Source organism: Mycolicibacterium sp. XJ870, from assembly GCF_053483975.1.
This window is the reverse complement of record NZ_JBEFTI010000005.1, coordinates 226600-284270: the sequence shown is the minus strand read 5'-3', so window position 1 is coordinate 284270 and position 57671 is coordinate 226600. Positions and strand designations below refer to the sequence as shown.

The 57671-nt window shown below is 67.0% G+C and carries 53 protein-coding genes and 1 tRNA gene (1 of these 54 running past the window's edge); 17 read left to right on the top strand and 37 right to left on the bottom strand.

Annotation, left to right across the window (positions count from 1 at the left end):
- The 6 genes from ABQF30_RS20440 to uvrB form a co-directional block, all read right to left on the bottom strand.
- Positions 1–239, bottom strand: the 5' portion of a protein-coding gene (locus ABQF30_RS20440; protein WP_448467101.1) for a hypothetical protein. 799 nt of this gene lie to the left of the window's left edge; the window shows 239 of its 1038 coding nt (coding positions 1–239); its start codon is at positions 237–239; its stop codon lies beyond the left edge, outside the window.
- A 349-nt stretch (positions 240–588) separates the two neighbouring features.
- Entirely contained in the window at positions 589–1917 is a 1329-nt protein-coding gene (locus tag ABQF30_RS20435; protein WP_448467099.1) for an NAD(P)/FAD-dependent oxidoreductase, read from the bottom strand.
- Positions 1918–2123: 206 nt separating this feature from the next.
- A tRNA-Cys gene (locus ABQF30_RS20430) sits at positions 2124–2194 on the bottom strand.
- Positions 2195–2239: 45 nt separating this feature from the next.
- Positions 2240–3037, bottom strand: a complete 798-nt coding sequence (locus ABQF30_RS20425) for a DUF899 domain-containing protein (protein ID WP_448467097.1) — start codon at positions 3035–3037, stop codon at positions 2240–2242.
- Between the two features lie 32 nt (positions 3038–3069).
- Positions 3070–3324, bottom strand: coding sequence for a hypothetical protein (locus ABQF30_RS20420; protein WP_448467095.1), 255 nt, complete (start codon positions 3322–3324; stop codon positions 3070–3072).
- 229 nt (positions 3325–3553) lie between these two features.
- Positions 3554–5713, bottom strand: a complete 2160-nt coding sequence (gene uvrB / locus ABQF30_RS20415) for an excinuclease ABC subunit UvrB (RefSeq protein ID WP_448467093.1) — start codon at positions 5711–5713, stop codon at positions 3554–3556.
- A gap of 94 nt (positions 5714–5807) precedes the next feature.
- Between uvrB and ABQF30_RS20410 the strand changes: the two genes are divergently transcribed.
- Positions 5808–6314, top strand: a complete 507-nt coding sequence (locus tag ABQF30_RS20410; RefSeq protein WP_448467272.1) for a ribonuclease FAU-1 family protein — start codon at positions 5808–5810, stop codon at positions 6312–6314.
- A gap of 11 nt (positions 6315–6325) precedes the next feature.
- Positions 6326–6865: a hypothetical protein gene (locus ABQF30_RS20405; protein WP_448467091.1), complete on the top strand. Its 540-nt coding sequence runs from the start codon at positions 6326–6328 to the stop codon at positions 6863–6865.
- A gap of 12 nt (positions 6866–6877) precedes the next feature.
- On the opposite strand, the gene coaE is transcribed toward ABQF30_RS20405, so the two are convergent.
- Together coaE and rpsA are read right to left on the bottom strand one after the other, a co-directional pair.
- Positions 6878–8005 carry a dephospho-CoA kinase gene (gene coaE, locus ABQF30_RS20400; protein WP_448467089.1) on the bottom strand — a complete coding sequence of 376 codons (1128 nt, stop codon included), beginning with the start codon at positions 8003–8005 and terminating at the stop codon, positions 6878–6880.
- A 77-nt stretch (positions 8006–8082) separates the two neighbouring features.
- Positions 8083–9525, bottom strand: coding sequence for a 30S ribosomal protein S1 (gene rpsA, locus ABQF30_RS20395; RefSeq protein WP_448467087.1), 1443 nt, complete (start codon positions 9523–9525; stop codon positions 8083–8085).
- Positions 9526–9735: 210 nt separating this feature from the next.
- On the opposite strand from rpsA, the gene ABQF30_RS20390 reads away from it, so the two are divergent.
- Positions 9736–10899, top strand: coding sequence for a PrsW family intramembrane metalloprotease (locus tag ABQF30_RS20390; RefSeq protein WP_448467270.1), 1164 nt, complete (start codon positions 9736–9738; stop codon positions 10897–10899).
- A gap of 38 nt (positions 10900–10937) precedes the next feature.
- Here ABQF30_RS20390 and ABQF30_RS20385 read toward each other — a convergent pair whose 3' ends face one another.
- From ABQF30_RS20385 to ABQF30_RS20375, 3 genes are all read right to left on the bottom strand, one after another.
- Positions 10938–12488, bottom strand: coding sequence for an MFS transporter (locus ABQF30_RS20385; RefSeq protein ID WP_448467085.1), 1551 nt, complete (start codon positions 12486–12488; stop codon positions 10938–10940).
- Positions 12489–12672: 184 nt separating this feature from the next.
- Complete coding sequence (gene polA / locus ABQF30_RS20380) at positions 12673–15411, bottom strand: DNA polymerase I (RefSeq protein ID WP_448467083.1); 2739 nt, start codon at positions 15409–15411, stop codon at positions 12673–12675.
- Complete coding sequence (locus ABQF30_RS20375) at positions 15404–16294, bottom strand: LysR family transcriptional regulator (protein ID WP_448467081.1); 891 nt, start codon at positions 16292–16294, stop codon at positions 15404–15406. Before ABQF30_RS20375 ends, polA begins: the two co-directional genes overlap by 8 nt.
- Positions 16295–16421: 127 nt before the next feature.
- Between ABQF30_RS20375 and ABQF30_RS20370 the strand changes: the two genes are divergently transcribed.
- The 4 genes from ABQF30_RS20370 (at position 16422) to ABQF30_RS20355 (ending at position 19105) form a co-directional block, all read left to right on the top strand.
- Positions 16422–17144 (top strand): alpha/beta fold hydrolase, encoded by a 723-nt coding sequence (locus tag ABQF30_RS20370; RefSeq protein WP_448467079.1) that lies wholly within the window; start codon positions 16422–16424, stop codon positions 17142–17144.
- Between the two features lie 5 nt (positions 17145–17149).
- Positions 17150–17587, top strand: a complete 438-nt coding sequence (locus ABQF30_RS20365; protein WP_448467077.1) for a Zn-ribbon domain-containing OB-fold protein — start codon at positions 17150–17152, stop codon at positions 17585–17587.
- Positions 17584–18786 carry a lipid-transfer protein gene (locus ABQF30_RS20360; protein ID WP_448467075.1) on the top strand — a complete coding sequence of 401 codons (1203 nt, stop codon included), beginning with the start codon at positions 17584–17586 and terminating at the stop codon, positions 18784–18786. Before ABQF30_RS20365 ends, ABQF30_RS20360 begins: the two co-directional genes overlap by 4 nt.
- A gap of 91 nt (positions 18787–18877) precedes the next feature.
- Positions 18878–19105, top strand: a complete 228-nt coding sequence (locus ABQF30_RS20355; protein ID WP_448467073.1) for a DUF167 domain-containing protein — start codon at positions 18878–18880, stop codon at positions 19103–19105.
- Between the two features lie 77 nt (positions 19106–19182).
- Here ABQF30_RS20355 and ABQF30_RS20350 read toward each other — a convergent pair whose 3' ends face one another.
- The 3 genes from ABQF30_RS20350 to ABQF30_RS20340 all read right to left on the bottom strand — a co-directional run bounded on the left by ABQF30_RS20350 (position 19183) and on the right by ABQF30_RS20340 (position 24802).
- Complete coding sequence (locus ABQF30_RS20350; protein WP_448467071.1) at positions 19183–21186, bottom strand: DUF7064 domain-containing protein; 2004 nt, start codon at positions 21184–21186, stop codon at positions 19183–19185.
- A gap of 125 nt (positions 21187–21311) precedes the next feature.
- Positions 21312–23249, bottom strand: a complete 1938-nt coding sequence (locus tag ABQF30_RS20345) for a primary-amine oxidase (RefSeq protein WP_448467069.1) — start codon at positions 23247–23249, stop codon at positions 21312–21314.
- A gap of 50 nt (positions 23250–23299) precedes the next feature.
- Entirely contained in the window at positions 23300–24802 is a 1503-nt protein-coding gene (locus ABQF30_RS20340) for a carboxylesterase/lipase family protein (protein WP_448467068.1), read from the bottom strand.
- A 77-nt stretch (positions 24803–24879) separates the two neighbouring features.
- On the opposite strand from ABQF30_RS20340, the gene ABQF30_RS20335 reads away from it, so the two are divergent.
- On the top strand, positions 24880–25578 hold the full coding sequence (locus ABQF30_RS20335; RefSeq protein WP_448467066.1) for a hypothetical protein: 699 nt from the start codon (positions 24880–24882) through the stop codon (positions 25576–25578).
- On the opposite strand, the gene ABQF30_RS20330 is transcribed toward ABQF30_RS20335, so the two are convergent.
- From ABQF30_RS20330 to ABQF30_RS20310, 5 genes are all read right to left on the bottom strand, one after another.
- Positions 25575–26687, bottom strand: a complete 1113-nt coding sequence (locus tag ABQF30_RS20330) for an LLM class flavin-dependent oxidoreductase (RefSeq protein WP_448467064.1) — start codon at positions 26685–26687, stop codon at positions 25575–25577. The two genes, ABQF30_RS20335 and ABQF30_RS20330, sit on opposite strands and share 4 nt — an antisense overlap.
- Before the next feature lie 13 nt (positions 26688–26700).
- Positions 26701–27723, bottom strand: a complete 1023-nt coding sequence (locus ABQF30_RS20325; protein ID WP_448467062.1) for an ABC transporter substrate-binding protein — start codon at positions 27721–27723, stop codon at positions 26701–26703.
- Positions 27724–27754: 31 nt separating this feature from the next.
- Positions 27755–28492 (bottom strand): ABC transporter ATP-binding protein, encoded by a 738-nt coding sequence (locus ABQF30_RS20320; protein ID WP_448467060.1) that lies wholly within the window; start codon positions 28490–28492, stop codon positions 27755–27757.
- Positions 28489–29220, bottom strand: coding sequence for an ABC transporter permease (locus ABQF30_RS20315; protein WP_448467268.1), 732 nt, complete (start codon positions 29218–29220; stop codon positions 28489–28491). Before ABQF30_RS20315 ends, ABQF30_RS20320 begins: the two co-directional genes overlap by 4 nt.
- Positions 29221–29415: 195 nt before the next feature.
- The gene (locus ABQF30_RS20310; RefSeq protein ID WP_448467058.1) at positions 29416–29757 is read right to left on the bottom strand and encodes a hypothetical protein; all 342 of its coding nucleotides are present in this window, start codon (positions 29755–29757) and stop codon (positions 29416–29418) included.
- 124 nt (positions 29758–29881) lie between these two features.
- Between ABQF30_RS20310 and rbpA the strand changes: the two genes are divergently transcribed.
- A complete protein-coding gene (gene rbpA / locus ABQF30_RS20305; RefSeq protein WP_448467056.1) occupies positions 29882–30220 on the top strand; it encodes an RNA polymerase-binding protein RbpA in 339 nt (112 codons plus the stop codon).
- A gap of 86 nt (positions 30221–30306) precedes the next feature.
- Here rbpA and ABQF30_RS20300 read toward each other — a convergent pair whose 3' ends face one another.
- The 11 genes from ABQF30_RS20300 to ABQF30_RS20250 form a co-directional block, all read right to left on the bottom strand.
- Positions 30307–31053 (bottom strand): polyprenol monophosphomannose synthase, encoded by a 747-nt coding sequence (locus tag ABQF30_RS20300; protein ID WP_448467054.1) that lies wholly within the window; start codon positions 31051–31053, stop codon positions 30307–30309.
- Positions 31050–32846: an apolipoprotein N-acyltransferase gene (gene lnt, locus ABQF30_RS20295; protein ID WP_448467052.1), complete on the bottom strand. Its 1797-nt coding sequence runs from the start codon at positions 32844–32846 to the stop codon at positions 31050–31052. The genes ABQF30_RS20300 and lnt overlap by 4 nt, the downstream gene beginning before the upstream one ends.
- Entirely contained in the window at positions 32839–34431 is a 1593-nt protein-coding gene (locus ABQF30_RS20290) for an amidohydrolase (protein ID WP_448467051.1), read from the bottom strand. The genes lnt and ABQF30_RS20290 overlap by 8 nt, the downstream gene beginning before the upstream one ends.
- Positions 34432–34447: 16 nt before the next feature.
- Positions 34448–34933 carry an FxsA family protein gene (locus tag ABQF30_RS20285; protein ID WP_448467049.1) on the bottom strand — a complete coding sequence of 162 codons (486 nt, stop codon included), beginning with the start codon at positions 34931–34933 and terminating at the stop codon, positions 34448–34450.
- A gap of 40 nt (positions 34934–34973) precedes the next feature.
- Positions 34974–35357: a PPOX class F420-dependent oxidoreductase gene (locus tag ABQF30_RS20280; RefSeq protein WP_448467047.1), complete on the bottom strand. Its 384-nt coding sequence runs from the start codon at positions 35355–35357 to the stop codon at positions 34974–34976.
- A gap of 17 nt (positions 35358–35374) precedes the next feature.
- Complete coding sequence (cobN, locus tag ABQF30_RS20275; protein ID WP_448467045.1) at positions 35375–38971, bottom strand: cobaltochelatase subunit CobN; 3597 nt, start codon at positions 38969–38971, stop codon at positions 35375–35377.
- A gap of 261 nt (positions 38972–39232) precedes the next feature.
- Positions 39233–39709, bottom strand: coding sequence for a hypothetical protein (locus tag ABQF30_RS20270; RefSeq protein WP_448467044.1), 477 nt, complete (start codon positions 39707–39709; stop codon positions 39233–39235).
- 2 nt (positions 39710–39711) lie between these two features.
- Complete coding sequence (locus ABQF30_RS20265; RefSeq protein ID WP_448467042.1) at positions 39712–40974, bottom strand: DUF58 domain-containing protein; 1263 nt, start codon at positions 40972–40974, stop codon at positions 39712–39714.
- Complete coding sequence (locus ABQF30_RS20260) at positions 40967–41929, bottom strand: AAA family ATPase (RefSeq protein ID WP_448467040.1); 963 nt, start codon at positions 41927–41929, stop codon at positions 40967–40969. The genes ABQF30_RS20265 and ABQF30_RS20260 overlap by 8 nt, the downstream gene beginning before the upstream one ends.
- A gap of 8 nt (positions 41930–41937) precedes the next feature.
- Positions 41938–42432, bottom strand: a complete 495-nt coding sequence (locus ABQF30_RS20255) for a hypothetical protein (RefSeq protein ID WP_448467038.1) — start codon at positions 42430–42432, stop codon at positions 41938–41940.
- A complete protein-coding gene (locus ABQF30_RS20250) occupies positions 42429–43355 on the bottom strand; it encodes a DUF4129 domain-containing protein (protein WP_448467035.1) in 927 nt (308 codons plus the stop codon). The genes ABQF30_RS20255 and ABQF30_RS20250 overlap by 4 nt, the downstream gene beginning before the upstream one ends.
- Positions 43356–43422: 67 nt before the next feature.
- Between ABQF30_RS20250 and cobG the strand changes: the two genes are divergently transcribed.
- From cobG to ABQF30_RS20225, 5 genes are all read left to right on the top strand, one after another.
- Positions 43423–44541, top strand: coding sequence for a precorrin-3B synthase (cobG, locus tag ABQF30_RS20245; RefSeq protein ID WP_448467033.1), 1119 nt, complete (start codon positions 43423–43425; stop codon positions 44539–44541).
- Positions 44542–44550: 9 nt separating this feature from the next.
- Complete coding sequence (locus tag ABQF30_RS20240; RefSeq protein WP_448467031.1) at positions 44551–45177, top strand: precorrin-8X methylmutase; 627 nt, start codon at positions 44551–44553, stop codon at positions 45175–45177.
- Positions 45174–46661, top strand: coding sequence for a precorrin-2 C(20)-methyltransferase (locus ABQF30_RS20235; RefSeq protein WP_448467029.1), 1488 nt, complete (start codon positions 45174–45176; stop codon positions 46659–46661). Before ABQF30_RS20240 ends, ABQF30_RS20235 begins: the two co-directional genes overlap by 4 nt.
- Before the next feature lie 97 nt (positions 46662–46758).
- The gene (locus ABQF30_RS20230) at positions 46759–47379 is read left to right on the top strand and encodes a TetR/AcrR family transcriptional regulator (protein WP_448467027.1); all 621 of its coding nucleotides are present in this window, start codon (positions 46759–46761) and stop codon (positions 47377–47379) included.
- Complete coding sequence (locus tag ABQF30_RS20225; protein ID WP_448467025.1) at positions 47376–48437, top strand: phosphotransferase family protein; 1062 nt, start codon at positions 47376–47378, stop codon at positions 48435–48437. The genes ABQF30_RS20230 and ABQF30_RS20225 overlap by 4 nt, the downstream gene beginning before the upstream one ends.
- Here ABQF30_RS20225 and ABQF30_RS20220 read toward each other — a convergent pair.
- Genes ABQF30_RS20220 through ABQF30_RS20205 form a run of 4 tightly spaced genes read right to left on the bottom strand, consistent with a single transcriptional unit; the run spans position 48427 to position 51858 of the window.
- Positions 48427–49146, bottom strand: a complete 720-nt coding sequence (locus tag ABQF30_RS20220) for a cobalt-precorrin-6A reductase (RefSeq protein WP_448467023.1) — start codon at positions 49144–49146, stop codon at positions 48427–48429. The two genes, ABQF30_RS20225 and ABQF30_RS20220, sit on opposite strands and share 11 nt — an antisense overlap.
- A complete protein-coding gene (gene cobM / locus ABQF30_RS20215) occupies positions 49146–49901 on the bottom strand; it encodes a precorrin-4 C(11)-methyltransferase (protein WP_448467021.1) in 756 nt (251 codons plus the stop codon). Before cobM ends, ABQF30_RS20220 begins: the two co-directional genes overlap by 1 nt.
- On the bottom strand, positions 49898–51070 hold the full coding sequence (gene cbiE / locus ABQF30_RS20210; protein WP_448467020.1) for a precorrin-6y C5,15-methyltransferase (decarboxylating) subunit CbiE: 1173 nt from the start codon (positions 51068–51070) through the stop codon (positions 49898–49900). The genes cobM and cbiE overlap by 4 nt, the downstream gene beginning before the upstream one ends.
- Before the next feature lie 29 nt (positions 51071–51099).
- Positions 51100–51858 (bottom strand): decaprenylphospho-beta-D-erythro-pentofuranosid-2-ulose 2-reductase, encoded by a 759-nt coding sequence (locus ABQF30_RS20205; RefSeq protein ID WP_448467018.1) that lies wholly within the window; start codon positions 51856–51858, stop codon positions 51100–51102.
- Between the two features lie 35 nt (positions 51859–51893).
- Here ABQF30_RS20205 and ABQF30_RS20200 point away from each other — a divergent pair, with 35 nt between their 5' ends.
- On the top strand, positions 51894–52319 hold the full coding sequence (locus tag ABQF30_RS20200) for a F420-dependent biliverdin reductase (protein ID WP_448467016.1): 426 nt from the start codon (positions 51894–51896) through the stop codon (positions 52317–52319).
- Here ABQF30_RS20200 and ABQF30_RS20195 read toward each other — a convergent pair.
- Positions 52316–53437 (bottom strand): M24 family metallopeptidase, encoded by a 1122-nt coding sequence (locus tag ABQF30_RS20195; RefSeq protein WP_448467014.1) that lies wholly within the window; start codon positions 53435–53437, stop codon positions 52316–52318. The genes ABQF30_RS20200 and ABQF30_RS20195 overlap by 4 nt on opposite strands.
- 42 nt (positions 53438–53479) lie before the next feature.
- Here ABQF30_RS20195 and ABQF30_RS20190 point away from each other — a divergent pair, with 42 nt between their 5' ends.
- Positions 53480–54331 (top strand): hypothetical protein, encoded by an 852-nt coding sequence (locus ABQF30_RS20190; protein WP_448467012.1) that lies wholly within the window; start codon positions 53480–53482, stop codon positions 54329–54331.
- Positions 54328–55287: a 5'-3' exonuclease gene (locus ABQF30_RS20185; protein WP_448467010.1), complete on the top strand. Its 960-nt coding sequence runs from the start codon at positions 54328–54330 to the stop codon at positions 55285–55287. The genes ABQF30_RS20190 and ABQF30_RS20185 overlap by 4 nt, the downstream gene beginning before the upstream one ends.
- A 1-nt stretch (position 55288) precedes the next feature.
- Here the strand turns inward: ABQF30_RS20185 and ABQF30_RS20180 are convergent, their stop codons facing one another.
- Entirely contained in the window at positions 55289–56107 is an 819-nt protein-coding gene (locus tag ABQF30_RS20180; protein ID WP_448467009.1) for a DUF4333 domain-containing protein, read from the bottom strand.
- Between the two features lie 84 nt (positions 56108–56191).
- Positions 56192–57646 carry an IS607 family element RNA-guided endonuclease TnpB gene (gene tnpB, locus ABQF30_RS20175; protein ID WP_448467007.1) on the bottom strand — a complete coding sequence of 485 codons (1455 nt, stop codon included), beginning with the start codon at positions 57644–57646 and terminating at the stop codon, positions 56192–56194.
- Positions 57647–57671 lie beyond the last annotated feature (25 nt).

The following is a 57671-nucleotide window of genomic DNA, read 5'->3' as shown; positions in this document are numbered from 1 at the left end:
GACACGCCGTGAACAAGGTCAGCAACCGGTAGCGGCGGGGGCGCCGCGACAGGGGCAGGGGCGGGCACCGGCGGCGCCTCAGGAACCGGTGGCGCCTCAGGCAGCACGCCTGCTACCGCGGAGGAGGCCGCGTCGAAGGACTCCGTCGGTGCGGCGACAAACTGCTGAACCATATCCAGGCAGGGCACACCCGGGCTGAGCGCGGGATCGGCGGCCGCCACCGGGCCGTAAACGACCATGGGCCAGATTAGCCAAGTACCGGCGAGCACAGTGATGGCGAACTGATTTCTGTTGGGTGACATGGAATTCCCGAAGTTCCTTACGCCGGCGACCAGCAGAAGGTACCGCGTATTCGGAGTGACTCAAGCGATAATTAACCCGGTTACCGAATCGATGCAAAGCAGACGCGCGGTGGTGACCGCGGCTTGACGTTCCGCATCAGATATGTTGCCAGCGACCGTAATTCGCGCGGTGCGTAGCCATGTGAACACAAAAATGGCTACAACACCGAGATTTGGGCTCTCCAGCAAAATCGGATCGCTCCCCGGAGGATTCGCCGGATTAGCAGGGAGAGGTCTCGCCTGGCCCTCAGCCCGCCTCAACGGCTCGGGCCGTCAGCCGGCGGTTGCCGACAATGACTTGTCTGAGTGTGGCGACCTTCCAAAGTTTTGTGGGTGGGTCGAGGTGTTGCATCTGCCGAAGTATGGTTTCGGCCAGCGTCGTGTCGGCGGTGGCAGCCGCCCACACTTTGTCCATGCTGAAGTTCGCCAACTTTTTGAGCGTCAACTGCGCTCCATTGTTGGTCGGCATGATCGTGTAATCGGTGATCCGGTTCGCCAACCACATTGGAGCCAGCTTTTTCGCGGAGGCGTGGAAGAATCGGCGGCTCAACTCGTCGGCGCCGTCCGACAGGCACCTGTGTAGTACTGACGCTTGCACAGCTGCCGAGGTCATCCCTTGGCCGAAGACTGGATTGAAGCTGCACACTGCATCGCCCAGCACGAGATACCCCGGCGGAAACCGTTTGAGTTGGTCATATCGTCGCCAAACGCTGACGGGGTAGTGCTGCACCGATACACCACCAATCGGTTCGCTTGCGTGTAGCACTGCAGTGACTTCGGTCGGCAGACAGGCGGCCGCCGAGGCGAGAAATCCTGGTAGGTCTGCAGGCGGGCCGCGACCGGCGTATCCAATCAAAGTCGCAATCGCAGTATCGGCTTCATACGCCAAAAGTCCTGCCCCTGATGGACTTTCGAGCGTTGGAACGTCGATGACCGCTTTCTTGGCAAGTTGTCCCGGCGGTAGTTGGAAGAACTGACTTGAGTAGCTCAGATCAATGCGGTACCGGCGTTCGATGGGCCGTTGATAACCGTGTGCCTCAAGAAACGCCGGCGTGCGGGCCGCGTGGCCGGTGGCATCGACGACCAGATCGGCACTGAGCGACGTTTCTTGACGGGTCCTTCGGTTCACCACCCTTACGGCGTCTACGCGGCCCGAGGCGGCCACTATTGGTTCGACTGCGTCATGGCCGTCGAGGATCGTCACGTTGGCGATCTGCCGCACTCGTCGGCGAACGGCCCCCTCCAACAGTGGCCTACTTGCCAGGACCATGGTCATGTCGCCGGATCGGGTGAATCTGCCGGACTGGCTGAAAACCCGCTCGCCGACAGACAAATGGAAAAGCGTTGGGTCATCGGGGCGCTCAAGCAATATGGCGCCCGCGCTTGCAAGTTCGTCTAGCAGACCCGGAAACAGACGGACGAGGTAAGGGACGCCGCCGCTCAGCATCGTGTGCAGATGGCGCCCCTGTGACACTCCCCGTCGGTGGAACGTTCCCTCTGGCAATTCGTCACGCTCGACAACGGTGACGCGACGGTAGAACTCGGACAGCACCTTCGCTGCCACGAGGCCGGCCATACTGCCGCCGCATACGACGGCGTGCTCAGCGCTCATTGATCCACCCTTCGGCGGCTGACGCCAACCAAGGCCCACCCTGTCAGCGCGGCGGCGTCACGTCCACGGAGGAAGTGGTCACAGCTCTATAAGAGATCGTCCGCCTGGTTCAGGGCCGTGAAGCGTCGCCATATTGACGACTCTCCACGGCCCCAAACAAACCCGGTCGGAGCGAGTGACGGGATTCGAACCCGTGTAAACGGCTTTGCAGGCCGGTGCCTAGCCACTCAGCCACACCCGCGACAAGGCATGACACTGCCAGCGGAGCGGGCCTCGCACCAGGATTTCAATCGCAGTGATTGCATCCGTCCCGCGAAGCTGCGGCGTCGCCCTGGACAGGCACTCCTGCGGCAATCCCGTTCTGCGGCCAGCCGACCGGCGAGTCCTCCCATGGCTCCTGCCGGCCGTACGGCGTCAGATCCAGGAACGGGTAACCAGCCGACGAATGATCCAGACCCCGCGCATACGCCGAATAGGTGTGGAACACTTCGTCGCCGCGCCGCAGAAACACACTCGCGCCGGGCCAGTCGCCCCGTAGCTCGTCGTCACCGAAGCCGTGGGCGTGAAGCTCGTCCAGCGACTGATAGTTGTACTCGATCGGCGCCCGAGCCGCATCGAGCGTCACGTGGTAGTCGTAGGTGAAGTCGCTGTCGCGCGAGGAGTACCAGGGAAACGTCCAACCGTGCTCGTCGCGGTACCGCGCGATGCTGGCATACGGCGCCCGCGATATACACGCCAACGTGACGTCTTTGGCATGCAGTAGTGCCAGGTCTTCTTCGGTGAACGTCAGATCGGCCGCGGTGGTGCAGCTCGGGCAGCCACGGTCGGACTCGTCAAGCCACATGAAGTGGTGGATGTAGAGCTGGCTACGCCCCTCGAAGATGTCCAACAGCCGGACTTCACCGGCAGGCCCCTCGAACACATAGTCCTTCTCGACCTTCACCATGGGCAGTCGGCGTCGTTCGGCGTTCACCGCGTCGCGCAGGTGAGTGACCTCCCGCTCGCGGGCCAACAATTTCTTGCGGGCAGCGAGCCATTCGTCGCGCGTGGCGACGTCGGGATAGGCGGTGGGATGTGCAGACATCAGCATCACTCCTCGTCGGAAAACAACCTCACCTAATACGACTCGCGCACCGCCCCAAAATCATCGCAACGCTGATTGTCGGCATGGATCCCGCCGCGACTCGTCTGACTGAGACAGCGCAATACCAGGCCCTTACCCGGCGTATCCGGCACCACATTGCGCACCTCCTGAACCCCGGCACACACGTCGAGCAGATCGGTCGCCGACAACGACCCCCACGGCAACTCCCGCACCCCCTCGACCGCCGCACTCAACGCGGCCAGCCTGGCAGCCACCATGGAATCCATACATCGAACACTAGTACGAAGCGCCGACAAGTACGGCCCCGCAAGAACATTCACCACGAGCGTGCGTAAAATGCCGCTCCCACACGGCATGTCGACCAACAGACACGCACGCTCGCGCGGAAGGCCCGGCCAGTAATCCGCCAGCGAACCCTTGCACGGTGCGGCCGGTCAGCAGGATCGTCACGGCGATGACGCCAGGAGCTCAACCAGTGCTGAGGTCAAGGCTCACTCATTTGAGGCCGGCGGCATCCATTCCCCGTAGTTCCTTCTTCAGGTCCTGGATCTCATCGCGGATCCGCGCGGCCAGCTCGAACTGCAGATCGCGGGCGGCTGCCATCATCTGCTCGGTCAGGTCCTTGATGAGGTCGGCCAACTCTGCCCGGGGCATGCTCGAGGTGTCCCGGCCTTCCACGATGCCCGCACTCACCGCGCGGCCCGGCTCGCCCTGGGCGCGCCTGCCGCGGGAGGCATTTCGCCCGGAACCGCCGATCTCCACCGTTTCGCTGTCGTCGGCCTCCCGGTAGACCTGGTCGAGAATGTCGGCGATCTTTTTGCGCAACGGTGTCGGGTCGATGCCGTGGGCCTCGTTGTAGGCGACCTGCTTGGCGCGGCGACGTTCGGTCTCGTCGATCGCTTCCCGCATCGAATCGGTGATCTTGTCGGCGTACATGTGCACCTCGCCCGACACATTGCGGGCGGCACGGCCGATGGTCTGGATCAGGCTGCGGGTCGAGCGCAGGAACCCTTCCTTGTCGGCGTCGAGGATCGACACCAGTGACACCTCCGGCAGGTCGAGTCCCTCGCGCAGCAGGTTGATGCCCACCAGCACGTCGTACTCGCCGAGCCGCAGTTGTCGCAGGAGTTCCACACGGCGCAAGGTGTCCACCTCGGAGTGCAGATAGCGCACCCTGATGCCGAGCTCCAGCAGGTAATCCGTGAGGTCCTCGGCCATCTTCTTCGTCAGGGTGGTCACCAGCACCCGCTCATCACGCTCGGTGCGCTTCCGGATCTCCCCGATCAGGTCGTCGATCTGACCCTTCGTCGGCTTCACCACGACCTGCGGATCCACCAGGCCGGTCGGGCGGATGACCTGTTCGACGAATTCGCCGCCGGACTGGCTCAGCTCATACGGCCCGGGCGTTGCCGACAAGTACACCGTCTGGCCGATCCGGTTGGCGAACTCCTCCCAGGTGAGCGGGCGGTTGTCGACGGCCGACGGCAGCCGGAAGCCGAAGTCGACGAGGTTGCGTTTCCGCGACATGTCACCCTCGTACATCCCGCCGATCTGCGGAACCGTGACGTGCGACTCGTCGATGACGAGCAGAAAGTCCTCGGGGAAGTAGTCGATCAACGTCGCAGGCGCGGTGCCCGGCCCGCGGCCGTCGATGTGCCGCGAATAGTTCTCGATGCCCGAGCAGAAGCCCACCTGCTTCATCATCTCGACGTCGTAGTTGGTGCGCATCCGCAGCCGCTGGGCCTCCAGTAGCTTGCCCTGGCCCTCAAGCTCGGCGAGCCGATCCTCGAGTTCCTGCTCAATCGTGGAGATCGCGTGCGCCATGCGCTCCGGCCCTGCCACATAGTGGGTGGCCGGGAAGATGCGCAGCGAGTCGACCTTGCGGACGATGTCCCCTGTCAGCGGATGCAGGTAGTACAACGCCTCGATCTCGTCACCGAAGAACTCGATGCGAACCGCCAGCTCTTCGTACGACGGGATGATCTCGACGGTGTCGCCGCGCACCCGGAACGATCCGCGGGTGAACGACATGTCGTTGCGGTTGTACTGGACGTCAACCAACAGCCTGAGCAACCCGTCGCGCGGCACCTCCTGGCCCACCTGCAACTCCACCGAGCGGTCCAGGTAGGACTGGGGCGTGCCCAGGCCGTAGATGCACGACACCGACGCCACCACGACGACGTCGCGCCGCGACAGCAGGCTCGACGTCGCAGAGTGCCGCAACCGCTCCACATCGTCGTTGATGGAGCTGTCCTTCTCGATATACGTGTCCGTCTGCGCGATGTAGGCCTCGGGCTGGTAATAGTCGTAGTACGAGACGAAGTACTCGACGGCATTGTGCGGCAACATTTCCCGCAACTCATTGGCCAGCTGGGCGGCCAGCGTCTTGTTCGGCGCCATGACCAGGGCGGGCCGCTGCAACCGTTCGATCAGCCACGCCGTGGTTGCCGATTTACCGGTGCCGGTGGCGCCCAGCAGGACCACGTCACGCTCGCCTGCCTTGATCCGGCGTTCCAACTCCTCGATGGCCGCGGGTTGGTCACCGGCAGGCTCATAGTCGCTGACCACCTCGAACCGGCCACCGGTGCGGACGATGTCGTCGACAGCCCGATACTCGGAATGTGCGAGCACAGGATGTTCGGTAGCGAAAGCCATGTTCACCAGGGTAGAACCGAGCACCGACACAAGTCGTGGGCCGGGCCTGTCATCTCGGCTTTCGGCGGGCGCGTTCCGCGTTTAGGCTGGCGCCATCCACGCACCCAAGCATGAGACGTTCGACCTGGTCGCCCGCACGAATACCGATCCGAAGGGGATCGTTCGCGCGGTGGACACCTACACCGTCGAACCGTGGGGTCTCTACATGGCGCGACCAACGCCCGGCCGGGCCCAATTCCACTATCTGGAATCGTGGCTGCTGCCCTCGCTCGGTCTGCGGGCCAGCATTTTCCATTTCAATCCCGGACACGAGCGCGACCAGGATTACTACCTCGACGTCGGTGACTTCACCGAGGGCCCGACGGCCTGGCATTCCGAGGACCACTACCTTGACCTGGTGGTCCGTACGGGCATCGAGGTCGAACTGTGCGATGTGGACGAGCTGCTTACTGCAGTCCGGCACGGCCTGCTGCCCCAGGAGATCGGCGAACGGGCGGTGCGTACCGCCACCGATGCCGTCGACGGGCTGGCCCGGCACAATTATGATCTTGATCGCTGGCTTGCTGGCAACGGCATGGCTCTCAGGTGGCAAGGGCGGTAAGGTCGGGATTCATGAGCTCAACTAAGTACGCGTGGGGAGTGTCTGCCGTGCTGGCAGGGCTGCTAACCGGCGCGCAGTTGATCCCCGCCGCGGCACTGGCCGACCCAGTGGTGACGCCGGAACCGCAAGTGGAGCCGCAACCGGGTCAGCAACTGCACAACGTCACCTACAAGGCCAGGATTGACGGAGTATCCCGCAACGCGACCATCGTCTACAAGATCGACGACAGCCAGGTCAACACCGCCGACCCGACCATGCTGCCGGGCCGCATGTTCGAAGCCACCGGGGTGGTCTCCGATCCCCAGTTGGCCGGTATGACGGTGCGGATCGACTGGCCATATTCGGCGAACCTGCACTGCGAGATCCTGGTGGACGACCAGATGGTGGCCCAGGCCGATACCTTCGTCGCGCCACGGCTCACCCCACAGCGCGACGACCCCGGCTACGGCAGCCTGCCCTGCGGCGCCAGCCTCGACAATGGCGCCGACGCCATGATCCCGGCAGACCCGGCGCTCCCCCCGCCCGCTGAACCCGCTCCACCGGCCGCCTGAAACGGCGCGTCGCTAGGCCCGCCAGCCCGTCGCGTCAGCCCACTCCCACGCTCGCCGGTAGGCACCGGCCGTCCCGGCACCCGGATTGGCCCGCAGCCAATCGGTGAACAGCAGCGCGTACTGCTGATTCGGCCAACCGGCCACCCGCAGATGGACATTGGTGGGCCGGCCGGGGTCCGCCGAGGCGTGTAAACGACTGCGCCACAGCGCTGCGTCGTCGGAATGATCGAACTCGGCGACTGTGCTGCGGGCGTCCGGCTCGATTGCATCGACGCCGTCGGCGAGGGGAAGATATCCGACCGCGCGCAGCGCGTCCGCGAGTTCCTTGGCGGTGTCCAGAGATTCGACGGTGACCTGGACGTCGATCACGTCGGGCGCATCGATGCCCGGCGCGGCGGTGAGGCCGACGTGGTCGACCCGCTGGGCGCGGTGCCCGCACGCGGTCTTCAGTCGGGCCACGATCCGACGCGCGTCATCAGCCCAACCGGTGTCGAACGGCACCGCCGGAAGCGGTGCCGCAACCGGTTCACCGGTCTGGATGTTGTGCGCGAACGGCAGGATGCGGTTGAACCACAACTGTTTTGCGCGCTCCACGAGATCCTGCTGACTGCCGGAGTTGTCCAGCCAGACGTCGGCCACCGCGCGGCGCTGCTCGTCGGTGGCCTGGGCGGCGATCCTGGCCCTGGCATCCGGCTCGGGCATGCCACGCTGCTCGGTCAGCCGAGTCACCCGAGTCTCCACATCGGTGTGCACCACGACGACCAATGGGAACAGCGGCGCCATCTGGGATTCCACAAGCAGCGGAATGTCCTCGACGATGACGGCATCCGCGGGGGCCGCGTCGATCAGCTCTGCGCGACGCTGACCGACCAGCGGATGCACGATGTCGTTCAGCGTCGCACGCTTCTCGTCGTCGCTGAACGCGACCGCGGCCAGTGCCGGGCGATTCAACGCCCCGTCCGGTAGGAGGATCTCGGGGCCGAAGGCCTCGACCAGCCGCGCCAGGCCCTCGGTGCCCGGTTCGACGACCTCCCGGGCGATGACATCGCCGTCGACGACGATGCCGCCGCAGTCGCTGAATGTGGCCGACACTGTTGACTTCCCGGCGCCGATACCGCCGGTTAACCCGATACGAAGCACCGGACCAGTCTGTCAGGGCGCCGCAACGACGAATGCCCCGGCTCGATATGAGCCGGGGCATTCGATCGTGCTATCGGTTAGGCGCTACCCGCGAGCTTCTCCCGCAGAGCGGCGAGCTGCGCGTCGCTGGCCAGCGTGCCACCGGAGGAAGACTCCTCCGAGCGCGACGACCCGTTCGACACCGGAGCGTTGGCAGCCTCTGCCTCGGCAGCGGCGAACTTCTCCATCTGCGCGGTGTGCATCTTGTGCCGGCGCTCGGCCTCGGCGTAGCGGCTCTCCCACTCTTCCCGCTGCTTGTCGAAGCCTTCGAGCCATTCGTTGGTCTCGGCGTCGAAGCCTTCGGGGAAGATGTAGTTGCCCTGCTCGTCGTAGCTGTCGGCCATGCCGTACTTCGACGGGTCGAACTCCTCGGTGTAGTCCTCGTTGGCCTGCTTGAGGCTCAGCGAGATGCGGCGACGCTCGAGATCGATGTCGATGACCTTGACCATCGCGTCGTCGCCGACCTGGACAACCTGGTCCGGGACCTCGACGTGGCGCTCGGACAGCTCCGAGATGTGCACCAGGCCCTCGATGCCCTCCTCGACGCGGACGAACGCGCCGAACGGCACCAGCTTGGTGACCTTGCCCGGCACGATCTGGCCGATCGCGTGGGTGCGGGCGAAGTGGCGCCACGGATCTTCCTGAGTCGCCTTGAGCGACAGCGAAACCCGCTCGCGATCCATGTCGACGTCGAGCACCTCGACGGTGACCTCGTCGCCCACCTGAACCACCTCGGACGGGTGATCGATGTGCTTCCAGGACAGCTCGGAGACGTGAACCAGGCCGTCGACGCCACCGAGATCGACGAACGCGCCGAAGTTGACGATCGAGGAGACGACACCCTTGCGGATGGCGCCCTTCTGCAGCTGGTTGAGGAACTCGCTGCGCACCTCGGACTGGGTCTGCTCCAGCCAGGCACGACGCGAGAGCACCACGTTGTTGCGGTTCTTGTCGAGCTCGATGATCTTGGCCTCGATCTCCTTGCCGATGTACGGCTGCAGATCGCGGACACGACGCATCTCGACGAGCGATGCGGGCAGGAAGCCGCGCAGGCCGATGTCGAGGATCAGGCCGCCCTTGACGACCTCGATGACAGTGCCCTTGACGGCCTCGTCCTTCTCCTTGAGCTCCTCGATGGTGCCCCAGGCCCGCTCGTACTGAGCGCGCTTCTTGGAAAGGATCAGGCGGCCTTCTTTGTCCTCCTTGGTGAGAACGAGGGCCTCGACCTCATCGCCCACGGAAACGACCTCATTGGGGTCGACGTCGTGCTTGATGGAGAGCTCACGGGAAGGGATGACACCTTCGGTCTTGTAGCCGATGTCGAGGAGAACCTCGTCACGGTCCACCTTGACGATGGTCCCTTCGACGATGTCGCCATCGTTGAAGTATTTGATGGTCTTGTCGATGGCGGCGAGAAAGTCCTCAGCCGAGCCGATATCGTTGACGGCTACTTGCGGCGAGGTGACGGAGGGACTTGGCATGTGGTGGGTTGCTCCGGACAGGTTTGCTCGTAGGGACAGGATTTGTTTGGTTCGGCGCGAGCGCCGAGATCGTGCTACGCACCCGCAATGCTCGCTTCGAACTGAACACACAGGTACTTCTAGAGAATACTCGACCTGGTACACGCTGGACAAACCGCCCAACCGTTAGACCTTGGTCGCCGCTACTGTTCGATGGTGGCGTACTCCCCGATGCAACACCCGGCCCCACCACCGTGGTTTCCGACAGCCGCACCGCTGCCCAGACCTGTCCGCAAGGTGGGCGCCCCACTGGCCGTCATCATCATCTTCGGCGTCCTGGCCGGCGGGCTGGTGCTGATATTCACCGCGCTCAATCCGGTCGGCGCCATCATCGGCTTCGTCCTGTCGAGTATCGCGATGACCGGAGTGGTGTTCGCCTACCTGTGGCTGGACCGCTGGGAGCCGGAGCCGCCCCGGTTGTTACTGCTGGCGTTCGGCTGGGGCGCGTCGATCGCGATCCTGTTGTCGGTGGTGCTGAGCCTGTTCGGCGACGCGCTGTTTCCGCCGAACCCGGCACTGCCCGACGGATTCGGCTCGACCGCGATCCGGGCACCGCTGATCGAGGAGGCCGCCAAAGGCCTGTTCCTGCTGATCATGATGACCGGCCGACGCCGCAACGAACTCAACTCGCTGACCGACTGCCTGGTGTACGCCGGCATGGTCGGAATCGGTTTCGCCTGGCTGGAAGACATCATGTACATCTCCAGCGCCGACTCATTGGCCGGTTCACTGGTCACCGCGGCGATGCGGCTGATCATGGCTCCGTTCGCCCACGCGCTGTTCACCACGATGTTCGCGATCGGGGTCTACTTCGCGCTGCAGAGGCGCAGCGCCTTCGCCAAAACCGCCTGCATTCTGATCGGCTACTTCGGCGCCGTCATCATGCACGGCCTGTGGAACGGGTCGTCCCTGCTGGGAATCGAGGCGTACTTCGCCGTCTACGCGGTGTGGATGGTGCCGATCTTCGTCCTGATCGTCGGGCTGGCGGTGTGGAGCAGACGGCGCGAGCAGCGCATGGTCGCGACCAAACTCCCCGGGATGGTGGCCGCCGGTCTGATCACCCCGAACGAGGCGACCTGGCTGGGATCGCTACGTACCCGTCGCGCCGCGGTGGCCCAGGCAGCACTCGCCGGTGGACGCCCAGCACGCAAAGAGGTCGCCAGGTTCGCCGCCGCGGTCGTGGAGCTCGCGTTCGTGCGGGACCGGATCGACCGGGGTTTCGGCGATCAGCGGGTGTACGCGCTGCAAAACGAGGAAGTGCACGCCCTGGCCGCGGCGCGGTCCGCGGCGCCGGTCCTGCACTGGCTGGCCGCCTATCGGGCGCCCGGACGCTGATATAGGTCGGTAGTCCTTCACAAACGCCTCCGGGGGTGTCAGGAAGGGATTGTTAGAGATTTCCCTTTCGAGGCGTCGGCCCGCCGCACCTCTTCCAAATACTTGTCGTGCTCAGGACCGCCTATTCTCTCCAGGTTCAGACCCTTGGTTTCGATGCCGTACATCACCGTGATCACCGCACCCAGCAGGAAGGCTCCGACCAGGAGGAACAGCAGCAAGGAGGTGCCGATCTCGTCGATCAGAACCGGAAACAGGAAGGCGGTCAGCACCGCGCCGATCTTGGCGAAGGACGCCGCGAACCCGGATCCCTTGCCCCGCAGTTTCGTAGGGAACACTTCGCCGGCCAGCAGGTAGGTCATGGAATTGGGGCCCAGGTTGATCATGAAGTAGAACAACATGAACCCGGTGAACAACAGCACCATGTTGTACTCGTCGTTTGGGCGGATGGACATCGCGGCCAGGCCCAGGCCGACGGCGCAGCCGATGAAACCGACCGTTTGCAATTTGATCCGGCCGACCCGGTCGACCAGCAGGATGGCGAAAACGATGCCGACGACGAACAGCACGTCCATGAGCGCCGACCCTTCCGCGGCCAGCATGTCGTTATGGATGACCTCCTCGAGGCTGTTCGACTCCGACTGAGCGCCGATCACCACAGCCAAGATGGTGGGCGTGAAGATACCGATGCCGTAGGTGCCCAGATCCTGCAGGAACCACGGGACCGAGGCCAGGATCGTGGCCTTGCGGTGTTTCTTTGCGAAGAGCGCGCGGAAGCTGCCCTCGCCGCGGGCGATCTGGCCATTCGAGGCCGGTGGCGCGAGAGCCACGTTCGTCGGATAGGGCGGTCGGCGCTTCAGCAGGCGGCGGGTTTCGTGTTCGGCTTCGGCGGTGCGGCCTTTGGATACCAACCATTGTGGGCTGTCTGTGATGTAGAACCGGCCGACGATGACCAGGATCGCCGGCAGGATCGCGGTCGCATACATCCAGCGCCAGGCACTGACGTCCGGATTCTCGTGCAAGATGACGAAGCCCACCACGGTGCCGAAAAGCGCGCCGATGCTCTGAAAAGCGAACGCGCTCAACACCAGCCGCCCGCGCATGGATGTGGGGATGCACTCCGAGATGATCATGTGCGCGGTCGGGTAATCGCAGCCCAGCGCCAGCCCGGTGCCGAACAGGAAGATCACCAGAAGAATGAAGTTGGGCGCGAACGTCAGCGCGACCAGGAAAACGGTGAAGATGATCATCTCGACGATGAACATCCGCTTGCGTCCGTAGGTGTCCGCCAAGCTGCCCAGCAGGGTAGCGCCGACCAGGATGCCGGCCAGGGAGGCTGCGGTGACGAAGCCCTTGTCGGTGGCGGTCAGGTTGAACTCGATGGAGATCAGCGGCAGGGCCACGCCCGTCATGAAGACGACCATGCCCTCGAAGAACTTGCCCGCCGACGCCAGCGACCAGATCCGCCACTGCATGGACGTTATCGGCGTCGAAGGCGCCGCCGTTCCATCCGCCCAGAGAGGCCGCTCGTCGATGTAGTCCTGAACGGACTTCTTCACAGTGCTGGGAACTTCGCCGTTCGGTCCGGGCATGTCATCCTTTCGCCGGCCCACCATGGCTAATGGTGCCGGTGCAGGACGGCTGACGCGGATCTGCCGTTGAGAATTCGTTGGTGCGTGATCCGCGCAACGACGAGAATTCACGAAAAATTCGCCGGATAAACCCGCGATTCGGTTAGCGGCCCGGCCAACGAGCTCAGTTTCGGCGGCTCCAGCGCTAGTGAGCGGCGGCGTCCCAGCTGCGGCCGTATCCCACCGAAACCTCCAGCGGCACGTCGAGCGGATAGGCGCTGCCCATGTGCTCGCGGACGAGCTGATCCAAAGTTTCGCGCTCGCCGTCGGCCACCTCGAACAACAGCTCGTCGTGTACCTGCAGCAACGCCCGTGACTTGAGCCCGGCGGCCTTGATCGCCTCATCGACATTGATCATCGCCACCTTGATGATGTCGGCGGCGCTGCCCTGGATCGGTGCATTGAGGGCGGCCCGCTCGGCTGCTTCACGCACATTGCGGTTGCTGCTGTCCAACTCGGGCAGGTAGCGACGACGACCCAGCACGGTCGAGGTGAACCCGTCCTTGCGGGCCTGGTCGACGACGTCGCGCAGGTAGTCGCGCACCCCGCCGAACCGGTCGAAGTACTGCTCCATCTGCACCTTGGCTTCTTCGGTGGAGATCTTGAGCTGGCTGGCCAGCCCATAGGCCGACAACCCGTAGGCCAGGCCGTACGACATTGCCTTCACCCGGCGCCGCAGCTCCGGGGTGACCTCGTCGATCGGTACCGAGAAGGCGCGGGAGGCCACGAACGAATGCAGATCCTCACCCGTATTGAAGGCTTCGATGAGGGCGGCATCCCGCGACAGATGCGCCATGATCCGCATCTCGATCTGGCTGTAGTCGGCGGTCATCAGCTCCGAGTAGCCCTCGCCGACGACGAAGGCATCGCGGATCCGCCGCCCAGCCTCGGTGCGGATCGGGATGTTCTGCAGGTTGGGCTCGGTCGAGGAGAGCCGGCCGGTCGCTGCGATGGTCTGGTTGAAGGTGGTGTGAATGCGCCCGTCGGAAGCCACCGAGTTCAGCAGTCCGTCGACGGTCACCTTGAGCCGGGTGGCGTCCCGATGGGTAAGCAGGTGCTGCAGGAACGGATGTCCGGTCTTGTCGAACAGGGACTGCAGCGCGTCGGCATCGGTGGTGTAACCGGTCTTGGTGCGTTTGGTCTTCGGCATCTCCAGCTCGTCGAACAGGACAACCTGAAGCTGCTTTGGGGAACCGAGATTGATCTGCTTACCGATCACCTCGTACGCCGCCTCGGCGGCGTCGCGGATCTGGCCCGCGAAATCGCTCTGCAGTTCCTCCAGCTGGTTGCTGTCGACGGCGATGCCGACGTGCTCCATCTCGGCGAGTACGCGCTGAACCGGCAGCTCCATCCGGCCCAGCAACGACGACGAGTCGATCCGGGCCAGCTCTTCGTCGAGCGCGTCAGCCAGGTCGAGCACTGCACTGGCCCGAAGTATCACTGTCTGCACGGCCTGCTCGTCCACGCCGCCCGAGTCATCCAGCAACGAAAGCTGTTGCTGCTCAGGGGTTTCTGCACGCAACTCACGACGCAGATACCGCACCGACAAGTCGTCGAGGGCGAAGCTGCGCTGGCCGGGACGCACCAGGTACGCGGCCAGTGCGGTGTCGGAGGTGACGCCGCGCAGCGTCCAACCCCGCCCGGCAAGGTCGTGCATGGCGAGTTTGGCCTCATGGAGGGCCTTCGGCGGCCCCGGATCTGCCAGCCACGACGACAGGGCGGCCTCGTCCTCTGGCGTCAGGGTCGACGTGTCGATGTAGCGGCCATCCCCGTCGGCCGCCACGATGGCCAGCGCCGTGGCGTCGGCGTCGTAGGCCAGATGCGTGCCTACGACCGCCAGCCCGAACCGGCTGCCCAGGCTGTGTTCGGACAGCCACGCGGCCAGCTCACCGGGCTCCAGCGCGCGACCGCGCACGTCGAAACCGTGCTCCACCTCGGGTTCGACTGCGGCCAGCGTCTCGAACAGGCGATCGCGCAGGACCCGGAACTCCAGGTCGTCGAAGAGCCGGTGGATCTGGTCGCGGTTCCACGGCTGCACCCGCAGCGTGTCCGGGGTCTGCGCCAACGGCACGTCTTTGACCAGATCGGTGAGTTCACGGTTGAGCACCACGCTGGACAGGTTGGCCCGCAGCGCGTCGCCGACCTTGCCCTTGACCTTTTCGACGTTGTCGACGAGCGACTGCAGTGAGCCGTATTCGATGATCCACTTGGTGGCGGTCTTCTCCCCCACCCCGGGGATGCCCGGCAGGTTGTCGCTCGGGTCCCCCCGCAGCGCCGCGAAATCCGGGTACTGCGCCGGCGTCAGTCCGTACTTCTCCACCACGGCGTCCGGCGTGAACCGCGTCAGCTCACTGACGCCCTTGCGTGGATAGAGCACGGTGACGTCGTCACTCACCAACTGCAGCGAGTCGCGGTCGCCGGTGACCACCAGCACGCGATACCCGCCCTCCTCGGCCTGGGTGGCCAGCGTGGCGATGATGTCGTCGGCCTCGAATCCCGGCTCGGCCAGCACCGTGATACCCAACGCGCCCAGCACTTCCTTGGTGATGTCGATCTGGCCGCGGAATTCGTCGGGCGTGGCCGAACGCCCCTCCTTGTACTCGGGGTACTTCTCCTTGCGGAACGTCTGCCTCGACACGTCGAACGCCGCGGCGACGTGGCTGGGCTGCTCGTCGCGCAACAGGTTGATCAGCATCGCGGTGAACCCGTACACCGCATTGGTGGTCAGACCGCCCTGCGTCTTGAAGTTCTCGGCGGGCAACGCGTAGAACGCCCGGAACGCCAGCGAATTGCCGTCCAACAGCATCAGTGTGGGCTTCTCAGTCGACACTGTGGCGGTCTTGGCGTCTGTTGCGGTTGGGCTCACGGCCTTAACTCTAGGCATCGGGTCCGACGTGCAGCTGTGCCCGGGCCATCTCGATGAGAGCCCGCGCGGCCGGGCTGATCGGCCCTGTCGCCCGCCACGCCAGCACCAAACGGCCGCGGAGTTCTGGCCGGATCGCGATCGCGTGCACATCGGAGCGGCCGCGGGCCACCGACTGCGGAACGATCGCCACACCCAGCCCCCGCGCGGCGAGATCGGCCAGCGCGTCGGGCGTCGCGGCCTCGAACACCACGTGCGGCGCGACCCCGGTGGCCGCGCACGCGCGGTCGAATTGCCGCCGGATGCCGCCGCCGGCCGGCAGTGAGATGAGTGGACGCTGCACGAGCGCGGCCAGACCCACCGCCCGTCGGGCCGCCCACGGATCTGTGTGGCTCACCACGGCCTCGATCGGCTCGGCGGTGGTGGTGGCGACAGCCAGCCCATCGGGTGTCTCGTCGGAGCCGACCGACGTGATCACGACGTCGAACCTGCCGCTGCGGACGCCGTCGATGAGTACGTCCGAGGTGTCGGTGGACAACGTGATCTCCACCGCGGGGTGCAGTCGGTGGTACTCCGCGAGCAACTGCGGCAAGTCGACGTTGTGGGAGGTCACAGTGCCGACCGTCACCGAGCCCCGGATCAGCTGGGTGAGCTCGTCGACTGCGGTCTTGGCCTGGCGCACCGCGTCGAGCGCGGCACGCGCGTAGGGCAACACGACTTGCCCGGCAGCGGTGAGCCGGACCTCACGCCGCGACCGGTCAAGTAGAGGCTGGCCCAGTTCCCGTTCCAGCCGGGCGATCTGGGCGCTGACCGCGGGTTGCGCGACATGCACGCGTGCCGCGGCGCGGGTGAAGTTGGCCTCCTCGGTGACGGCGACGAAGTATTCGAGCTGCCGCAGTTCCATAAGCATTGATTATAGTTTGTGTACTGGGATCGTATTGGACTTATAAGAGCTGCTCCGCGCAGGCTTGATGCATGAAAATCGTCATCGCCGGCGACCGCCGAAACACCTTCGCCGACAGGAGTTCTCGATGACCACATTCGTCCTGATTCCCGGTGCGTGCCACGGCGCGTGGTATTACGACGACCTGGCAGGCGGGCTGCGCGCCGCAGGTCACCGGGTGCTGGCCATCACCTTGACCGGTGTCGCGGAGCGGTCGCATCTCGCACACGCCGGGGTGAACCTGGAAACCCACATCGCCGATGTGCTGGCCGAACTGGCCGCACACCGCGTCACCGACGCGGTGCTGGTCGGGCACAGTTACGGCGGGATGGTCATCACCGCGGTAGCGGATCGCGCTGGCGCCCAAGTGGATTCGCTGGTCTATCTGGACGCGTTCGTACCCGACGACAGAGACTCGTGCTGGACGTCGGTGACCGACGAACTGCGGGCCTGGTATGCCGACGTCGACGCCACCGGTTTCGGTGTTCCGCCGCTGACGTTCTTCGATGAGCGGGCCACCGCGCATCCACTGGCCTCGCTGATGCAGCCGATCCGGCTGACCGACGACCTGTCGGGGTTGCGGCGCCGGGTGTATGTGTATGCCACTCAGTGGGACGGTGAGCCGCCGTTCGCAGCCACGTTCGAGAGACTGCGCAAGGACCCGTCGTGGACCACGTATGCGCTGGATAGCACCCATAACCTGCTGGCCGACCACACCGACGAGGTACTGCAGATCCTGCTGGACACCGCGCGCGAGCCCGCACCGGAACTGGAACACGTTTCAGTTTCGTGGCGGGACTGGGTACGCTGACCGACGTGCCAGCAGCTTCTACGCAACCCGCGATCGAAGGGTGGTTCGCCACCGACGACGCCGGTGCCACCAACCTGATCGGCGGCAAGTGCACCCAGTGCGCCACCTACGTGTTCCCGCCGCGCGAGAACAACTGCCCGAACCCGGCCTGTGACAGCGACACGCTCGATCTCGTGCCGCTGTCACGCCGCGGCAAGGTGTGGAGCTACACCGAGAACCGTTATCCGCCACCCGCGCCCTATCCGGCCGCGGATCCGTTCGAGCCGTTCGCGATCGCGGCGGTCCAGCTGGCCGACGAGGGACTGATCGTGCTCGGCAAGGTCGTCGACGGCACGCTGGCCGCCGACCTGAAAGTCGGGATGGAGGTGGAGCTCACCACGATGACGCTCTACACCGATGACGACGGCGTCGAGCGCAGCACCTATGCCTGGAGGATCCCATGAGCGCGCCGGAACCGCTGTACATCCTCGGCGCGGGTATGCACCCGTGGGGCAAGTGGGGCCGGGACTTCACCGAGTACGGCGTGGTCGCGGCACGGGCCGCGCTGGCCGAGGCCGGATTGGACTGGCGCCAGATCCAATTGGTGGCGGGCGCGGACACCATCCGCAACGGCTATCCCGGATTCATCGCGGGGTCGACCTTCGCCCAGAAGCTCGGCTGGAACGGTGTGCCCGTCAGCTCCAGTTATGCGGCCTGCGCGTCGGGCTCGCAGGCCCTGCAGAGCGCCCGCGCCCAGATCTTGGCCGGATTCTGCGACGTCGCACTGGTGATCGGCGCCGACACCACACCCAAGGGTGCCTTCGCGCCGGTCGGTGGCGAGCGCAAGAACGATCCCGATTGGCAGCGCTTCCACCTGCTCGGCGCGATGAACCCGGTGTACTTCGCGCTGCTGGCCCGGCGGCGGATGGACCTGTACGGCGCCACGGCCGAGGACTTCGCCCAGGTGAAGGTGAAGAACTCCCGCCACGGCCTGCAGAACCCGAATGCGCGCTACCGCAAGGAATCCGCGGTCGAGGACGTGCTGGCCAGCCCGGTCGTGTCCGACCCGCTGCGCCAGCTCGACATCTGCGCCACCTCCGACGGGGCGGCCGCGCTGATCGTGGCCAGTGCGGATTTCGCCCGCAGGCATCTCGGCTCCCTCGAAGGCGTGCCGTCCGTTCGGGCGATCAGCACGGTGACCCCGCGCTACCCGCAGCACCTTCCCGAATTGCCTGACATTGCAACGGATTCCACCGCAGTGGTGGAAGCGCCGGAGCGGGTGTTCAAGGACCAGATCCTCGACGCGGCATATGCCGAGGCCGGTATCGGGCCCGAGGACGTCAGCCTGGCCGAGGTGTATGACCTGTCCACGGCATTGGAGCTCGACTGGTATGAGCACCTGGGGCTGTGCGCCAAGGGTGAGGGCGAGCAACTGCTGCGGTCTGGGGCCACCACGATCGGCGGCAAGGTTCCGGTCAACGCTTCGGGTGGTCTGGCCTGCTTCGGCGAAGCCATCCCCGCCCAGGCGATCGCGCAGGTGTGCGAGCTGACCTGGCAGCTCAAGGGTCAGGCCACAGGCAGGCAGGTCGAGGGCGCTCGGGTTGGTGTGACAGCGAACCAGGGTCTGTTCGGCCACGGCTCCTCGGTGGTCGTCGCCCGGTAGCGATTGCCTCGTTTGGGCGAGCGTGCGGGTCTGTTGCCCGACACGCCGGAAATCGTCGGCAGTTTGCGCACGTTCGCGCCACGATGAGGACGTGAGTGAAATCGTCGTCGTGCGGGTTAAACCCGGTAGCCGTAAGGGCCCCTTGGTCGAGGTCGGCGACGACGGTGCACTCACGATCTACGTGCCGGAGCGCGCGGTCGACGGCAAGGCCAACGAAGCCGTCGTCAAAGTGCTTGCGGCGCATCTCGGTGTGCCACCGAGTCGCGTGGAGTTGGTCTCCGGCGCAACCGCGCGCGTCAAGCGTTTCCGCGTGGGCTGACGCGCGGCGAGCGTGCGCAAAATGCTGCCCGAACACGGCGTGTCGACCGGCAGACCCGCACGCTCGGCAAAACGGGGTTACCCCTGGTTCAGATTGCGGTTCCATTCCAGCCAGCCGACGCCGGTGCGGCCGTCGGCGGTGCGCACAGTCGCCCAGGCCCGCGGAAACTGGCTGACTCTCCCGTCGGCTGCGGTCAGCAGCACCGGTGCATGACCTTGCAGCTCGACGTCGACGTCGATGTCGCCGGGCTGCAAGGACAGCGTGGTCGTGACCGGCAGATCGTCGTCACCCAGGGTGTGGTTTGCTGTCACGGTTTGCAGTTCGACGAGCGGCTCACCCGCCCGCTGCGAATATCCGATGCCGATCGGCGGCATGCCGGGGATCCGGATGTCCACGCCGTGCAGATGGGTGCCGTCGTCGAGATGTATTGCGCTCCAGACCCATTCCATCGACCACCAGTCGCGCACGCCCCACGAATGGTCGCGCTGACCGGGCACGGCCTCGACGGGGTACGTCTGCTCCCCTATTTTCACCGTGCCCGAGACAGTGCACGGCAGTTCGTAGCGCGGCGTGATCCGGTACTGGTACGGGATTCCGGTGGTGGTCCAGGTGAGATCCATCGACACCGCGACGGGCGTGCCGGGCTCGTCGCGCAGTAGCGCCGCCGGATCGTCGTAGGCCTGTCCGGTGCCCGATGCGGTGACGCGGTAGAACTGCAGCGCTTCGCCCGGGTGCAGGCCGAGTTCCACCCCGGCGCCGGCAATGGTCGACAGCTGCGTCGGCACAGCGGCATGAAAGTCGTTGAGTGCGATAGTGGGCAGGCCTGGGCCCGACAGCAGCACGTTGATCCAGGCCGTGTCCTGGTTGGGGATCAGCCCGAGCCGCACCCAGCCACCGAAACCCGCCGGCGCGTCAACGAAGTCGAAGTACCAGCTCTCGTTCCACAGCGCCTCGTCAGTCGACACATGGGCCGCCTCGTCGTCCGGCGACACCACCAGCGGTTCCGGAATCACCGGTGGCGCAAGAACATCCAGCGCTCCGGTGTCCAGCACATGGCTGCAATGCCGCTCCAGCATCGTCATGAACATCTGATCGCCCCGCTCGGTGCGTTCGACCAGCATCGAGGAAATGATCGCCATCATCACCCCGAAGAAACTCTGTCGCGCCACCTCCTCGCGGACCTGGTCAAGGGTCAGTGGGGCCCCAGGCCCGAGCGCCTCGTGGTAGACGCGCAGCAACGCGTCGTAGTGGGCGCGGCGTTGCTCGACGGGTAGTGCGCAGCCGATGAAATAGGCGACATCGGAGCACGCCGGCCCCCAGGTCACCGTCTGCCAATCGACCACCGTCAGCGCACGTTCGGCGCCGGACTCACCGAACAACATGTTGTCCAGCCGGTAGTCGCCGTGCACCAGCCCCTTCGGACGCGCCGGATCCCCCTCGGTGGCCAGGTAGGCGTCGAAACTCTCCACCAACCGCTCGCACACATGGCGCTGCTCCGGGGTGATCTGCCCGTCGTAGCGCTCCGCGAACGCCGCGTACAGGCCCGCTATCAGCGCCTGGTTCACCGGGGCATCCCGGTTGAGCCAGTCGGCCTGACTCATCGCGGCGTCGCCGAGTAACGGACCGTGCACCCGCCCCAACTCGGCGAGTGCCAACATCGCCTGTTCGGCTGTCGCACCCCGGATCTCATCGCCGACGGTGGCCGGGGCGGCATCTCCCAGCAGGAGATCGAACGCTCCGGTCTGCGCGTCGAACGCGGCGTGGTAGCACGGCGCTACCGGGCCGGCGGGCAGGTTCGGGGCGATGTCGGTGTAGAACCGCACCTCGCGTTCGTAGAGGCCGAGCGCGAGCCCGGTCTGCCTGCTGCTGGGATCGGTGGCGGCCACCTTGAGGACAACCGACGTCGGCCCCGACCCCGGGACCCCGTAGTCCAGTGCCACCCGGTAGCACTCGCTCATCTGGCCGGTGCCGATGCGTTCGAAACTGAAGTCGACGACCGGGCCGGACCCAAGGGCGGCACTCAGCCAGTCGCAGGTCAGGTCGTCGGGGCGCTCGAGGACGGCGTTCTGAGTCGGTTGCACAAGAGCAACCTAGCAGTGGCCCCAATCACATCTGACAGGTGTCAACTAATGCTGCGTCGCGAGCGTGCGCAGAATGTCGGCCGGGAGCGGCGTGTCGGCCAACAGACACGCACGCTCACCGAAATCTAGTGGTGCGCCGCCTTGGCGCCGGTGTGCGTACAGGCGTCGGGCGGAGCCGCAGGAACATCCAGCGCCGGATTGCGGTCGAAGAATCCGTACGGCTTGAGCCAGAACGACACGACGTCGACGGGCATCACCGGCCAGTCCTCCGGGCGGGTGATGTGGTGGATGCCGAACACGTACCACAGCACCACGTCGGTGTTGTCGATCGACCGGTCGGCCTTCGTCCATTCGCCGAGCCCGGTGTCGGTCACCGACTGATTGACGAATTCGCCTGCCGGCCAACGCTCGTCGGGGTGATTCGGTGTCACCCACAGGGTGTGGCCGATGACATTGGCGCGCTGCAACACCGGAGAGGCCGGATCGAACATCGGCGGAATCGCCCCGGTGGGCACCAGTTTGTAAGACGGGTGAGTGCCGAGTGCGTTGACGACGTTGGTGTTGACCACTTTCCACGCCCGCTGGGTCGCGAAGTTGACGTCCTGCTTGCCCTCGACCTCGGTGCGCAGCGCCTGGTTGTGCACCACCAGTGACAGCCCGTACGGATTGTCGGGTCCGATCGGCTCGGCGTAGGACTCGGTCATGTAGACGGTGTTGTCGGTGCCGTCGACGTCGAGGTCGAGCCTCGCGATCAGGAAGTGCTGGTGATACGGCGCATAGGTGCGCTCGTCGACGAGAGTGCCGTTGGGATGCGGATGCCCCTCGGGCACCGGTGTGGTGACCATGATGCCCGTGGCACGGACCTCGCATTCGATGTTGCCGTCCTGGTAGAGCCGCCAGTACACGAGGTACTCGTAGTTGGCGACCGTGACGTGGAACGACAGTGTGAGCCTGCGCATCCGGCGCACTTCGGCTCCCGCATCGTGGTCGACGTGCTTCCACAGCACGGCGTTGTCTTCCTCGTGGATGCAGATGGCATTGGTGATCGTGTACGGCTCGCCCTTGCTGTTGTGCAGCACGGCATCGAGGTACCGGATCTCGCCGAGACAGTCGCAGCCCAGCGCCAGCGACGTGGTCATGAACCCCAGCCCCCACTCGCCGATGTCGAAGGCGGTGCGGCGGTAATGGTCCACCGACGAATCCCGGTACGGCACCACCATCTCGGCGAACGACAGCCGGTGTGCGACAGAGCGATTCTTATCGCCGTCGCGGTACCGCACGGTGTGCAGCGTCATCCCTTCCCGGTGGTTGAACCCAACCCGCAGCGACCAGTTCTGCCAGCGCAGCAGGTTGCCGTCGAGGGTGAACGACGGCCCATCCGGCTGGGTGATGTGCAGCGGTTTGAGCGGGTCCCGGTTCCAGGCGCCGCGAATCCGTTCCGGGATGTGATGCGGCACGTATTCGCCCATCACATTAGGGATCTCGGAACTACCGTCGTCCTCGACGCGCAACACCTCCATGCTGTTGAGGTCGATGACACAATGCAGCCCGCTGATGGGATGCGCGTACGGGTTGGCGCCGGGTGCTGCCTTGTACCAGGTGTCCGACCAGCCGATGCGCCGGTCGCGGTACTCCGGCGGGGCCACGGCGTCACCGTAGGTCCAGGTGTCCATGAAGACGTTGTCGATATCGGTGATACCGCGGTTGGCCAGGGCGGTGATCACCTCGGGATGGTTGCGCAGCACCTGGTCGCATTCGACGAACTCGTCGACGGTGAAGTTCGCCTGCACTCCCAGAATGTGGTCGAACGTCTCCACCCGGTCCCCGGTCAGCGACACCACACCCTTGTAGGTGGCGTTCGCCGACCGGTCGAGGCAGATGACCGCGGCGCGCCGGGCCGGCGCCGCGCCACCGTCGTCGAAGGCGGCGAGGTCCGGCTTGGCAGGCTCGAGCAGTTCCACCGAGGCGATCCGCCAGCCCTCGCCCACCCCGTGTTCACGCCGCAATATCGCTGCCACCGCGGTGAACTCGTCGGCGGACAGCGGATCAAGTGGGTGCTCCACACAATCACGCAATCACACCGGCAGCGCTCCCCGCAGCGGATCGCACAGAGTCAGCGCTCGGCGAGAGTGAAGCCTTCCCAGGCACATCGCCGCTCGGCATCCGGGTCGTATTCGACTCGTGGCCTGCGGTCGAAGACGTATACCGCACGCTTGTCGGAGTCGTAAGCCGGCCAACCCGCACCCGGCACATCCGTCCGGCTGAAGTCGCGCCAGCGCCTCTGCACGTCACGGCTGACCTGGCGGGCCGATTGCCGGTCGGCGACGGCGGTCAGCAGCGATCCGTATCGCGTTCGGTACGTGTCGAATACGGCGAGCAGCTCCATGGCGTGGGTCGCGCCGAGCCCCGACCAGCGCAAGGCGCGCGGCGCGTAGTCGTAGCGATAGACGTAGGTTGGCGCGTGCCTGCTGTGGGCCTCGGCGATCTGCCACGTCGCCGACCCGAATGCGAAGTCACCACCGAGCCGCACGCACGCCGCACTGCTGGGGTAATCCGGATAGGCAGCGAAGATGCGGTCACGGTGCTCGGGGTCGGCGCGGGCGAACAGCTTCTCGATCATCGGCTGGTTCGTCGGCAACAGCGGCATGAAGCGGGTGAACAACCGCCCTTCGTCGGCGTTGTTGCCGACGATCAGCGGCAGCCGGTGCGCGGTGCCGTCGGCCATCGCCTCAGCCGGATCGTCCGGCAGGAACTCGGTGCCATAGGTCGGCCCGACCGGGAACGCTCCCGGCATGTCCGTCTGGCCGTGGGAGATGAGTTGTTCGAGCGCCCTTCCCAGTTCGGCCGGGCGCTTCGATTTCAGCGCGGCGGGGGCATCGGCGGGGCCGAGAAGCCCGGCGAATTCGCCGGCGAGCCTGGCGGCAGCCGAGGCCGAGCTGACCATCCCGCTGGCCGGGCTCTCCGCGATCACCCTGGCGAACAGGCCCTTCGCCGCCGGCACCGCCAGCAGGGTGGCGACGGCGTGCGCGCCGGCGCTCTCGCCGAAGATCGTGACGTTGTCCGGGTCGCCCCCGAAAACCGCGATGTTGTCGCGGACCCACTGCAGCGACAACACCAGGTCCCGCAAGAACAGGTTGTCCTCGATCGGATGATCCGGCGTGGAAAGCGACGACAGCTCCATGCAGCCCAACACGCCCAGCCGGTAGTTGACCGACACGTAGACACACCCGCGCCGTGCAAGGGCCGCGCCGTCGTAGATGGGTGTCGCCGAACTGCCCATGATGTAACCGCCGCCGTGTACGAAGAACATCACCGGCAGCGGCCCCGGGGAGGGCACCTCCGGTGCGACCACGTTGAGCGTCAGGCAGTCCTCGCTCATCGGCTGGTACTTGCCGACGCCGGTGAGGGTGTACCGGCGCTGTTGCGGGGCGCAGTAACCGAATCCGTGGCAATACCGCACCCCGGGCCAGGGTTCGGCGGGCTGCGGCGCACGGAACCGCAGCGGCCCGACCGGCGGGCGGGCATACGGGATGGAGCGCCATCGGTGTACGCCGTCTCGGGTGAAGCCCTCGATGACGCCGGTACTGATCTTCGCGCGGACGGTCCGATCGTGCATTAGCTGACGGTAGCGAACGACACACACCTATGCGGCGCCTGGGCGACGTGGCGTGGCAGGCAGCTAGCCTGACGGGTATGCGGATTGCTGTGATCATCGTGGCGACTGTGCTTCTGGCATCGTGCTCATCGGGCGGCGATCGGGAAGCCGACCCGACGTCGCAGCCCAGATTGTCGTTTCCCACCGGTAAGACGCAGACGACGACCGCCAAACCGTCGCCCACGACAACCTCACCACTGCCCACCACCGCTCCGGCTGCGGGAACACCGATGGCGCAGGTGATCAAGTGGGTCGAGGCCGGGTCTGCAGCCGACGCCGCGGGTTTCCACACCGCGACGCGCGACGGTCAAACCACCGACCTCGGCGACGATATCGCGTTTGTCGCGGGCAGTGCCCGGTGTGCGACCGACAAAACAGTCGGCGGGCAACTGTCCTGCTTGGTCAAGGCCGACGATCTGCCGTCCAAACCGTCGGATGTCGAGGGACAGTGGATCGCCGGCTGGGTGGACTTCGCCGGCGAGACGCTCGACGTGGGCTCGCTGCATGGTGATCCGGGCCGGTTCACCTACGGCGACGGCGCCGAACTGCCCGCCGGGCAGTCACTGGCCTTCGGCGACTACCGGTGCCGCGCGGATGCCACCGCGCTGGTGTGCGTCAACTACGCGCACCAGTCGGCGGTGCGGTTGGGCGAAGCGGGTGTCGAACCGCTCGGCTGTCTGCAAGCGGTCGCGCCGCCGGTCGGGGTGGGCAGGCAGTTCGGCTGCCCACCGGATTAGGCGAGGCCTTTGCGTTTCAGGATCGGCAACACGCCCTCGGCGAACCAGTACGCCTCCTCCAGGTGCGGGTAGCCCGACAGGATGAACTCGTCGAAGCCCAGCGAGTGGTACTCGTAGATGAGGTTGGCGACCTCCTCGTGACTACCGACCAGTGCGGTGCCTGCCCCGCCGCGGACCAGGCCGACACCGGCCCACAGGTTCGGGTAGATCTCGAGTTTGTCCAACCGCCCACCATGTAGCGCGGTCATTCGGCGCTGCCCTTCGGACTCAGATTTGGCGTGCAAGGCAGTGGCTTTGGCGATCTGGTCTTCGCTGAGCTCGGCGAGCAACTCATCGGCCACTGCCCAGGCGGCGGCCGAGGTGTCGCGGGTGATGGTGTGCAGCCGGATGCCGAACCGCACCGAGCGGCCGCGTTGTTCGGCCAGCTTGCGCACCTGTTCGACCTTGGCCGCCGCGGTCTGCGGCGGCTCGCCCCAGGTGAGGTACACGTCGACGTGCTCGGCGGCGATCGGCAGCGCGGCGGCTGAGGAGCCACCGAAATAGATCTGCGGCAAGGGATCCGGTGGCGCCGAGACTCTGGCGTCGGCCACCGAGTAGTACTCGCCCTTGTAGTTCAGCGACTCGTCGGGCCCCTGGCGCCAGAGCGAGTTCACGATGTGCAACAACTCACCGGTGCGTGCGTAACGCTCGTCGTGGCCGAGCCAGTCGCCGAACCGGCGCTGCTCGACGTTGTCGCCGCCGCTGACGACGTTGAGCAGCACCCGGCCCTCGGAGAATCGTTGCAGCGTGGCGGTCTGCTGTGCGGCGAGCGTCGGCGGAACCAGCCCGGGCCGGAAGGCCACCAGGAATTTGAGCCGTTCGGTTTCGGCCAGCAGCGCCGACGCCGTCAACCACGCGTCCTCGCACCAGGTTCCGGTCGGGGTGAGCACGCCCTCGTACCCCAGCCGGTCGGCGGCCCGGGCGACCTCGGCCAGGTACCGGCGGCTCGGTGCGCGGTAGTTGTCGGGGATCGTGTGATGGGTCGAGGCATGCGACGCCCCGACGATGGAGCGGCTGTCGCCGTTGGTGGGCAGGAACCAGAAGAACCGAGCGGATGGCTGGACTGTCACGGACAATTCCTTCCTAGTTGCGGTTGAGGTAAAGGGGCCGCAGCTCGTCGCTGAAACGGCGGTCAACCCATTTGGAGAAGTCCGGGGCCGCGGCGATCTGTCCTGACTCGGCGAACAGATCGGCCATCTCCTGCTCGGTTGCCACCAGCTGTTCGGATAGGTCCGTCGGCAGTCGCAGACTGCGGCCCTGCGCGACGGTGGCCACCGCCGGATCGAGGCCGACCTCCGCGGCGTAGCGCTGCACCCACTGTTCGCGATTGTCGTTGGCCCATTGAACGGCCTTGGAATAACGCACAAGTAGATCGGCCAGCGCGGTGTTGCGTTTGGGGTCGGCCAGTGCCGCGTCGGACGCCACCCCGAATCCGGCGCCGTTGGTGACGCCCGTGGCCCGCGCGATGCTGCGCACCGGTAGTTCTTCGTCCGCCTGGGCGGTGTAGGGATCCCACACCGCCCAGACGTCCACCCGGCGCTGGGTGAATGCCGACAGTGCATCGGCGGGTTGCAGGAACACCAACTTCACGTCGGACGGGCTGATGCCGGCACGGTTGAGCTGGACAAGCGTGTGGCCGTGTGCCGAGCTGCCTTTGGCGATCGCGATGCTCTTGCCGCGCAGATCGGTGACCGATTGGATGGGCGAGTCGGCGTGCACCAGGATCTGGTCGCCGAACCCGCCGCCGTCATATGCGGACACCACCTTCACCTTGGCGTTCGACGCTGCGCCGAAGATGGGTGGGGTGTTGCCGGTGATCGCGAAGTCGATCCTGCCCGCGGTGGCCGCCTCGATCTGCGGTGGCCCGGAGGTGAAGGTGGAGAACTCCACTTGGTAGGGCAGATCGTCAAGCGCACCTGCGGCTCGCAGCAGCGCCTGGGTGCCGCCCTTCTGATCGCCGATCTGCAGGGTCAGGCCCGACAGTTCGGACAGCGGCACCGTTTCAGGCGCGGCCGGCGGTGCCGAATTATCCTGGCGCGAAACGCAACCCGCGAGCAACCCACCGATGAGCAGCAACGCCGCCAACATCCGGCTGGAGGTGTTCATGACCATCCCCTCATTCGTGTGTACGTCTGACTCAGAGCGCAACGCCGAGATTGGCGAGCAACTCCGCGCGGTAGCGTTCGGTATTGGCAGACGGATCGCCCGGCGATCGGCGCGCGTCGGTGATGTCGAGCGTGTGCACCACTCGACCGGCCTCCAGGACCAGCACCCGATCGGCGAGAGCCACTGCTTCGTCCACGTCGTGGGTGACCAGCAATACGCCGAATCCATGCTCCCGCCACAGGTCGAGCAGCAACGTGCGCATGCTCAACCGGGTCAGCGCGTCCAGTGCGCCGAACGGCTCGTCGAGCAACAGCAACTGCGGCTCTGCGACAAGAGCCCGGGCCAGCGAAACCCGTTGCGCCTGACCACCGGACAACGTCAGGGGCCATGCGTCGCCGCGGTCGGCGAGACCCACGTCGGCGAGCGCCCGGTCGGCCCGGGCCAGGGCCTGTGAGCGGGGCAGCCGGCTGCGGGTAAGACCGTAGGCGACGTTCGTACGGACGTCGCGCCACGGGAACAGCCTCGGTTCCTGGAACGCCAGCGCAGGCGCCCCCACCACTGTGCGCTCACCGGTGTGGTCTGTGGACAAGCCGGCGAGTACTCGTAGCACGGTCGACTTTCCGGATCCACTGCGTCCGATCAGCGCGACGATCTCACCGGTACCGACCCGAATCGACACATCGCTCAGCACGTGCTGCTCGCCGTACCACTTGTTCACGTCGCGGAGCGCGCCGGCGGTCTGTGTCGTTCGTTCGGAGATCACGGTCATGAGCGGTACCTCAAGGCTCGGCGTTCCAGCAGGCGGACAATGGCGTCGGTGCCGATGCCCAACAGCGCGTAGACGATCAGCCCGAAAATGATGATGTCGATCCGCAAGAAGTCGCGGGCGTTGTTGATCAGGAAGCCGATTCCTTGATCGGCGTTGATCTGTTCGGCGACGATCAGGGTCAGCCAGGCGATGGCCAGCGACTGCCTGAAGCCGACCAGAACCTGTGGCCCCGCACTCGGCACGATGATGGTGCGAAACCGCTGCCAGAACGTAAAGCCAAGCACCTGAGCAGTTTCGAACAGTTTCGGGTCGACCTGGCGGATGGCCGAGAATGTGTTCAAGTACAGCGGGAAACTCACTCCCAAGGCCACCAACAGCACCTTGGGCAGTTCACCGATGCCGAACCACAGGATGAACAACGGGATCAGGCCGAGGTGCGGCAGCGCGCGGATCATCTGCATCGGCGGGTCGACGGTGGCCTCCACCCAGCGGGACAGCCCGACAGCGGTCCCCAGCCCGACGCCGACGATGCCGCCCAGCAGCAGCCCGGCGATCACCCGAATGCCGGATACCTGTAGCGCGTCGGCCAATTGGCCGTTGCGGACGAGTTCTATCCCGGCCTCGATGATCAACGACGGGGCCGGCAGCACGTCCTGCGATATCAGGCCCACCGCGCTGCCCAACTGCCACAAGGCCAGCAGCACCACCGGCGAGATCAGCCGGACGATGCCCCACTTTCGTTGCGTCGACCGGTGTTTGGGTGCAGGCGCGGTGGGCGTAAGCGCAACGGCGGTACTGGTCACGGTGAGCTGACGCTACGCACCGCGGAAACAGCCGGTAAGCGTTGGAATCCGGGTGAACGAAATGAAAGTGCGGCAAGGCCACCTGGCCGAAGCGGGCGTTTCCGGTGACTACCGAGGCAACTAACGCCAGCCGTCGGCCGCCTTTGCCGCCTGCATCAACGCGTCGCAGAGTTGCCGCAACTCCGGCGCACCCGCGCCCTCGTCGACCGCTGTCGCGAGGTCCTCGGCCGCACATCTGACCTGATACACCCGATCCGACAGCTGCGCGGCCTCGTCGGCGGTCAGGACAACCGAATCCGGGGCCAGCGACGTGCCCTTCACCATGGCGCGTTGTTCGTAGGCGCGCTGCCGACAAGACTGCCTGCAGTACTGGCGACGCCGTCCCATCTGCGCGTCGGCGACCTCGCGCCCGCACCACCGACATGGCTGCGGACGGTTGCGTCTGCGGGTTCCGGCGGCCATGTATCCCGACTGTAGACGGGCCTCTACCGCAAACCGCGTATCATGGAGGGTCGAGTCGGGAACTTGGCAACGCTGCGGTGCGTTGAATCTTCCGGACGAAATCGCGTGATGAGGAGTGTTGACGATGGCTGATCGTGTCCTGAGAGGCAGTCGGCTCGGAGCAGTGAGCTACGAGACCGACCGCAACCATGACCTGGCGCCGCGTCAGGTCGCGCGCTACCGCACCGACAACGGTGAGGAATTCGACGTCCCGTTCGCGGACGACGCCGAGATCCCCGGCACCTGGCTGTGCCGCAACGGCCTGGAGGGCACCCTCATCGAGGGGGACGTGCCGGAGCCGAAGAAGGTCAAGCCGCCGCGGACCCACTGGGACATGCTGCTGGAGCGTCGTTCGGTCGAAGAGCTCGAGGAACTGCTCAAGGAGCGCCTCGACATCATCAAGACCAAGCGTCGCGGTAGCTGAACTGCAAAAACACCGCGAGCCCGCGCACTGTGCGCGGGCTCGCGGTGTTTTTGTATAGACAGCTCACGTGTAGACAGAGCGTGTGCCTAGCGCACCACGCCCCTGGCACGGTCCAGGCGGCCGCGGATGCCCCACTCGGCAACCTTGAACATCGCCTCGCGGATGTTGGATCCGCTCATCTTCGACACGCCCAACTCACGCTCGGTGAAGGTGATCGGCACCTCGACCACGCGGAATCCGTTGTTGATAGCGCGCCACGTCAGGTCGATCTGGAAGCAGTAGCCCTTGGAGTCCACGGCGGCCAGGTCGATCTTCTCCAGCACCTCGCGCCGGTACGCCCGGTATCCGGCGGTGATGTCGTGGATGCCGACGCCCAGGAGGAAACGTGAATAGGTGTTGGCGGTCTTCGACAGCGCCAGCCGGCGCCACGGCCAGTTGCGGACCGTCCCGCCGGAGACGTACCGGGATCCGATGACCAGGTCCGCCCCGGCGTCGACCGCGTCGAGCAGTCTGCGGAGCTCCTCGGGTGCATGGCTGCCATCGGCGTCCATCTCGACCAGCACCGAGTAGCCCCGGCCCAGGCCCCACTCGAACCCGGCCAGATAGGCCGCGCCCAATCCGGCCTTGCTGCTGCGGTGCATGACGTGGACGCGGTCGGCGTCGGCCAGGGCCAACTCGTCGGCGAGTTCGCCGGTGCCGTCGGGGCTACCGTCGTCGACAATGAGGATATGCACCTCCGGGCAGGCGACATGCACGCGTCCGACGATCAGCGGCAGGTTCTCCCGCTCGTTATAGGTGGGGATGATCACCAGAGTGCGCTCACTCGGGCTCATGTGGCTCCTTCATCGTCGCCGGTGTTCGCGATCCGGCGCCTGAACTTTTTTGGCACGAACCCTCCATTGTGCAGTATCGCGGCGAGTAATGCCCAAACAGCGGCGCCGAAACCGACGATGACCAGCACCGCCTGCACGATCGGGCCCCATTGGGTAGCCGGGGTCAAGGTGGACTTGAGCCGGATCTGGCTGTCGAGATACGCGGGCCGAAACCACTCCGTGCGGGCCAGCTCACGGCCGTCCGGGGCGATGACCGCGCTGATGCCGGTGGTACCTGCGACCACTACGTAACGGTCGTGCTCGACGGCCCGCAGCTTGCCGAACGCCAACTGCTGGGAGCTCATGGCCTCATCGAACGTGGCGTTGTTGGTGGGGACCGCCAGCATCTGGGCGCCGCCCAGGACCGATTCCCTGGCGGCCCGGTCGAAGATCACTTCCCAGCACGTCGTGACCCCGATGGGCACTCCCGCGGCATGCACCACGCCGTTGCCGTCGCCCGGGACGAAGTAGCCGGCGCGGTCGGCGTAGGAGGACAGGTGCTTGAAGAAACCGCGCCACGGCAGGTATTCGCCGAACGGCTGCACGATCCGCTTGTCGTGACGCTCGCCAGGGCCGTCGGTGGGGTTCCACACGATCACCGAGTTGTTGGCCACCGGATTGTCCGCGGTGTACCCGGGCGCCTTGACGACGCCGCCGACGAGGATGGGCGCCTCGATGGCTTCGGCCGCCGCGGAGATCTGTGCAGCGGCGTCCGGATTGGCCAGCGGATCTATGTCGGATGAGTTCTCCGGCCAGATGACGAACATCGGCTGCGCGGCCCGGCCGGCGCGGACGTCCTCGGCCAGGCGCAACGTTTCGGTTACGTGATTGTCGAGCACCGCGCGGCGCTGCGCGTTGAACTCCAGCCCCAACCGAGGCACGTTGCCCTGCACGGCAGCCACCGTGACGGTCTGTTCGTCACCCGCACCGGTGGCCGAATGTCGCACGCCCGGCCACACCACCGCGGTGCCCAACAGCACCACGGCGATCGACACCCCGGGCAGCACGACAGCAGGCGCGGGGACGCCCGGCTTGTGTCCGTGCCGCCACCACCGCACGATCTCCAGTGCCATCAAGGTCAGGCTGAACCCGGCCAGCGCCACCGCGAAGGACAGCAGCGGCGCCCCACCCAGCCGTGCGATAGGTAGCAGCGGTCCGTTGGTCTGACCGAAACCCACGACGCCCCAAGGAAATCCGCCGAACGGCACGGTCGATTTGAGCCACTCCACCGCAACCCACAATGCGGCGAACCACAACGGCCAACCGGACAATCGCCTCACTGCGACGGCGAGCAGGCCGAACAGTCCGCAGAACAACGCTTCCGCCAAGGCCAGTGCCAACCAGGGCACCGCCCCGACCAGGCCGCTGATCCACGGCAGCAGAGGAATGTAGAACGCGAGCCCGAACAACAGCCCGTAGCCGAAGCCACCGCCTGCCGTGGTCGACTTCTTGGTCAGCACCCAGGCCAGCAGCGCGAACGCGCCGAAGGCGGCGAACCACCAGCCGACGGGCGGAAAGCTCACCCACAACGCCAGCCCGCCGCCGACGGTGGCGCTGAGCTGCGGCCACCGGTCGAGCACCGCCTGGCCGAACCGGCCGGCGCGTGCGCCCAGCGTGGTGTCCGGTTTCCCGTCGAAATCCTCGTCGTCATAGTCGTCGAGGTCCTCGGCGTCTTCATCGACGACGGCCGGGATCACCTCGGTGACCTCGTTGGGTCCGTCCCGCAGCCGATCGAACCTGCGGTCCCTAGCCATGGATGACGACACCCCGGTGCACGGTCTGACGGCAACGGGGCAGTTCCGCACCGGCGGCCAGACGTGGCAGCGCGGGTACTCGCGACCGCGGGTCGGTGGACCAACGCTGCGCGGCGTTCGCCGGAGTGCTCACTTCGAGGTCGTCGGCATCCCACACCGCGTAGCTGGCAGCAGCACCTGGCACCAGAGTGCCGGTCACCCCGTCGCGCACTCCGCCGGCCCGCCAGCCCCCGCGGGTGGCCGCGGCGAACGCAGCGCGGGCCGAGACCGCACTCGACGGCGTCCGATGCGCGACCGCCGCCCGCACGGTCGCCCAGGGATTCATGCTGGTGACCGGGGTGTCGGAGCCGAAGGCGAGGGGCACGCCTTCGGATGCTAACAGCGCAAGCGGGTTGAGCTGGTGAACTCGATCAGGCCCGAGACGCTGGGCGTACATGCCGTCCGCGCCGCCCCACAACGCGTCGAAGTTGGGCTGCGTGCTGGCCGTCACGCCCCATGACCCCAGTTGCCTTGCCTGGGCGGCGGTCACCATCTCCAGATGTTCGAGGCGGTGGCCGCACCGCGCCACCGCGGGTGCCCCGAGCTTGTCGACCACGATGGACAGAGCGTCGACGACGGCCGTGACGGCGGCATCGCCGATCACGTGGAATCCGGCGGGGATACCCGCCTCGGTGCAGGCCTGCAGATGTGTGGTGATGGTGGCGGCATCGAGGTACCGGTTGCCGCAGGTATGCGGGGCGTCGCTGTAGGGCGCGCGCAACCACGCGGTGTGTGAGCCCAGCGCCCCGTCGACGAACAGGTCCCCGGCCAGGCCGCGGGCCCCGGTCTCGGCGATGAGCGCCTTCGCATGGTCGACGCCGCCGGCCGGTTCGCCCCAGTAGCCGGCCACCTCGACGCCGTGGTCGATGCGCCGCAGCTCGTGCCAGTCGTCCAGGCCGCCGATCTGCGGGCCCGCGCATTCATGCACCGCGACGATCCCGAGGCCGGCCGCGTGATCCAGTGCGGCGACGCGCGCGTCGTGCCGTTGCTGCGGGGTCAACCGGTCGCGGGCCGCCGCCCGGACCAGGTGATGTGCGTCGGCGCGCAGCGGCTGCTGCGGCTCGAAGCCTGCCGCCTCGGGCAGTCCCGGCGCCAGCAGGCGCAGCGCCGTCGTCGCCGCCGCCGAATGCACGTCCACCCTGGCCAGGTAGGCCGGCCGATCCCCCAGCACCGCATCCAACTCCGCGGTGCTCGGCGGGGTGCGTTCGGGCCAGCCGGACTCGTCCCAGCCGTGCCCCCAGACCGGGCCTTCGGGGTGGTGTTGGGCGTGCTCGGCGATCAACCGTAGGCAATGCTGCAGGGACGTGGCCGGACGCAGATCGAGGCCGTCGAGATTCAGGCCGGTGGCGGTGAGATGAACGTGGCTGTCGACGAACGCCGGGGCGACGAAGCCGCCGTCGAGGTCGACGACGCGGGCGTCGGGGAACTGCGCACGGCCGACGTCATCGCTACCAAGCCATGCGACCACGCCGTCGCGGACCGCCAGCGCGGTCGCGTCGGGATGCGTGGGGCTGTGGATGCGCCCGTTGATCAGGAGTGTCGGCAAGCTGTTTCAGTCGCGGCTAGGGCGTGGGGGGCAGACGATACGGATCGACGACATCGGCATCGGTGACGTCGATGACTTCGCCGTCAATATAGTCTGCGGCGGAGTCGCCGGTCCGTCCGCGATATCCAGCAGTAGGGGCCATCATGATCACCGGTGCCCTGCGGGCGGCCATCGCGGTGAACACCGGTCGTGCGGCGGCCCGGGTCGGCGGCAGCAACAGCAGCGCCCCCAGCACCGAGCTGGCCAGGCCGGGAATGACGACCAGCACCGTGCCCAGCGCCACGAGGGCGCTGTCGGTGACGGCGCCCTGCGCACTCGCGGCGGTCAGCCCGGAGCGCAACCGGCGCAGCTGGCGGCTGATCTGCGAACCGGCCAGCGCCAGTCCGACCGCGAACGACGCGGCCAGCAGCAGCACCGTCCAGCCGAAGCCGATCGTCGCCACGAGCGCGACGACCACCGCCACCTCGATCAGCGCGTAGAGCAGGAACAGCCGCTTTGCCATGTACTGACAACGTCGACGACGGCGATCGGGTTCCACGCGGCTACGTGGCCGCGCTGAGTTCCAGGCCGATGTTGCGCTCCATGCCGCCGCGCAGCTTGGAGAACAAGTTGAACGTCTTGCCGACCAAGCCGTACCGCTTGCCGATGGCGTCGTAGATGTCACCGTTGCGGGCCTTGTCCAAGATGACGGCCTGCGCTTCCACAGCCTCGCTCTTGGGGTTGCCCCGCATGTCGCACACCGCGACGGTGACCCGTGGGGTGTTGCGGATGCGCTTGACCTTCCACGCATCCGCCTGGGTGATCACCAACAGGCGGTCCCCCTCGGGCACGGCCCAGATCGCAGTCGGTTTGGGCCGGCCGTCCTTGGTGAAGGTGGTCAGCAGGATGTAGTTGGCTTTGGCGACATCGGCGAAGGTGAGAGGCACGCCCGTAAAGTTAGTCGTCAACCTTCGAGTTCGCCTTCGGCCTCCAGTAGCACCTGCCGCAGACCGTCGAGCGTTGCAGGCTCGGGTTCGGCCCACATGCCGCGGCCGGCGGCTTCGAGCAATCGTTCGGCCATGCCGTGCAGCGCCCAGGGGTTGGATTCGGACATGAATTTGCGGTTCTCGTCGTCCAGCACGTATTCGGCCGACAACCGCTCGTACATCCAGTCGGCCATCACGTGGGCGGTGGCGTCATAGCCGAAGAGGTAGTCGACGGTGGCGGCCATCTCGAAGGCGCCCTTGTAGCCGTGCCGGCGCATGGCGTTGATCCACCGTGGATTGACGACGCGGGCCCGGAACACGCGGTTGGTCTCCTCGGACAGCGTGCGCGTGCGCACGGCGTCGGGACGGGTGTTGTCCCCGATGTAGGCGGCAGGCGACTGGCCGGTGAGGGCCCGCACCGTGGCGACCATGCCACCGTGGTACTGGAAGTAGTCGTCGGAGTCGGCGATGTCGTGCTCACGGGTGTCGGTGTTCTTGGCTGCCACGGCGATTCGGCGGTACGCCCGGTTCATGTCGTCGGCGGCGGGTGCACCGTCCAGCCCGCGCCCGTAGGCGAATCCGCCCCACGCCGTGTACACCTGTGCCAGGTCCGCGTCGTCCCGCCAGTTGCGGCTGTCGATCAACTGCAACAGCCCGGCCCCGTAGGTACCGGGTTTGGATCCGAAAATTCGTGTGGTGGCGCGTCTTTCGTCGCCATGCTCGGACAGATCAGCCTGTGCATGCGCGCGGACGTAGTTGTCGGAGGCCGGTTCATCGAGGCCCGCGACCAGTTTCACCGCGTCGTCGAGCATGGTGACCACGTGTGGAAACGCGTCCCGGAAGAACCCGGAGATGCGCACCGTGACATCGATGCGGGGCCGCCCGAGCTCGGCGAGCTCGATCGCCTCGAGGTTGACGACGCGCCGCGACGCGTCGTCCCACACCGGCCGGACGCCAAGAAGCGCAAGCACTTCGGCGATGTCGTCGCCTGAGGTACGCATGGCCGAGGTCCCCCACACCGACAGCCCGACCGACTGCGGCCAGCGACCGTAGTCGTCGCGGTACCGGTTGAGCAGCGAATCGGCCATCGCCACCCCGGTCTCCCAGGCCAGCCGCGACGGCACCGCCTTGGGATCCACCGAGTAGAAGTTGCGCCCCGTGGGCAGCACGTTGACCAGGCCGCGCAGCGGCGAACCGGATGGTCCAGAGGCGATGAAGCCGCCGTCGAGCGCCCGCAGCACCTGGTCGATCTCGCACGCGGTGCCCGCCAACCGCGGCACCACCTCGGTGGCGGCGAATCGCAAGATCTGCGCCACCTCGGCGTTGTCGGTCAGCCCGTCGACCGCAGAAGCGTCCCAACCGGATTCCTGCAGCGCGGCCACCAGCTCACGCGCACCGGCTTCGGCCGCGTCGACGGCCGCGCGGTCATCGCTGCCGTCCTCGATCAACCCGAGCGCCTGCCGAAGGCCGGGCACGGTCTGCTCACCGCCGAACAGCTGGCGGGCCCGCAGGATCGCCAGCACGAGATCGAGTTCGCCTGCCCCGGTTGGCTTTTCCCCGAGAATGTGCAGCCCGTCACGGATCTGCACATCCTTGATCTCACACAGCCAGCCGTCGACGTGCAGCAGCATGTCGTCGAATGAGTCCTCGTCGGGCCGGTCCTCCAGCCCCAGGTCGTGGTCCATCTTGGCGGCGCGCATCAGCGTCCAGATCTGCTGCCGGATGGCGGGCAGCTTGCCGGGATCGAGCGCCGAGACGTTGGCGTGCTCGTCGAGCAGCTGTTCGAGTCGCGCGATGTCGCCGTAGCTTTCGGCGCGCGCCATGGGTGGGATCAGGTGGTCGACGAGGGTGGCATGCGCACGACGTTTGGCCTGCGTGCCCTCACCGGGATCGTTGACCAGGAACGGGTAGATGAGCGGTAGATCGCCGAGCGCGGCATCGCTGCCACAGGCCGCGCTCATGCCGAGGGTCTTGCCGGGCAACCATTCCAGGTTGCCGTGCTTACCGAGATGCACCACCGCGTCGGCTTTGAAAGAACCAGGAAAGGACGAGTCCAGCCACCGGTAGGCGGCCAGGTAGTGATGGCTGGGCGGCAGATCGGGATCGTGATAGATGGCGACCGGGTTCTCCCCGAAGCCGCGTGGCGGCTGCACCATCAGCACAATGTTGCCGGCTTGCATTGCGGCGACGACGATCTCACCGTCGGGGTCGCGGCTGCGGTCGACGAACAACTCCCCCGGCGGCGGGCCCCAATGTTCGACGACCGCATCGGCCAGTTCGGCGGGCAGGGTCGCGAACCACGCCCGATAATCCTTGGCCGGCACCCGAATCGGATTACCGGCCAACTGCACGTCGGTCAGCCACTCCGGGTCCTGCCCGCCGCGCTCGATCAGGGCATGGATCAAGGCATCACCATCGCCGGACTCCACGCCCGGGATGTCGGCGGCCTCGCCCAGGTCATAGCCGTGTTCGCGCATCGCCCGCAGCAGCGCCACCGCACTTGCCGGAGTGTCCAGCCCGACCGCGTTGCCGATGCGAGCATGCTTGGTCGGATAGGCCGAAAACACCACGGCCACGCGCTTTTCGGCGGCCGGGACGGCACGCAGGCGGGCATGACGCACCGCCAGGCCCGCCACCCGGGCGCAGCGCTCCGGGTCGGCCACATAGGAGATCAGCCCCTCGTCGTCGATCTCCTTGAACGAGAACGGCACCGTGATGATCCGGCCGTCGAACTCCGGGACCGCGACCTGGGTGGCGACGTCGAGCGGAGACATACCGTCGTCACTGGTGGCCCAGTCTGCCCTCGAACACGTAAGGCATAGCCCCTGCAGGATCGGGACGTCAAGGGCGGCAAGGTGTGCGACGTTCCACGAGTCGTCGGTTCCGCCGGCCCCGACCGTGGCGGGCGTCGCGCCGCCGGCGGCCAGCACCGTGGTGACCAGGGCGTCGGCGGTGCCGAGCAGTTCGAGCAGCTCGGGTTCGGCGGTGCGCAGCGATGCGCAGAAAACCGGCAGCGCCCGACCGCCCGCGCTCTCGATGGCCTGGCACAACGCCTCGACATACCCGGTGTTTCCGGCGAGCTGCTGGGCACGGTAGTACAGCACCGCGACCGTGGGCCCGTCGATCGGGGCGGCCTCGTCGCGCTCAAGAAGGCCCCAGGTCGGGGTGATGACCGGCGGGGCGAATCCGAACCCCGTCATCAGCAGGGTGTCGGACAGGAATCGGTGCAGGTTGCCCAGATTTTCGACGCCGCCCTGGGCGAGGTAGATGTGGGTTTGCAGAGCCACGCCCTGTGGCGCGGTCGAATGTCCCATCAATTCGGCGTCGGGCGACTGTTCACCGCTCACGACGACCGTGGGCACGCCGCCGGCGACAACGGCGTCGATGCCGTCCTGCCAGGCGCGGTAGCCGCCGAGAATGCGCACGACGGCGATGTCGACGCCGTCGAGCAACTCCTCAAGTTCGCCGCTGACCAGCCGCGACGGGTTGGCCCATCGATATCCGGTCCCGCTGGCGCGGGCAGTGATCAAATCGGTGTCTGAGGTCGACAGCAGCAGGACGGTGGGGTGGGACACCCACCATTCGTACCGTACTAGGGCGCAATCTCGCCGAAGCGGTCATGCCAGGTCTGCCGGTACGGCCGGCCCGCGGCCGCGACGAGCAGGAGTACGAGCACCGCGAAACCGCCGAAAGCAACCATGATCTGTCCCCTCCTGGAACCTGTTTCAATCCCGGTACCGGTGGTCCGGGGTACTTGCCGCAAACTTACGCCCGGGCGGGGCTGAAAGGGGCCGATATGTAAGGGAGGGAACAGGTTTGCGTAGCAGTGATGGATGTCACATCGGACGGTATCGTTCGGCGTTCCAACGGCCGGTGTCGACAAACGGGCGCAGCGCAAGGAAGTAGGCGACGGCGACCGCCGGGGGCGCCAGCAGCGGTAACCAGGCCACACTGACGGGCAAGGCCGCCGCTGCCAGCCCGGCGGCGGTGAAACCGATTGCGGCAAGCATGGTCTGGCGCGTCGTGGTCGCCGTGTCCGGTGTTTCGACCGCATGCCGGATCACCAGATACGCGGTGGCCGAGAGCCCCGCCAGCGCGGCGAACAACGGCGCCGGCTCCGACAACGCGAGCGAGACAGCGGCCGCAACCACCGCAGCCGTCGCGGCGGGCCGGATCCACAGCCCGATCAGCACCCCCACCCCTGCCACCGCGGCCGCCACGAGCGCGGACCCCTCGGCGGTTGCCGCCGCCGCGCCGGCCATGAGCAGCCCGAACACCGTCGAGAAGGTCCGTGGAGCCGGTTGCGCGGACACCGTCACAACCTCCGGTGCACGTGCCCGTGCCGGTGCCGGTCCGGGATCAGCCGCATCGCGTCCTGAAGCGGGCCGTCGTGGCTCCAGTGCACGACATCGATGCCGATCGTGCCCATGTCGCGGTACATGGCCGAGCGCTGCAGCGCCCACATGCGGGCAATCAGTGGATCCAGGCCGGCGTCGAAGGGTGCGCCCTGAAGGACGTCGACGGCGACGACGGTGTGGCCGCGTTTCGACAGTTCGATCAACGCCAGCGCGAACTCGGTACTCAGCAGGGTCGAGAATGCCACCACGATCGCGCCCGGCGGGACTGCTGCGCGCGGCGCCAATGTCCCTGTGGTGGTTTCGAATCCACCCCCGACCCCGAGCACGGCGTCGAGCACCCGGTAGAACTGGCGGCGACCGATGTCGACTCCGAGCCAGCGCGGTTGCTTGCCGCCCAGAGCCACGATGCCGGCGCGGTCGCCGTTGCGCAGCGCACTCTGCACCACCTGGGCCGCACCGCGGGCGGTGCGCTCGGTGGCCTCGGTGGCCGGACCGGGTGCCTGGTCGTGGGTGTCGATCAACACGACGACGTCGGCACCACGGTCGGTGAGCCGTTCGGTGACGTGCAACCGGCCCCGGCGCGCACTCACCGGCCAGTTGACGGTGCGCAGGTGATCGCCGGGGACGTAGGGCCGCACATCGGCGTACTCGACGCCTGGCCCTGTGTGCCGGGTCAGGTGGGCACCGAGCCGGTCGGGCAGTTCGGCACGCGGCAGCGGGGTCACCTGCGGTGCGGCGAGCGGGAACACGTACAACTCGGCGGCATCCACGGTCGCTTCCCCGACCGTCAGACCGCCTGGCGCGGTCACCTCGATCCGGGCCCGCAGAGGGTAGTGGCCCCAGCGGGATGCGCTGGCCCGCACCGTCACCCGCTGCCCTGCCGCGCCGCCGAGCACCTCGACGTGCATGCCGTCGACCGGTTCGACCGCCAGCCGGCAGCCGGCACCGGCGTCGGCCTCTGCCCACACCGACAGCTGTGCCGTCTCGTTCTCGAAGCAGCGCAGCACGCCGGGCTCCCCGTACACCCGTACCTTCGCCGCAGGCCGCTGCCAGTGAATCGAGCACAGCACTCCGAGCAGCGGTGCGACGAAAGCGACCAACTGCCAACGTGATCCGGCAACGGCGACGATCAGTACGACCGCCGCGGCAGTCGCCAGCGCCTTGGCCAGCGGCGCTGCAACCCAACGCGGTCGGGCTTGTGCGCAGCGGGCGTCAGGCATTGGCGCGGGGCACCGGAAGTCGGCGAAGAAGTTCGCTCATCACATCCGATCCGTGGATGCTGCGCACCCACATCTCCGGGCGCAGGCTGATGCGGTGCGCCATCGCCGCGACGGCGAGCATCTTGATGTCCTCGGGAATGACGTAGTCACGGCCCACCAACAGCGCGCGGGCCCGCGCCAGCTGAACCAGATCGAGTTCGGCACGCGGGCTGGCGCCGACCGCGACCTGTGGATGGTGCCGGGTTGCCCCGGCCAGGGCCACCACGTAGTGCAGGACGTCGTCGTGCACCGTCACCTGTTCCACGGCTTCCCGCATCGCGAGGAACTGTGGTCCGTCGACAACCCGGTTCACCACCACCTCGGCCGATCCACGATCCAGCCGACGGCGCAGCATCGAGGTCTCGTCCTGCACGGACAGGTATTTGAGCTCAAGGCGCACGGCGAATCGGTCGAGCTGGGCTTCGGGCAGCGGATAGGTGCCCTCGTACTCGATCGGATTGTCGGTGGCCAACACAATGAAAGGGGCTGGCAGCCGGTGGGTCTGGCCGTCGATGCTGACCTGCCCCTCAGCCATCGCCTCCAACAGCGCCGCCTGGGTCTTGGGCGGGGTGCGGTTGATCTCGTCGGCCATCAGCAGATTGGTGAAGATGGGCCCCGGACGGAACTCGAAACGGCCGGACTGCATGTCGTACACCGTGGAGCCGAGCAGGTCCGCGGGCAGCAGGTCCGGGGTGAACTGCACGCGGGTGAACTTCAACCCGAGCGCCGCCGCGAACGACCGCGCGATGAGGGTCTTGCCCAGTCCCGGAAGATCTTCGATGAGAACGTGTCCACGCGCCAGCAGTGCCGTGAGAATGAGGGTGAGCGCATCGCGCTTGCCCACCACCACGCGCTCGATCTCGTCGAGGACTCCACGCGCGGTCGCGGCCGCCGACGCCTGGGCGGAAACGGGCATCGGGCCGGTCATAGCCGTTCCAATCGTTGCAGGATCTCGCCGAGAACCGCCCGGCCCGGACCGGGCTCGTCGGCTCGTGCGGCCATGCCGGACACAACGTTGTCGGGATCCACCCACTGCCACAGCTGCGCACCGAACAACATCCGGCCGGTCGCGTGAAATGCCGCCGGATCGGCAGCCTGCCGGTGCCCGGTGGCCGCCGCGAACTCTCTGGCCAGCCGGGGCCGCAGGTGCCGGTCCCACTGGAGCCGCGTGGAATCGGCTCGGCGGACCAGGGTTTCGGTCTCCGATCTCCACTGTGCCAGGAGCTCGGCGGCATCGTTGGACGACGGTTGCCCGCCGGCTTTGTCGCGGTCTTCGCGAAGCGAGGAGCGCAGTATCACCAGCAGCACGGCCAGCGCGGCGCCGGCGACCCAGCCGATCACGCTGCGATCCGGTAGCACCACGGCCCACGCCTCCACCAGCACCACCAGCAGAAAACCCGCCAACACCATTCTCTTCACGCCAGGCTCCGCAAGTCGGCGAGCACCTGATGCAACGCCCGCACCGCGGCATCGCGGTCGATCTCGCTCATCACATGGGGGCTGAACCGCGCCTCGGTGAAGAGCTCGACGAGTTCGGTTGCGCTGTCCGGGGACAACGCATGGTGACGCACTGCACGGGCCAGCACCTCCGACGGGGTGTCGGACTCCTGCGGCACCACTTCGGGCGCCTGTGCCAGACCGTGTTCCATTGCGGCGTAACAGGCGATGATCGCGGTGCGCGGATCGCGGCTGAGATCGCCGATCTCGGCCAGTCCGAGTTCTGCTGCCCGCGCGAGCTTTTCGGGTCCGCTCGGCTGGTGTGGCGGGGCCACCCGCTCGCCGTCGTCGAACCAGGTCGCCGGGCGGGCACGTCTTCTCGCCTGTACGACGGTGCCGAACGCCACGATCAGCAGCAGGATCACCGTCGCCGCAGCCAGATACCCGAACGCGTTCTCGCCGGTACCGGTCGGATCCGGTGGCGACTGGGCGGGAGACCCCGGTGGTGTCGATGTCGGCGGGGGCGCCGGCGGCGGTAGTTCGGGTGCGTCGGCCCACTGGGTGATCAGCACCACGACGAGCAGCCAGCCCAACAGCACCGCCAGCGCAACCAGTACCCACCGCAAACGCAGCCGCACCTGCAGCCCACGCAATTCCAGGCGCTGAAAATCCGGATCGCCGGATCCGGTCGGCTTGCGAGGCGCGGTGATCACGGCGAAGGCGAATCCGGCGAGCGCGACCGCCAGCAGTGCGACGAGGGCGACGAGGCTGACGGGAGAATCAGTGTCCGGTTCGGCGGGTGCGGGACGACCGCCAGGAACATATCCGCGCAATGCGATGGCAGCCAGCATCACAAGCACGAGCACAGTGGCCACGCGCCTTGCCGCCTTATCGATACCGGGCATCGCCTGGACAATCGTCGCACGGATTCGGGTCGGGACCGGCGAATCGCCCTACCTACAATGGGAACCTATGGCCCGCAGCCGTGAGCAGGACGCCTGCCCCGGTGCACTGACAGTGCACCGGGCCGCCGATGGCGCCCTGGTGCGGATCCGGCTTGCCGGCGGGGTCATCACCGCGACACAACTCGCGGCGCTGGCCGAGGTCGCATCGCAATTCGGCTCCCCCGCAATGGAACTCACCTCGCGCGGCAACATCCAGATCCGGGCCCTCACCGACACCGACGCGGTGGCCGGCGCCCTGACCGAAGCCGGTCTGCTGCCGTCACCGACCCACGAGCGGGTCCGCAACATCGTGGCCTCGCCGCTGTCCGGTCGGTCCGGCGGCGTGGCCGACGTCCGGGACCTCGTCGGCGCACTCGACCTGGCCATCCAGGCTGAGCCGATGTTGGCCGAGCTGCCCGGCCGGTTCCTTTTCAGCCTCGACGACGGCCGTGGCGACGTCTCCGGACTGGCCGCGGACGCCGGTGCACACCTGCTCGATACCGACACCGCTGCGCTGCTGCTCGGCGGCATCGACACCGGGGTGCGGCTGGCCGTCACCGACGTGGTCCCGACGCTGACGACGATTGCCAAACGCTTCATCCAGACACGCGGAAAGTGCTGGCGCATCACGGAACTGGAAGATCTGTCACCGCTCCTGGACGGATTGGACGTCTCCTCACCCGCCGGTGCGCAGTGGCCGCCGACTGTCAAACCTCCGGTCGGCTGGATCGAGCAGCGCGATGGCAAGGTCGCACTGGGCGCCGGACTACCGCTGGGCGTACTCGGTGCCCGAGAGGCGCAATTTCTCGCGGCCATCGAGGCGCCACTGACCATCACCCCGTGGCGGTCGATTCTGGTGTTCGACCTGGACGACGCCGCCGCCGACGTGGCACTGCGGGTGCTGGCGCCGATGGGATTGGTGTTCGACGAGAACTCACCGTGGCTGGCCGTCAGTGCCTGTACAGGCAGCCCGGGCTGCGCCAAGTCGGTTGCCGATGTGCGCGCGGATGCGGCGCGGGCCGTCAACAGCCCATCAGAAATCCACCGGCACTTCGTCGGCTGCGACCGGGCCTGCGGCAGCCCGCCCGTCGGCGAGGTTTTGATCGCCACCGAGGATGGATATCGAGCGCGTAACCCCTCCCCGTAGGGTTGTCGCGTGCTCGACTACATCCGCGATGCCGGCGAGATCTATCGGCAGTCGTTCGCGACGATCCGCGCCGAAGCGGAGCTCTCACGCTTCCCCGCCGACGTGTCGCGCGTGGTGGTAAGGCTGATCCACACCTGCGGCCAGGTCGACGTCGCCGACCATGTCGCCTACACGGACGACGTCGTCGCCAGAACCCACGCGGCACTGGCTGCAGGCGCCCCGGTGTTGTGTGATTCCTCGATGGTGGCGGCCGGAATCACCAGGTCACGGCTGCCCGCTGACAACGAAGTGGTGTCGCTGGTGGCCGATCACCGCGCCCCCGAGCTGGCCGCCCGGTTGGGCAGCACGCGGTCCGCGGCCGCCGTCGACCTGTGGGCCGATCGCCTCGGTGGCGCCGTCGTGGCGATCGGCAATGCGCCGACCGCCCTGTTCCGGTTGCTGGAGCTGCTCGACGAGGGTGCGCCCACGCCCGCGGCGGTGCTGGGCGGCCCGGTCGGCTTCGTCGGCTCGGCGCAGTCCAAGCAGGAGCTGATCGAACGCCCCCGCGGGATGTCCTATTTGGTGGTGACGGGTCGGCGCGGTGGCAGCGCGATGGCCGCCGCCGCCGTCAATGCGATAGCGAGTGAGCACGAATGAGCGCGACAAGAGGGACCCTTTACGGCGTCGGACTGGGGCCTGGCGATCCGGAGCTCGTCACCGTCAAGGCGGCCCGGCTGATCGGCGAGGCCGACGTCGTGGCGTACCACAGCGCGCGGCACGGGCACAGCATTGCCAGGGAGATCGCCGAGCGGTACCTGCGGCCCGGGCAGCTCGAAGAGCACCTGGTCTATCCGCTCACCACCGAGACCACCGACCATCCCGGCGGCTACGCCGGCGCGATGGAGGATTTCTACGCCGAATCCGCCGAGCGAATCGCCGCGCACCTCCAGGCCGGCCTTGACGTGGCACTGCTGGCTGAGGGCGATCCGCTGTTCTACAGCTCGTACATGCACATGCACACCCGGCTGACTTCTCGGTTCGACGCCGTCATCGTTCCCGGCGTCACCTCGGTCAGCGCAGCCTCAGCCGCCACCGGCACCCCGCTCGTCCAGGGCGACGAGGTGCTGACCATCCTGCCCGGCACGCTGCCGGCTGACGAACTCAAACGTCGCCTGGCCGATACCGACGCCGCGGTGGTGCTCAAACTCGGCCGCTCGTATACCCGGGTGCGCGAAGCACTTTCGTCGACCGGCCGGCTCGACGAGGCCTTCTACGTGGAGCGGGCCAGTACGACGCGCGAGCGGGTGGCGCCGGCGGGCGACGTCGACGAGGCGAAGGTCCCGTACTTCTCGCTGGCCATGATCCCCGGCGGCACCCGGCGCCGCGCGGCGGCAGGCAGCGTGGTGGTCGTCGGGCTCGGCCCCGGTGACCACGACTGGATGACCCCGCAGAGCCGACGCGAGCTGGCCGCGGCCACCGACCTCATCGGTTACGGGCCCTACCTTGAGCGCGTCGGCATCCGGACCGGGCAGCGCCACCATCCCAGCGACAACACCGACGAACCGGAACGCGCCCGTCTGGCCTGCACGCTGGCCCAGCAGGGTGGGGTGGTCGCGGTGGTGTCATCGGGTGATCCGGGGGTGTTCGCGATGGCCACCGCGGTGCTGGAGGAAGCCAAGCAGTGGCCGGGCGTCGAGGTGCGGGTGGTTCCGGCGATGACGGCCGCTCAGGCGGTCGCCAGTCGGGCCGGCGCGCCGCTGGGTCACGACTATGCGGTGATCTCGCTGTCCGACCGGCTCAAGCCGTGGGACGTGATCGCCGAGCGCCTGGCCGCGGCGGCCAAGGCCGACCTGGTGCTGGCCATCTACAACCCGGCTTCCAAGACGCGGACGTGGCAGGTGGGCGCGATGCGTGAGCTGCTGCTGCAACATCGCGATCCGAGTACCCCGGTGATCATCGGGCGCAGCGTCTCCGGCGCGGAGCCCGGCCCCGGCGAGAGTGTCCGGGTGGTCCGGTTGGCCGATCTCGATCCCACCGACGTCGACATGCGCTGTCTGCTGATCATCGGGTCGTCGCAGACTCAGTGGTATTCCGACGCGGACGGCGACCGGGTGTTCACTCCCCGCCGCTACCCCGGCTGACTGTCGTCGACTTTTATTGACTGCTGTCAGAATCCCGATTAGTGTCCGGCGTCACACCCGTTCGGATGGGAGGCGTGTGGCGCAACAGGGGGCACCGGTGCGGTCTGCGGTCGATCGCCGTCAACCGCAGCGCAGCGACCAGCGGCGCACTGCGATCCTGCAGGCGCTGAACGAGCACCTGCGTCAGACCGGCTTCGACGCGCTGAGCATCGCCGAAGTGGCCCGGCAGGCCGGGGTCGGCCGCTCGGCGTTCTACTTCTACTTCGAGAACAAGGCGGCCGCCGTGGCCGCATTGCTCGAGCCGATGCACGACGCGCTGTCGGCGGCCAACGACATCCTCGCCAACACCGCCGAACCGCCCCAATCCCGGGTCCACGACACACTCGACGCGATCCTGCGGACGGCAGAGGATCATCGCTACCTGTTCCAGGCCATGCTGGAGGCACGCGGGAGCAGCGCCGCGGTCCGCGAGATGTGGGACGACGCTCGAGAGTCATTCGTCCCGAAGGTGGCCGCGGTTATCACCGCCGAGCGCGCAAGCCGCCGTGCCCCCGAGGGGACGGACCCACGGGTGTTGGCGGGCCTGCTGATGGAGTTCAACGACCGGCTGCTGGAGCGGTTCATCATTGGCGGTCCGCTGACCCGCCAACAACTACTGGAAGGTGCGGAGGCGATCTGGATGGGTGCCATTTACGGGATGACGGAGACCGCGCAGTGACCGCCGCCGTATCGATACCGAGCCGGCCCGCCGAGGTGACCGCCTCGTGGCTCTCGACGATTCTGCGGGCCGAGGTCACCTCCGTCACGACCGCGCCGATCGGGACCGGGCAGACCGGCGCCACCTACCGGGTTTCGGTCACCTACGCCGACAGCCCTGATCTGCCAGATACATTCGCGATCAAGTTGCCCTCACAGGACGACACCGTGCGCGACCGCGTGAGCATCGGCTACCGTTCCGAGCACGCGTTCTACACCAACGTCGCATCGCGGGTGCAGATCCCGGTCCCGCACTGCCACCACTGTGAGATCGCAGGTGAGGGAGCCGATTTCGTCTTGCTGCTGGCCGATATGGCACCCGCGGTCCAGGGCGATCAGATCGCAGGCTGCACCGCCGACGAGGCCACCCTGGCAGTGCGGGCACTGGCCAATCTGCACGGCCCCACCTGGTGTGACCCACAGTGGGCCAACTTCCCCGGCATCGCCATGCCCAAACCGGAGCCCGATTCGGCGAAGGGGTTCGGCGATATCGCGAAGATGGCTGCCGATATCACCCTGGACAAGCTCGGTGCGCGCATGAGCGCCGAGAACCGCGAAACGCTGGGCGCGGCAATGTCGGTGGTGACACCTTGGCTGCTGGCCGAACCGGATCGGTTCGCGATTCTGCACGGTGACTATCGGCTCGACAACATGTTGTTCGATCCCGACCGCAGCCGCATCACCGTCGTGGACTGGCAGACGCTCGGCTCCGGACTACCGGCCCGCGACCTGTCCTATTTCACCGCGACGAGCCTGCTGCCACTGGCCAGGGCCGCAGTCGAGGCGAATCTCGTCGACGAGTATCACCGCACACTGCTCACTCACGGGGTCACCGGCTATGACCGCGAAACTTGTTGGCAGGACTACCGGTTGGGGATGTTGCAAGCTCCACTGATCACCGTGCTGGGTTGCGCGTTCGCCACCTCCACCGAGCGCGGCGACGACATGATGCTGGTGATGGCCGAGCGCGGATGTCAGGCGATCCGCGAACTCGGCACGTTGGATCTCATCAACGCCTGACCCAACGCACCGCTTCGTCGACCGTGGCCACCGTCTGCACACCGGTCGGCAGTGGCGGCCGGTCCACCATCACCACCGCAACCCCCGCGGTGGCCGCAGCGTCCAGTTTGGGCTGAGTCATCTCGCCGCCGCTGTTCTTGGTGACCAGCGCGTCGATGCGGTGCTCGGCCAGCAGTGCCAACTCCCCCTCGTACCGATAGGGCCCGCGGGAGAGCAGCAGATGGTGGCGGACCGGCAAGGTCGCGGGGTCTGGCGCGGTGACAGCCCTGACCAGAAACCACGCGTCGACATCTCGGAACGCCGCGGTGCCGGACCGGCCGGTGGTCAGAAAGACCCGCGAATAACCCTTGGCCGCAACGGTTTCCGCCGCTTCGGTATCCGACCCCACGGCGATCGCATTCCCGGGCGACCACGCCGGGCGGGCCAGTACGAGATACGGAAGACCCAGTTCCGAGCACACCTGCGCGGCGTGGGCGGTGATGGTCGCGGCGAACGGATGAGTGGCGTCGACCACGGCGTCGATACCTTCGTCCAGAAGCCAGGTCCGCATCCCGTCGACGCCGCCGAACCCGCCTATCCGGACCGGGCCGACCGGCAGCGCCGGATCCGGAACCCGCCCGGCCAATGAGCTGACCACCTCCACGTCAGGATGCAGGGCGGCGGCGAGCGCCCGGGCCTCCCCTGTTCCGCCGAGCAGCAGAACACGCATCAGTGTCTGCTGCCGCGGCGCCGGCCCGATGAATACAGGTAGCTGTCGGTGAAGCCCTCGGCCGCCAAAACGTCGCCGACCACGATCACCGCGGTGCGGGTGACCCCTGCGGTGTGCATCTGCTCGGCGATGTCCGCCAGTGTGCCGCGCAGCACGATCTCCTCGGGCCAGCTCGCGAATGCCACCACGGCGCAAGGCGTTTCTGGGCGGTATCCGCCATCCAGAAGCTCCGGCACGATGGCGTCGATCTGCGCGGCGGCCAGATGCAACACCAGCGTCGACCCGGGCTTCGACAAGGTGCGGAGGTCCTCACCCTCGGGCATCGCGGTGGACAGCGTCGCCACCCGGCTCAGGGTGACGGTTTGCGCGACCCCGGGGACGGTCAGTTCCCGGCCGAGTGCGGCGGCGACGGCGGCGAATGCCGGTACCCCCGGCACGATTTCGTAAGGGACACCGAACGCGTCGAGCCTGCGGCACTGTTCGGCGAGTGCGCTGTAGATCGACGGATCCCCCGAATGCAGGCGGGCGACGTCCAGACCAGCCTTGTCGGCCACGACCAGTTCGTCGATGATCTGTTCCAGGGTCAGCGGTCCGGTATCGACCACCTTCGCATCGGGCGGGCACAACGCCAGCAGATCCGACGGCATGATCGACCCGGCGTACAGGCAAACCGGACAACTGGAGAGCAACCGCTGCCCGCGCACGGTGATCAGATCGGCTGCGCCGGGGCCGGCCCCGATGAAGAACACGGTCATCGCTTGACCACCGACCACTGGGTGACCGGCAGGGCCGGTCGCCAGCCGGTGAAACCACCGATCGCCCCGCCCTGATAGTGCTGATAGCGCCGCAACTCGCCGCCTTCCTTCGAATACCAGTGCGCGACAACGGCTTCTGACTCAACGGTGACCGCATTGACCACCGCTCGACCGCCCGCGGGCAACCGGTCATAGCAGGCCTGCAACAGACCCGGCTGCGTCACGCCACCGCCGATGAAGATCGCCGCCGGGTCCGGTGCCGCGTCCAGAGCCTCGGGCACCGCGCCGCACACGTCGACCCGCACGCCGAAAGACGTGACGTTGCCGCGGATTCGGTCGCGTCGCTGCTCGTCACGTTCGAACGCCACCGCCGCACACCCGGGCGCGCTACGGCACCATTCGATCGCGACGCTGCCCGAGCCCGAACCGACGTCCCACAGTAGTTCCCCGGGCCGCGGGCCCAGGGCAGCCAACGTGACGGCCCGGATGGATTGTTTGGTGAGCTGCCCGTCGTGACTGAATGATTCGTCGGGCAGCGCGTGGGCCCGGCGGTCGTCGGGCAGGTAGGTCACTGCGACGACGTTGAGGTCGTCGACGTCGGTGGGCGCCGTCGTCGCCCAGTCGCGGGCAGTGCCGTCGCGGCGCCGCTCGGCGGGCCCGCCCAGCTGCTCGAGCACGGTGAGCTCGGAATCGCCCCTGCCGGATTCCGTGAGCAACCGGGCCAAGGTGGCCGGCCCTGCCCCGTCCCGCGACAACACGATGGCCCGACCGCCTCGGCGCACCGCGGTGTGCGGCGCCGCGGTGACCAAACTGATCACCTCGGTGTCCTGCACCGTCCAGCCCAGCCGCGCGCAGGCCAGCGTCACGCTCGACACCTGTGGCAGGACGCGCACCCGCTGCGCGCCGAACTGCCGGATCAGCGTGGCGCCGATACCGTGCAGCAGCGGATCCCCGCTGGCCACCACATGGACGTCGGAGCTGCCGAACAACGTCGGCAAGGTTGGGAGCAGCGGCGACGGCCAAGCCCTGCGGTCGGCTGTCACGGTGGCGTCGAGCAGCGCCAACTGGCGTGGCGAACCGTAGACCACGGCAGCCTTCGCCAACTCCTCGCGCGCGGCCGCCGAGAGCCCCGCCATCCCGTCGGCGCCGATGCCCACGACTGTGATCACCGGCTCTCTGTTCTTCGCGCATGCGCTCATCACCGGGGCATCCTTCGCCAAACGAATTGCGGCACGAACCGCGTCACAAAGATCATCGGGCGGATCACCCACGGCACCCACACCGCCCGTTTCCCCTTGGCCAGCGCCTTGGCGGCGGCATCGGCCACCTGCGCGGGCGTGCTGGAGAACGGCGCGGGTTCCATGCCTTCGGTCATCCGCCCGATGACGAAACCCGGCCGCACGATCAGCAACTGCACGCCGGTGCCGTGCAGCGCATCGGACAATCCGCAGGCGAAACCGTCGAGGCCTGCCTTGGCCGACCCGTAGACGTAGTTGGCGCGGCGCACGCGGGCGCCGGCGATCGACGAGAACACCACCAGCCGGCCTTCGCCTGCCACCCGCATGCGCTGTGCAAGCTCGGTCAGCAGACCGACCTGCGCGACGTAATCGGTGTGCACGACGGCCACCGCGTGCGCGGAATCGGACTCCGCGCGCGCCTGATCGCCCAGGACACCGAACGCCAGCACGGCAGTGCCGATCGGCCCGTGGGCGGATTCGATCTCCTCGACGAGGCGCGCGTGACCTGCGACTTCGTCGGCGTCGAACTCAAGGGTGTGCACAGCCGCTGCACCGGCGGCGCGCACCGCCGCGACCTGCTCGTCGAGCCGGTCTGCGCCGCGGGCGGCGAGCACCACGGTGGCCGCTGGGGCGAGCCGGACTGCGAGTTCGGTGCCGATCTCGCTGCGGCCCCCGAAAATGACCACGACACGACGATGCGTGTCAGCCGTGTCGTTCATGGCAGCGATTATCACCTGCGCTAGCGTGGACACCGATGGCTACATCTCGTGGCAAGGCAACCACCAGGCTCACAAACGATGCCTTGGCGTTTCTCACCGAACGCCATTTGGCCATGCTGACCACTCTGCGCTCCGACAGTTCCCCGCATGTCGTCGCGGTCGGTTTCACCTTCGATCCCAAAACGCACATCGCTCGGGTCATCACCACGGGCGGTTCACAGAAGGCCGTCAATGCCCATGAGCGCGGCGTGGCGGTGCTCAGCCAGGTCGACGGGGCGCGCTGGCTGTCTCTGGAGGGCAAGTCCACCGTCAGCACCGATGCCGACGCGGTGCGCGACGCCGAACTGCGCTACGCCCAGCGCTACCGCACGCCGCGCATCAACCCCCGGCGCGTGGTGATCGAGGTCCGCATCGAGCGGGTGCTGGGCTCCTCGGATCTCCTGGACCGCGGCGAAAGCTAACGCACCGGCACCACGACGAGGTCGTGGGGCTGGTTGTTGACCGACAGCGCGCCGTCCTCGGTCACGATCACGATGTCCTCGATGCGGGCACCCCACTGCCCGGGGAAGTACACCCCGGGCTCGACGCTGAACGCCATTCCGGCTTCCAGCGGGAGGTCGTTGCCCGCGACGATGTAGGGCTCCTCGTGCACCGACAGGCCGATGCCGTGTCCGGTGCGGTGCACGAACGCCTCGGCGAGCCCCTCGGCCGCCAGCACGTCCCGAGCGGCGGCATCGACCTGCTCGGCGGTGACCCCGGGCCGCACCGCGGCGACCGCGGCCTGCTGCGCCTTCTCCAGCACCGCGTAGCGGCGCGCGACCTCTGGATCCGGATCGCCGATGCTGTAGGTCCGGGTGCAATCCGAGTTGTAGCCGGGTTCGTACGGTCCGCCGATGTCGACGACGACGATGTCGCCGGCCTTCAGTTCACGGTCGGAGCATTCATGATGCGGGTCGGCGCCGTGCGGACCCGAGCCGACGATGATGAACGCCACCTCCGAATGCCCCTCTGCGACAATCGCTTCGGCGATGTCGGCGGCCACGTCCGCCTCGGTGCGGCCGGGCACCAGGAACTCCGGAACCCGGGCGTGCACCCGGTCGATCGCCGCGCCGGCCTTGCGTAGGGCATCGACCTCGGCGGCGTCCTTGATCATCCGCAACCGCCGCAGCACGTCGGTGGCCAGCACCGGCACCACGCCCAGCAACTCGGCCAGCGGAAGCAGATGCAGCGCGGGCATCGCATCGGTGACGGCAGCCCTGGCGCCCCCGAGCGCATCGACCACCAACTGGTACGGGTTCTCGCCGTCAACCCAATCGTGCACCGCCACACCGAGTTCGGTCACCGCGGATTCTTTGAGCGAAGCCAGTTCCAGGCGCGGGATCACCATGGTCGGGTCGCCGCCGGCAGGCACTACCAGCGCCGTCAGCCGCTCGAAGGTCTGCGCCCGCGAACCGATCAGATATCGCAGGTCGTAGCCGGGCGTGATGACCAGGCCGGCCAAGCCCGCAACCGCGGCGGCAGACGCGGCCGTGGCGAGCCGGTGGGCGTACACGTCGGTGCTGAATCGGCTGATGGTCATGGCTTCGAGGCTAATGCCTTGCCACCCGCTACTGTCGCTTGAATGTTGCGTGACATCCGAGATTTCACCGGCGATCCCGAGGCGTACGCCGCCGAACTGCGCCGACGTTGGGGTGGACTGCTCAGCTACCGGTATCTCGGTCGCACGTATTCGTCGATGGACCTCGGCCCCGCCGACGACACCGTGACGTTGCGCCGGGATATGCGCAATTCGAGCGGTGGGTTGCTGCTCGCGGTGCTCGGCATCTCCTCCCCGGACAGCGGCGGTGTGAGCGACCTGGAAGCCGTGCCCAACCCGGTCATCCACTCCTGTCAGGTGCTGGACCCTGCCGCAGATGTGGCGCGGATCCGGGTGAACACCGAGATACTCAAGCAAGGCAGGCAACTGGCCTACAGCCGGTCGGTGATCGTCGACGCCGACAATCCGGACCGGGTCATCGCGCTCACCGAAGGCCAGGGCATCGCGATCGGGACACCACCGGATGGTCTGGAGAAGATGCCCGTCGACCCGATCGGGATCGTCGACGGGCCGGACCTGCCGCCACTGTGGCAGGTGTTCGGCGGCCACAAGCGCGAAGACGGACACTGGGCGCTGCCGCAGTTGACTGTCGAAGTAGCCTCACCGGATGCCGCCCTGCACATCGGGCCACAGTTCGTGATCCTGGAAACCGCAGCCTCAGATTGCGCGGCCGACGCCGCAAAAACCGATGCGCTGCAAGGCATTTCGTCGCACGTGATGTTCCTTGCCCGCGGTAAGACCGGACCCTTCCGGGTCGACGTCCAGCCACTGGCCGGCACAGACGGAACGGTCGCAGTCAGGGCAACTCTGCATGACGAGGGAGCCGACGGCAAAGCTGTCACGGCAGCCACCTACCTGTTTCGGAGGACCGCATGACCTCGCCCATCCTGTTGCTCGACGGCGCCAGCATGTGGTTCCGTTCATTCTTCGGAGTCCCCTCGTCGATCAAGGCCCCCGACGGCAGGCCGGTGAACGCCGTGCGCGGCTTCCTGGACTCGATCGCCACCTTGGTCAGCCGGGAGCGGCCGGGCCGCCTGGTGGTCTGCCGCGACGACGACTGGCGGCCCCAGTGGCGGGTGGACCTGATCCCGTCCTACAAAGCACACCGGGTGGCCGAGCCCCTTCCGGACGGGGTGCCGGACATCGAAGAGGTTCCCGACGACCTCACCCCCCAGGTCGACATGATCATGGAATTGCTGGAGGCCTTCGGCATCGCGACAGCAGGCGCACCGGGATTCGAGGCTGACGATGTGCTGGGAACCCTGGCCACCCGCGAGCAACGCGACCAGGTGGTGGTGGTCAGCGGCGACCGGGATCTACTGCAGCTCGTTCGCGACGAACCGGCGCCACCGGTGCGGGTGCTCTACATCGGGCGCGGGCTGGCCAAGGCCACGAAGTACGGCCCAGCTGACGTGGCCGAGCTCTACGGGGTGCCGATCGACCGGGCCGGGCCCGCCTACGCCGAGTTGGCACTGCTGCGCGGCGACCCGTCCGACGGGCTGCCCGGTGTCCCCGGCATCGGCGAGAAAACCGCGGCTGGGTTACTGGCCAGGCACGGCTCGCTCACCGCGATCCTGGCAGCGGCAGACGACCCGAAATCGACGATGCCCAAAGCACATCGGGCCAAATTGCTCGCCGCCGCCGACTACATCGCGGCGGCCGAGCCGGTCATTCGCGTCGCCACCGACGCGCCCGTGACGTTCTCGACACCCTCGGATGCGCTGCCACTGGCCGCCGGCAACCCGGCCCGGGTCGTCGAACTTGCCGCAGCGTACGGGGTGACCTCCTCGATCAAACGGCTACAAACCGCGCTCGACCAGTTGCCCGGCTGAATTACTTGGGCCGGCCGACCTCGTAGGTGCCGTCGTCGTTCTGGAAGGTCACGGTGACCTGTCGCTTGGTGCCGTCGATGCTGACCTCGCAGTTGAAGGTCTCACCCTTGCGCACCGTGGGGTTCTGGCCGTCATTGCACTTGACGTCCTTGACGTTCTTGGCGCCGTAGCCGTTGGTCTCGTCGGTCAGGACCTGCTGAACGCCGCTCTGCGCCTTGTCGATATCGAGTTCGGTCGTGACGGCCCAACCGGGCACCCAGAAAAGCAGGATCCCCAAGACCACCAACAGCACGGCGACCAGGCCGCCGACAATGCCGATGACGGTCCCCATGGACCGCTTCGATCCCTCCGCGCCACCGGGCGGGGTGTACTGGCCGTACTGACCGGGTTGACCGTACTGGCCGGGCTGACCGTACTGCCCGGGCTGCTGTCCGTACTGAGGTTGCTGGCCATAACCGGGAGGCTGACCGTACTGGCCCGGCTGACCGTACTGCCCGGGCTGCGGCGGTTGCCCGTACTGGCCCGGCTGTCCGTACTGCCCCGGAGGCGGGTAGGCCTGCTGGCCGAACTGCTCGGTCGACGGGTACGGCTGCTGAGGCTGCTGCGGCTGCGAATAATCCGGCTGCTGGTACTGCGGATATTGCGGCTGCGGTTGTTGTGTATACGCCGGGGGTTGCCACGCCGGAGTATGGGTGGTCGGGTCATCGGAACTGCTGGCCGGCGGTTGCCACGACTCGCCGCCCGACGGCTGCTCCCCACCGGGCTCGGGTTGCTGACCGGGCCACTGCTGCGCCGGATCAGATCCCTGCGGTCCGCTCATGATTCTCCTTGATCCCTGTTCACTATCACCGTTGCCACACCCTACCGTTACCTTGATATGTCAGTGTCTGTATGACTGGGCATTTCAGGCAGCTTCCCCTTTGGGGGAGGCACTCCCACCGTCATCGGCGTCGCCGCCTACTTCGGCTCGGGTTCGGGTTTCACAGCCACCAACGTCACCGGAAGGTGACGGCTTACGGTCGGCTCCGCCCGTGACGACCCCGGTACTCGGGTCCGTTCCTTGTTGCGCGTAGCGCGCCAGGTTGACCGCTGCGTTGAGGTCCCGGTCAATCGTGAGACCACAGCTGTCGCATACATAGGTTCGCTCGGCCAGGTGCAGCTTGGCTTTCACCACACCGCAGGCCGAGCATGTTTTGGAACTGGGAAACCATCGGTCAGCCTTGACGACACGCGTGCCATACCAGCCGCTCTTGTAATCAAGCTGACGCAATATTTCCGCGAGCCCGGCGTCACCGAACGCGCGGTTCAGGCCGCGCTTGTAGGCCCCGCCCGCGGCCATCATGTTCTTGACGGTCAGCGTCTCGGCCCCGATCACGTCGTGGGTCTGGGCGAGTCGGGTGCTCAGCTTGTGGATGCGGTCTGCGCGCAGATTGGCCACCCGGGCATGGGCCCGCCCGATCTCACGCTGGGTGCGTTGCCAGCCGCGCGAGGGATCACGCCGGGTCATCGTCGCCGGGTCCCACGGGCCGACCTGCCGCGCGGCCTTGCGCTGCAACGCGGCCACTGTCCGCTGCGCGCCCTTGAGTTCACGCGGCGCCGGGTAGCGTTCCAACTCGGTGCCAGCCAGGTCGGCGACCACCAGCAGGTCCTTGACCCCGGCATCGATGCCAACCACCGTCGCACCAGGTTTCACATGCGCAGGCCGGCCAATGTCACGCGCCACGAGGCACGTCAGCGACACCCACCAACGGCCCCGCTCCAACCGCACCGTCGCCTTCAGAATGCGGGCAGTGCCAGCCTCGAGTCGGCGGGCCAGCTTGCGGGTGGACTCATAGGTCTTGATCACGCCCAGCCGCGGCAGGGTGATGTGGTGGCGGTCGGGTAGGACCCGAATAGCACCGGTGGTGAACGAGAACTTCTTCACCGCGCGCGATTTCGTCTTGAATCGCGGGAAACCCATCCGCGGCCCGCGACGGGCGCCCTTCCGGGAGGCTTCCCAGTTCGACAATGCCTCTGACAGGCCACGGCACGCGTTTGCATACACCTCTTTCGAGTTGTCCGGCCACCACGGCGTGCCATCCACACCGGTCGCGACCCTGTGCTTACGCCGGTTCCAGTCATTGCGGAGCGCGTGAAACGACCACCTTATCGGCGGCGTCAGATCCGCCTCGGAGATCCCATAAGATCGCTCGGCGGCACGTTGATCCAGGTTGGCCTTCACCACCGCCAGCATCGTGTTGTACGCGAACCGCGCGCCACCGGCATGCGACAGCAATGCCGCGACCTGTCTCGAGGTCGGATCCAACGCGAACCGATATGCCTGGGGCGTCCAGCCCTCGGGAACCTCAAACCCCGCCATCAGTCCGCCATCCGAACTAACTCCG

What these genes read in the sequence shown, in the direction of transcription:
- ABQF30_RS20185 (WP_448467010.1), top strand. Translation starts at nt 54,328, where the DNA reads ATGACCTCGCCCATCCTGTTGCTCGACGGCGCCAGCATGTGGTTCCGT.
- ABQF30_RS20190 (WP_448467012.1), top strand. Translation starts at nt 53,480, where the DNA reads ATGTTGCGTGACATCCGAGATTTCACCGGCGATCCCGAGGCGTACGCC.
- polA (WP_448467083.1), bottom strand. Translation starts at nt 15,411, where the DNA reads ATGCCTAGAGTTAAGGCCGTGAGCCCAACCGCAACAGACGCCAAGACC.
- ABQF30_RS20260 (WP_448467040.1), bottom strand. Translation starts at nt 41,929, where the DNA reads ATGCCCGTTTCCGCCCAGGCGTCGGCGGCCGCGACCGCGCGTGGAGTC.
- ABQF30_RS20390 (WP_448467270.1), top strand. Translation starts at nt 9,736, where the DNA reads ATGCAACACCCGGCCCCACCACCGTGGTTTCCGACAGCCGCACCGCTG.
- ABQF30_RS20310 (WP_448467058.1), bottom strand. Translation starts at nt 29,757, where the DNA reads ATGGCCGCCGGAACCCGCAGACGCAACCGTCCGCAGCCATGTCGGTGG.
- ABQF30_RS20205 (WP_448467018.1), bottom strand. Translation starts at nt 51,858, where the DNA reads ATGAACGACACGGCTGACACGCATCGTCGTGTCGTGGTCATTTTCGGG.
- ABQF30_RS20180 (WP_448467009.1), bottom strand. Translation starts at nt 56,107, where the DNA reads ATGAGCGGACCGCAGGGATCTGATCCGGCGCAGCAGTGGCCCGGTCAG.
- cobG (WP_448467033.1), top strand. Translation starts at nt 43,423, where the DNA reads ATGGCCCGCAGCCGTGAGCAGGACGCCTGCCCCGGTGCACTGACAGTG.
- ABQF30_RS20300 (WP_448467054.1), bottom strand. Translation starts at nt 31,053, where the DNA reads ATGAGCCCGAGTGAGCGCACTCTGGTGATCATCCCCACCTATAACGAG.
- ABQF30_RS20320 (WP_448467060.1), bottom strand. Translation starts at nt 28,492, where the DNA reads ATGACCGTGATCTCCGAACGAACGACACAGACCGCCGGCGCGCTCCGC.
- ABQF30_RS20340 (WP_448467068.1), bottom strand. Translation starts at nt 24,802, where the DNA reads ATGCACGATCGGACCGTCCGCGCGAAGATCAGTACCGGCGTCATCGAG.
- tnpB (WP_448467007.1), bottom strand. Translation starts at nt 57,646, where the DNA reads ATGGCGGGGTTTGAGGTTCCCGAGGGCTGGACGCCCCAGGCATATCGG.
- ABQF30_RS20285 (WP_448467049.1), bottom strand. Translation starts at nt 34,933, where the DNA reads ATGGCAAAGCGGCTGTTCCTGCTCTACGCGCTGATCGAGGTGGCGGTG.
- rpsA (WP_448467087.1), bottom strand. Translation starts at nt 9,525, where the DNA reads ATGCCAAGTCCCTCCGTCACCTCGCCGCAAGTAGCCGTCAACGATATC.
- ABQF30_RS20335 (WP_448467066.1), top strand. Translation starts at nt 24,880, where the DNA reads ATGCGGATTGCTGTGATCATCGTGGCGACTGTGCTTCTGGCATCGTGC.
- ABQF30_RS20435 (WP_448467099.1), bottom strand. Translation starts at nt 1,917, where the DNA reads ATGGCCGGCCTCGTGGCAGCGAAGGTGCTGTCCGAGTTCTACCGTCGC.
- ABQF30_RS20375 (WP_448467081.1), bottom strand. Translation starts at nt 16,294, where the DNA reads ATGGAACTGCGGCAGCTCGAATACTTCGTCGCCGTCACCGAGGAGGCC.
- ABQF30_RS20385 (WP_448467085.1), bottom strand. Translation starts at nt 12,488, where the DNA reads ATGCCCGGACCGAACGGCGAAGTTCCCAGCACTGTGAAGAAGTCCGTT.
- ABQF30_RS20425 (WP_448467097.1), bottom strand. Translation starts at nt 3,037, where the DNA reads ATGTCTGCACATCCCACCGCCTATCCCGACGTCGCCACGCGCGACGAA.
- ABQF30_RS20220 (WP_448467023.1), bottom strand. Translation starts at nt 49,146, where the DNA reads ATGCGTGTTCTGCTGCTCGGCGGAACAGGGGAGGCCCGGGCGCTCGCC.
- ABQF30_RS20265 (WP_448467042.1), bottom strand. Translation starts at nt 40,974, where the DNA reads ATGCCTGACGCCCGCTGCGCACAAGCCCGACCGCGTTGGGTTGCAGCG.
- ABQF30_RS20200 (WP_448467016.1), top strand. Translation starts at nt 51,894, where the DNA reads ATGGCTACATCTCGTGGCAAGGCAACCACCAGGCTCACAAACGATGCC.
- ABQF30_RS20325 (WP_448467062.1), bottom strand. Translation starts at nt 27,723, where the DNA reads ATGAACACCTCCAGCCGGATGTTGGCGGCGTTGCTGCTCATCGGTGGG.
- lnt (WP_448467052.1), bottom strand. Translation starts at nt 32,846, where the DNA reads ATGGCTAGGGACCGCAGGTTCGATCGGCTGCGGGACGGACCCAACGAG.
- ABQF30_RS20370 (WP_448467079.1), top strand. Translation starts at nt 16,422, where the DNA reads ATGACCACATTCGTCCTGATTCCCGGTGCGTGCCACGGCGCGTGGTAT.
- rbpA (WP_448467056.1), top strand. Translation starts at nt 29,882, where the DNA reads ATGGCTGATCGTGTCCTGAGAGGCAGTCGGCTCGGAGCAGTGAGCTAC.
- ABQF30_RS20405 (WP_448467091.1), top strand. Translation starts at nt 6,326, where the DNA reads ATGAGCTCAACTAAGTACGCGTGGGGAGTGTCTGCCGTGCTGGCAGGG.
- uvrB (WP_448467093.1), bottom strand. Translation starts at nt 5,713, where the DNA reads ATGGCTTTCGCTACCGAACATCCTGTGCTCGCACATTCCGAGTATCGG.
- cobM (WP_448467021.1), bottom strand. Translation starts at nt 49,901, where the DNA reads ATGACCGTGTTCTTCATCGGGGCCGGCCCCGGCGCAGCCGATCTGATC.
- ABQF30_RS20235 (WP_448467029.1), top strand. Translation starts at nt 45,174, where the DNA reads ATGAGCGCGACAAGAGGGACCCTTTACGGCGTCGGACTGGGGCCTGGC.
- ABQF30_RS20195 (WP_448467014.1), bottom strand. Translation starts at nt 53,437, where the DNA reads ATGACCATCAGCCGATTCAGCACCGACGTGTACGCCCACCGGCTCGCC.
- ABQF30_RS20420 (WP_448467095.1), bottom strand. Translation starts at nt 3,324, where the DNA reads ATGGATTCCATGGTGGCTGCCAGGCTGGCCGCGTTGAGTGCGGCGGTC.
- ABQF30_RS20360 (WP_448467075.1), top strand. Translation starts at nt 17,584, where the DNA reads ATGAGCGCGCCGGAACCGCTGTACATCCTCGGCGCGGGTATGCACCCG.
- ABQF30_RS20250 (WP_448467035.1), bottom strand. Translation starts at nt 43,355, where the DNA reads ATGCCCGGTATCGATAAGGCGGCAAGGCGCGTGGCCACTGTGCTCGTG.